The sequence below is a fragment of the Bartonella sp. CB10SXKL genome, assembly GCF_042195515.1.
Lineage (GTDB): Bacteria > Pseudomonadota > Alphaproteobacteria > Rhizobiales > Rhizobiaceae > Bartonella.
The window spans coordinates 1-43,955 of sequence record NZ_JBHION010000013.1 but is presented as its reverse complement, the minus strand read 5'-3'; the positions used below and the strand labels follow the sequence as shown (position 1 = coordinate 43,955).

At 38.4% G+C, this 43,955-nt stretch carries 34 protein-coding genes and 1 pseudogene; 25 read left to right on the top strand and 10 right to left on the bottom strand.

All coding sequences use genetic code 11. The features are described from left to right. Positions 1–486: tyrosine-type recombinase/integrase (locus ACFIK3_RS07645; RefSeq protein WP_375660323.1), on the top strand; the 486-nt coding region annotated here is incomplete at its 5' end. Positions 487–818: 332 nt separating this feature from the next. Here ACFIK3_RS07645 and ACFIK3_RS07640 read toward each other — a convergent pair. Next, positions 819–1,049: an EexN family lipoprotein gene (locus ACFIK3_RS07640; RefSeq protein WP_375669797.1), complete on the bottom strand. Its 231-nt coding sequence runs from the start codon at positions 1,047–1,049 to the stop codon at positions 819–821. A 1,050-nt stretch (positions 1,050–2,099) separates the two neighbouring features. After that, positions 2,100–2,825 (bottom strand): hypothetical protein, encoded by a 726-nt coding sequence (locus ACFIK3_RS07635; RefSeq protein WP_375643565.1) that lies wholly within the window; start codon positions 2,823–2,825, stop codon positions 2,100–2,102. 398 nt (positions 2,826–3,223) lie between these two features. Between ACFIK3_RS07635 and ACFIK3_RS07630 the strand changes: the two genes are divergently transcribed. The 19 genes from ACFIK3_RS07630 to ACFIK3_RS07540 all read left to right on the top strand — a co-directional run bounded on the left by ACFIK3_RS07630 (position 3,224) and on the right by ACFIK3_RS07540 (position 28,835). Next, positions 3,224–3,544 carry a TrbC/VirB2 family protein gene (locus tag ACFIK3_RS07630; RefSeq protein WP_273790962.1) on the top strand — a complete coding sequence of 107 codons (321 nt, stop codon included), beginning with the start codon at positions 3,224–3,226 and terminating at the stop codon, positions 3,542–3,544. Next, complete coding sequence (locus ACFIK3_RS07625; RefSeq protein ID WP_273723684.1) at positions 3,545–3,853, top strand: type IV secretion system protein VirB3; 309 nt, start codon at positions 3,545–3,547, stop codon at positions 3,851–3,853. It begins immediately after the preceding gene. A 22-nt stretch (positions 3,854–3,875) separates the two neighbouring features. After that, positions 3,876–6,230: a VirB4 family type IV secretion/conjugal transfer ATPase gene (locus tag ACFIK3_RS07620; RefSeq protein WP_375637760.1), complete on the top strand. Its 2,355-nt coding sequence runs from the start codon at positions 3,876–3,878 to the stop codon at positions 6,228–6,230. Then, on the top strand, positions 6,227–6,712 hold the full coding sequence (locus ACFIK3_RS07615) for a type IV secretion system protein VirB5 (RefSeq protein WP_375657849.1): 486 nt from the start codon (positions 6,227–6,229) through the stop codon (positions 6,710–6,712). The genes ACFIK3_RS07620 and ACFIK3_RS07615 overlap by 4 nt, the downstream gene beginning before the upstream one ends. Then, the gene (locus tag ACFIK3_RS07610) at positions 6,699–7,676 is read left to right on the top strand and encodes a type IV secretion system protein (protein ID WP_273790982.1); all 978 of its coding nucleotides are present in this window, start codon (positions 6,699–6,701) and stop codon (positions 7,674–7,676) included. Before ACFIK3_RS07615 ends, ACFIK3_RS07610 begins: the two co-directional genes overlap by 14 nt. Positions 7,677–7,886: 210 nt before the next feature. Continuing rightward, complete coding sequence (locus ACFIK3_RS07605; protein ID WP_273790959.1) at positions 7,887–8,201, top strand: type IV secretion system protein VirB7; 315 nt, start codon at positions 7,887–7,889, stop codon at positions 8,199–8,201. Beyond that, entirely contained in the window at positions 8,155–8,859 is a 705-nt protein-coding gene (locus ACFIK3_RS07600) for a virB8 family protein (protein ID WP_273790958.1), read from the top strand. Before ACFIK3_RS07605 ends, ACFIK3_RS07600 begins: the two co-directional genes overlap by 47 nt. Then, a complete protein-coding gene (virB9, locus tag ACFIK3_RS07595; protein WP_273790957.1) occupies positions 8,856–9,722 on the top strand; it encodes a P-type conjugative transfer protein VirB9 in 867 nt (288 codons plus the stop codon). Before ACFIK3_RS07600 ends, virB9 begins: the two co-directional genes overlap by 4 nt. Then, entirely contained in the window at positions 9,715–10,875 is a 1,161-nt protein-coding gene (gene virB10, locus ACFIK3_RS07590; RefSeq protein ID WP_375631334.1) for a type IV secretion system protein VirB10, read from the top strand. The genes virB9 and virB10 overlap by 8 nt, the downstream gene beginning before the upstream one ends. After that, positions 10,872–11,942, top strand: a complete 1,071-nt coding sequence (gene virB11, locus ACFIK3_RS07585; RefSeq protein WP_375676495.1) for a P-type DNA transfer ATPase VirB11 — start codon at positions 10,872–10,874, stop codon at positions 11,940–11,942. Before virB10 ends, virB11 begins: the two co-directional genes overlap by 4 nt. Before the next feature lie 107 nt (positions 11,943–12,049). Continuing rightward, positions 12,050–12,223, top strand: a complete 174-nt coding sequence (locus ACFIK3_RS07580) for an antitoxin VbhA family protein (RefSeq protein WP_275065231.1) — start codon at positions 12,050–12,052, stop codon at positions 12,221–12,223. A 10-nt stretch (positions 12,224–12,233) separates the two neighbouring features. After that, entirely contained in the window at positions 12,234–13,865 is a 1,632-nt protein-coding gene (locus ACFIK3_RS07575; protein WP_375671326.1) for a BID domain-containing T4SS effector, read from the top strand. Positions 13,866–14,020: 155 nt separating this feature from the next. Then, entirely contained in the window at positions 14,021–15,937 is a 1,917-nt protein-coding gene (traG, locus tag ACFIK3_RS07570; RefSeq protein ID WP_273790952.1) for a Ti-type conjugative transfer system protein TraG, read from the top strand. A gap of 1,280 nt (positions 15,938–17,217) precedes the next feature. Next, a complete protein-coding gene (locus ACFIK3_RS07565) occupies positions 17,218–18,816 on the top strand; it encodes a BID domain-containing T4SS effector (protein ID WP_375676494.1) in 1,599 nt (532 codons plus the stop codon). Positions 18,817–19,124: 308 nt separating this feature from the next. After that, positions 19,125–20,396 (top strand): BID domain-containing T4SS effector, encoded by a 1,272-nt coding sequence (locus tag ACFIK3_RS07560; protein ID WP_375676493.1) that lies wholly within the window; start codon positions 19,125–19,127, stop codon positions 20,394–20,396. Between the two features lie 341 nt (positions 20,397–20,737). Then, the gene (locus ACFIK3_RS07555) at positions 20,738–21,580 is read left to right on the top strand and encodes a BID domain-containing T4SS effector (RefSeq protein ID WP_273790949.1); all 843 of its coding nucleotides are present in this window, start codon (positions 20,738–20,740) and stop codon (positions 21,578–21,580) included. A 355-nt stretch (positions 21,581–21,935) separates the two neighbouring features. After that, positions 21,936–23,216 carry a BID domain-containing T4SS effector gene (locus ACFIK3_RS07550; RefSeq protein ID WP_273790948.1) on the top strand — a complete coding sequence of 427 codons (1,281 nt, stop codon included), beginning with the start codon at positions 21,936–21,938 and terminating at the stop codon, positions 23,214–23,216. 211 nt (positions 23,217–23,427) lie between these two features. Continuing rightward, positions 23,428–25,308 carry a BID domain-containing T4SS effector gene (locus ACFIK3_RS07545; RefSeq protein WP_375676492.1) on the top strand — a complete coding sequence of 627 codons (1,881 nt, stop codon included), beginning with the start codon at positions 23,428–23,430 and terminating at the stop codon, positions 25,306–25,308. A gap of 314 nt (positions 25,309–25,622) precedes the next feature. After that, entirely contained in the window at positions 25,623–28,835 is a 3,213-nt protein-coding gene (locus tag ACFIK3_RS07540; RefSeq protein WP_375676491.1) for a BID domain-containing T4SS effector, read from the top strand. A gap of 287 nt (positions 28,836–29,122) precedes the next feature. Here the strand turns inward: ACFIK3_RS07540 and ACFIK3_RS07535 are convergent, their stop codons facing one another. Continuing rightward, the gene (locus ACFIK3_RS07535; protein ID WP_375631323.1) at positions 29,123–29,281 is read right to left on the bottom strand and encodes a hypothetical protein; all 159 of its coding nucleotides are present in this window, start codon (positions 29,279–29,281) and stop codon (positions 29,123–29,125) included. Positions 29,282–29,682: 401 nt separating this feature from the next. On the opposite strand from ACFIK3_RS07535, the gene murJ reads away from it, so the two are divergent. The 4 genes from murJ (at position 29,683) to ACFIK3_RS07515 (ending at position 33,577) form a co-directional block, all read left to right on the top strand. Further along, positions 29,683–31,254 (top strand): murein biosynthesis integral membrane protein MurJ, encoded by a 1,572-nt coding sequence (gene murJ, locus ACFIK3_RS07530; protein WP_273790944.1) that lies wholly within the window; start codon positions 29,683–29,685, stop codon positions 31,252–31,254. Positions 31,255–31,314: 60 nt separating this feature from the next. Continuing rightward, positions 31,315–32,385 (top strand): tryptophan--tRNA ligase, encoded by a 1,071-nt coding sequence (gene trpS, locus ACFIK3_RS07525; protein WP_375631322.1) that lies wholly within the window; start codon positions 31,315–31,317, stop codon positions 32,383–32,385. A gap of 62 nt (positions 32,386–32,447) precedes the next feature. Then, the gene (locus tag ACFIK3_RS07520; protein ID WP_273790942.1) at positions 32,448–32,939 is read left to right on the top strand and encodes a universal stress protein; all 492 of its coding nucleotides are present in this window, start codon (positions 32,448–32,450) and stop codon (positions 32,937–32,939) included. 59 nt (positions 32,940–32,998) lie between these two features. Further along, positions 32,999–33,577 (top strand): NifU family protein, encoded by a 579-nt coding sequence (locus ACFIK3_RS07515; RefSeq protein ID WP_273790941.1) that lies wholly within the window; start codon positions 32,999–33,001, stop codon positions 33,575–33,577. Between the two features lie 445 nt (positions 33,578–34,022). On the opposite strand, the pseudogene ACFIK3_RS07510 reads toward ACFIK3_RS07515, so the two are convergent. From ACFIK3_RS07510 to ACFIK3_RS07500, 3 genes and pseudogenes are all read right to left on the bottom strand, one after another. Continuing rightward, positions 34,023–34,103 (bottom strand): annotated as a pseudogene (locus ACFIK3_RS07510) (DUF4102 domain-containing protein); the annotation flags it as partial. 875 nt (positions 34,104–34,978) lie between these two features. Then, on the bottom strand, positions 34,979–35,314 hold the full coding sequence (locus ACFIK3_RS07505) for a zinc ribbon domain-containing protein YjdM (protein WP_375618296.1): 336 nt from the start codon (positions 35,312–35,314) through the stop codon (positions 34,979–34,981). Positions 35,315–36,381: 1,067 nt separating this feature from the next. After that, positions 36,382–38,010, bottom strand: coding sequence for an alpha-D-glucose phosphate-specific phosphoglucomutase (locus tag ACFIK3_RS07500; protein WP_375657840.1), 1,629 nt, complete (start codon positions 38,008–38,010; stop codon positions 36,382–36,384). Between the two features lie 217 nt (positions 38,011–38,227). Between ACFIK3_RS07500 and ACFIK3_RS07495 the strand changes: the two genes are divergently transcribed. After that, positions 38,228–38,752: a peroxiredoxin gene (locus tag ACFIK3_RS07495; protein WP_375631347.1), complete on the top strand. Its 525-nt coding sequence runs from the start codon at positions 38,228–38,230 to the stop codon at positions 38,750–38,752. An 882-nt stretch (positions 38,753–39,634) separates the two neighbouring features. On the opposite strand, the gene ACFIK3_RS07490 is transcribed toward ACFIK3_RS07495, so the two are convergent. The 4 genes from ACFIK3_RS07490 to pyrF form a co-directional block, all read right to left on the bottom strand. Continuing rightward, positions 39,635–40,168 (bottom strand): replication protein, encoded by a 534-nt coding sequence (locus ACFIK3_RS07490; RefSeq protein ID WP_375613583.1) that lies wholly within the window; start codon positions 40,166–40,168, stop codon positions 39,635–39,637. A gap of 591 nt (positions 40,169–40,759) precedes the next feature. Beyond that, positions 40,760–42,244 carry a histidine--tRNA ligase gene (hisS, locus tag ACFIK3_RS07485; protein ID WP_375676490.1) on the bottom strand — a complete coding sequence of 495 codons (1,485 nt, stop codon included), beginning with the start codon at positions 42,242–42,244 and terminating at the stop codon, positions 40,760–40,762. Between the two features lie 44 nt (positions 42,245–42,288). Beyond that, the gene (locus ACFIK3_RS07480; RefSeq protein WP_375676489.1) at positions 42,289–42,537 is read right to left on the bottom strand and encodes a hypothetical protein; all 249 of its coding nucleotides are present in this window, start codon (positions 42,535–42,537) and stop codon (positions 42,289–42,291) included. Between the two features lie 58 nt (positions 42,538–42,595). Next, positions 42,596–43,441 carry an orotidine-5'-phosphate decarboxylase gene (gene pyrF / locus ACFIK3_RS07475; RefSeq protein WP_375676488.1) on the bottom strand — a complete coding sequence of 282 codons (846 nt, stop codon included), beginning with the start codon at positions 43,439–43,441 and terminating at the stop codon, positions 42,596–42,598. Between the last annotated feature and the right edge of the window lie 514 nt (positions 43,442–43,955).

The window sequence follows — 43,955 nt, the reverse complement described above, 5'->3', positions numbered from 1 at the left end:
TGGCATCATGGTACCCATGAACGTGTCTGGATTGATGTTCTTTTATATACGGGCTTGCGTCGTGGTGATGCGGTACGAATTGGCTGGAAAGATGTCAAAGACAATATTATTCATCTCAAGACAGAGAAAAGTAAATTCCAAACAGATGTCTTTCTACCTATTTTACCGGAATTAGCCAAAACGCTTGAAGCTGGTCCTATTGGAGTAGAAACATTCATCTGTAGTAAAACTAATCAAAAACTCTCCAAAGAAAGCTTTGGCGATACATTTAGAGACGCTTGTAATGCTGCTGGAATTAAAAAATCGGCGCATGGATTAAGAAAATTAGCAGCAACACGCGCAGCTAACTCTGGTGCAACAGTATCACAATTGAAAGCACTCTTTGGCTGGACAAATGATGCTATGGCATCTCTTTACACAAAGAGCGCAGACCGTAAAAGGTTAGCTATAGAGGCGATAAAAAAGCTTCAAAAAGATGAGGGATAGAGGCAAAAAAACTCAATAGAATCAAGATTCACCTATTCCCCCATATTAGACATAACTATTTTATTTTACTTGCTTTTTATATACCCTTTACGAACAGCGTCGCAAAATAGGCTTGGATACCTTGAGAGATATTTCTATAAGACAATGTATCTAGTTCTCTCATGATCATAATCCTCAATCTGATAAAGTTGAAACAAACAATAGGATTGCGAATATGATTTAGGGAGCTCATCTGAAAGATGAAAAATGATAAAAAATTCCGCTATAACAATTGAAGAAGCGAGCATTCGTTGAGCCGTAACTTCTTTATTTTAGAATTTTTATATCACACTTTACTGTTGAGATGCATGACCACGGTCTGTAACATCAAGCTTTGGCGAGAAAAACATTTCAGTATCTGCTTGTAAGACATTTTGACAGTTTTTAGATTCCTTAACAGCTTGTCCTGAAAGAAAACACCTCGTTCCCCATTCTTCTTTTAATTTTGCATCTTTTTTAAAATCTTCTACGCTATAGTTTTTTTCACACCCCACGACGAATAATAGAGCCGTGCATAATAAAATAATTTTTTTTCATTTTATCCCTCTTTAAATATCTTATCTGTTAATATCATCCCCCAAAATGAGGGTTGAATTTTCACACTGTATGAGAATACAGCCTCACTATCACTGACTTGCTTTCAAAGTGAACACTCTGAGTAAAATAACGAAAAGAAGAGCTCACAATAGCTATCATATGAGTTTGTCATAAAATACAATGAGAAGGAAAGAGCCCAAACTAAACACAAATGACGAAATCAGAAGGCGCATTAATGCTTTTGTCCAACTAATTTCAAATAGTTACATTGCAATAAGCATCGCCCCTAGCCCTATAGAAAGCCTATGAGCATTATAATATTTAAGTCTCACGATCAATGGATGACAAAGCCATAACAAAAAAGTATGAGCTCTTTTTACCTATTTGTATGTTGATTATTGTTCCCCCATCGAATGCTTAAATAGAAACGTTTTACGGTACATAGAAAACAATCAACAAGGCAAATCATTTTTACGAAGATTTCTTCGTGTAGAGTCTACTTGAAATCCATCCATCTTTTAGAAATCTGAATTTAGAAGCAGATAATTATGAAAGCTTTTCAAGGAATGCAACAGATTGATCACTTTTAAAGAAGTAAAAAACGTGATCCAATCCTGAAGATAAAATTCTGATGAAGAAAACTTTTGCTAGGAATTCTTTTAAGGCATTGTAAAATATTCTATCAGTTATATCAAACGTTATCCCATTTTGGGGGCTGTTCATTTTTCACTTTTTCAACTTCGCTCTAGAAATCCGTTTCTTGAGCGTTTTTTATCGTCTCACTTTCTCCTTCAAACACAAATACTCAAAAATGCTTTGCCACCAACAATGAAGTTTTCCTGCTTGTATAAAACACATAAGTAAAAATAGAAGAGCGATTTTGAGAGCAAACCTCCCTGAAAAAGGAAGTATCATCCATTTACTTCATAAACGAAAATAATCTCACGGTTTATTCAAATTTGCTCTATGGTTTGGTACAATTTTATTGATAAAGCTTTCTCTATAAAGATTTAAGTAAATATGTTCGTTAAAACCAATCACGGACTTGCAAAGGGGTTGTAAGATCCATTATCTCTCCGCCATTTTAAAGGTTCAGTGAAATCACTTGACCAAAGACCAATCTTGTTGCCACGTGCTTTTTCTTCCGCATGATGATACTGGGCTGGAATAGGATTTTTTCCCTCTTTTGAGAGTACCAACATACCTTCTGTAAGACCTGCCTCAGCTAAATCAACCCCTTGAACAAAACATTGCGCATAATAAACACCATTGTGCATCAAAGCCTGTTTACAGGATAAATCCTGCCCAAGTGTTTTGGTGACAAGCCAAGCCATTGTAACCACACCACAGGGCCATTCTTGATCATTTAATCTTGCTTTTTGACGGGGTGCACATGTGTCTACACCATAAAGATGAATATCACGGATGATATGTGATCGCCAAGATTGTGCAGAAGGCGTCAGTAATTTAAATGTAACCCCACTTGTAACAGAGGCCTTACCATGAAAAACAACAGCATTATTTGCAACATCGTTTAATGAAACACTCTTCTGCAAATCGAGATCTGATTCATTTTTTTCTAATTGCTGTTTGGTGATAAATTTACCCAACTTTTTTTCTTCTCGATAGAGATCGACAATATCTTGTATATCTTGCGTCTCAAATGTCTTAAGAATGCTGAAATCCATTTTATCTTTATATTGGCTTAATCCCCACACTATGGAACCCATAATGTAAACAATAACAATCAATTTAAATAGCATTTCTTAACACGCTCGCTCAAAAAATTCATTGTTTTTCTATCCTTTCACATTATTTATCAGCAATCCCCTTGTTTTTAAAGAAAAAATTCAAATATCTGTGTTGCATATTAACTACACTTTGTAAAGAATAATATTCCTTCTTGCATTGTTTTAATATTGTTGTTTTTGCAAACGAGTACAACTTAAAATTGCCATTTTCATGTAGCACAATCTCAATTTGAAAAGACTTCTGTCTCTTTAAGAAGAAGAGCTTGAGAGTGAACAGATCCACGATCAAGGCTTTTAAAACAAACAAATGAGGAGAATTAAACTGTCATCAAATGACAACACTCTCCAGTTTGTTAGAGGCAATGGAATGTCGACATATGAACAAATATTATTTGTTAAAGAGAGGTAAAATGACAGATAATAGATTCCAAAACATCATTTTTATCGTGACCATGCTGCTTTTTACGGCAGTTTTTGTATCTGATCTTTCTTATGCTGCTCCTGCTGCTAGTGGAGGTGGTTTCGGGAATCTTGATGGTGTTTTAGGCAACATTGTCGCAATGATGACGGGTGCAACGGCAAAGCTTATTGCAATTATATGTGTTGCTGCTGTGGGGATTGGTTGGATGTACGGCTTTATTGACTTACGCAAAGCAGCTTACTGTGTTCTGGGGATTGCTATTGTTTTTGGTGCCCCTGCTCTCGTTGGTAAATTAGCGGGCACAACATAAATGAACGAAGATACTCTTTTCCTTGCCTGTACGCGCCCAGCCATGTTTGCTGGTGTTACAATGGAAGCGATGGCGCTTAATGTCATGGCGACATCCATTCTTTTCATTTTGACCAGTGATTTTACCATGTTTGGTCTTGGGATTGGGATACACTTTATTTTGCGAGAAGTGACAAAGTATGATCACAACCAATTTCGCGTATTATTTGCATGGCTCAATACCCGAGGAAAACAAAAAAACCTCAACAGATGGGGAGGAGGTTCGACCTCCCCTTTACGCCTTATCCGCACTTATAAGGAACTAAGCTGAAGGAACGAAGCCGGTGAAACAGATGTCAATAATGAAACGGGAAACTTTGCCTGAAGAATATATTCCCTATATACGCTACATCAACCAACATGTCGTTGCTTTAAATTCACGTTGTTTAATGGTTGTGTTGGCTGTTGAGGGTATAAATTTTGACACTGCGGATATTGATCAATTAAATTCTTTACACAACCAATTAAACACCCTTTTAAAAAATATCGCAGACGAACGGCTTGCTTTATATTCTCACATCATCCGCCGCCGTGAAACGATATACCCAGAAGGTCATTTTCTTTCATCTTTTGCAACAACATTAGATGAAAAATATAAAAAGAAAATGGTTTCACAAGAACTGTATAGAAATGATTTGTTTATTTCACTGCTTTGGAATCCGGCAGCGGATAAAACAGAAAAGCTGGTTTCATTTTTTCAGCGCTTGAGCAAAGCGAAGAAAACACAATCTGAACCCGATGAGGAAGCTATTCGTAAACTCGAAGAGTTAAGTCAAGATCTTATGCAAGGTTTGGAAGAATATGAAGTCCGTCTGCTATCAATCTATGAACATGAAGGACTTTTATTTTCCGAACAAAGTGAATTTCTCCACCAGCTGGTAGGGGGAAGACGTGAGCGTATTCCTCTCACATTTGGAACTATTGCTTCAACAATTTACTCAGATCGTGTTATTTTTGGGAAAGAAATTATCGAAATTCGCCATGAAAGCAATGAACGCTTTGTGGGCATGTTTGGATGGAAAGAGTATCCTTCTAAAACACGCCCAGGTATGACTGATGGTCTGCTTACGGTGCCATTTGAATTCATTTTAACACAATCCTTTGTCTTTAAAAGTAAGGCAGCCGCCAGTGCGATTATGAGCCGCAAACAAAATCAAATGATCAATGCAGCTGATCGTGCTAGCTCACAAATCGATGCACTAGATGAAGCGCTAGATGATTTAGAATCAAACCGTTTTGTTTTGGGAGAACACCACATTTCTTTAGCTGTTTTTGCTGATCATCCCAAAATATTGTCTGAAAACTTATCAAAAGCACGTTCCCATTTAACCAATGGAGGAGCGGTGATTGCCAGAGAAGATTTAGGATTGGAAGCAGCATGGTGGGCACAGCTTCCTGGAAACTTTAGCTATCGGGCGCGTTCAGGCGCCATTACTAGCAGAAACTTTGCCGCTTTATCGCCTTTCCATTCTTTTCCCGTTGGCAAACTGAACGATAATGTTTGGGGAGCTGCTGTCGCATTGCTAAAAACACAGGCTGGTTCACCTTACTATTTTAATTTTCATTATGGCGATCTTGGAAACACGTTTGTTTGTGGTCCATCGGGATCCGGTAAAACAGTGATTGTTAATTTTCTTCTTGCACAATTACAAAAACACAATCCAACAATGGTTTTTTTTGATAAAGATCAAGGAGCAGAGATTTTTGTACGGGCTGGAGGAGGGAAATACAAACCTTTAAAAAATGGGCAGCCCACGGGTATTGCTCCCTTAAAGGGCATGGAATACACCGAAAAAAATAAAATCTTTCTTCGTAATTGGATCTTAAAGCTGGTAAGCGCTGAAGGGCAAATCGTAACAGAAGAAGAGCGACAAGATATCGCCAAAGCTATTGATTCCTTAGAAAACTTACCCCCAACCCAGCGCTCTCTTGGTGCACTTCAACTGTTTTTTGACAACACATCCAAAGAAGGGATTGCCATACGGCTGCAACGCTGGATTAGAGGCAATGATTTAGGATGGGTTTTTGATAATGATCAAGATGATCTCAATTTAAATGCGCAATTCATTGGATATGACATGACCGATTTCTTAGACAATGAAGAAATTCGGCGTCCCTTAATGATGTATCTCTTTCACCGCATTCTTGATTTGATTGATGGGCGGCGCATCATTATTGTCGTTGATGAATTCTGGAAAGCTTTGGAAGATGATTCATTCAAAGCTTTTGCTCAAGATCGGCTAAAAACAATCCGTAAACAAAATGGCATGATGCTCTTTGCAACACAAAGCCCTAAAGATGCTTTGAACTCAACAATCGCGCACACAATTATTGAGCAGTGCCCCACTCAAATATTTTTTCCAAATCAAAAAGCAAATTATAATGATTATGTCGAAGCTTTCAAACTTACTGAGCGTGAATTTGAACTGATACAGTCAGAATTAAGCAGAGAATCCCGTCGTTTTCTCGTCAAACAGGGGCAAAGTTCCGTTGTTGCAGAACTTAACTTACGTGGAATGAATGATGAGATCGCCGTTTTAAGCGGCACAACAAAAAACATTGAACTCATGAATGAAATTATCAACGAATATGGAGCTGACCCTGACAAATGGCTGCCCATATTTTATCAAAGGAGAAAAAATCAATGAAAAAATATGGCTTAGTTACACTGTTATCTTTTTCTTTTATTTCTCATGCAATATCACAAACGACACCCGATGCGGAGGAATATTATAAACAAGCACTCGAGAACACACAAAAATTAAATACTGCAAAATCAGAAACAGCTGAAACCATTTATAAGACTGCAACAGATACTGCAAAAAAAATTAAAGAAATAAGTCAACAGCTTGAAAATATTAAATCAAAACCAGAAAAAAAACCAGAAGAATTGCAAGCCCTTCAACAAGAGATTCAAGTAAAGCTTTCTCTTCTTCAAGCAGATCTTCAAGTAAGTTCTTTAAAACTTCAGTCTCTCGATATGATTCAAGCAAGAGATACGAAAACAAAAGATGAATTACGTGAAGAAAAGGAACAACAAAAGCATAAACATCTTGAGGCACAATTAAAAGAAAAAGAAAAACAATTAAAAGAAAAACTTGAAAGTACGAATACAAATGTCAGACTTTAGTTTTTCTCCCTTTGAAAGCGTTTCTGGGTATATTTTAAAACCCTTAGATAATGTGATGGACACAACGGTGAGTGGGCTATCTTCTGCTATTTCAGCGCCCTTAAATCTCGCTGCAATCATTTTTATCTTTCTTTATGGCTATAATGTTATGACAGGTCGCGTTGCGCTTTCCATGCATAGTCTTCTCAATAATGTTGTTAAAATCGTTGTTGTTACAACAATGGCAACGAATGCGGATACATTTAATACTTACGTCAAGGATATTTTCTTCAAAGATTTATCCAACGCTATTGGGAATGCGCTTAACAGCAATCCTGCAAGCTCCAATGTTTTTGATTATATTTTGTTAAAGGCAAGTTCGCGCTATCAAGAAGTCTTATACAATGCTTGGTTTTTTGAAAAGATCATTGTGGGTCTTCTTGGTTCTATCATGCTTCTCGCGGTTATTCTTTTTTGTATAGGTGGTTTTATTGTGCAAATGTTTGCACAAGTTGCACTCGTCATGATTATAGGTCTTGGTCCTCTATTCATTAGTTTGTATTTGTTCAATGCAACGCGAAAATACTCCGATGCATGGATTACAACTTTGATCAATTTTACCATTTTACAAGTTCTCGTGATCATGCTTGGAACCATTATATGTCAAGTTATCCTACAGGTTCTCAAAGTTTCATATGAATCAATCTATGTTCTTTTCCCCCCTGTCATCGTCATTTCGATCATAGGGGTTATTATCTTCCGTGCGCTTCCCGGTATTGCAACAGCGCTGGCCTCTGGCGGACCATACTTTAACACTGCTGTCTCTTCAGGAGGACAGGTTTTCACAATGCTTGCCAATAGTGCAAGAGCGAGTGGGAATGCAATAAAAAGTGCCACTTTACAAATCTCAGGAGCTGCCGGTAAAGGTGCGGCAGGTGCGGCGGCAAAAGCAGGAAGATCCGGAGGTGGTCGTGGTCGATTTTAAGATAAAGCACCTCTTTAAAAGAATAAGCATTTTTGTTTTTGCCTTGCGTGCGCCCTTTGGCGCACGCACCATGATCTTTTTCCATGAAAGATCTAGCATCTTGGGTCTTACAACAAAACCAATCAAAATCTTGCATCATATAAATTTGTAAAAATGTTCAGAATAAAGGCTCTCATGCATTGTATTCCAAGATATTTGTGAGTTCAAAAAATGAAACGAAAAATAACTTTTGTTATGGTCCTAACAATCGCTCTTACTGGTTGTGCCTCTTTGAGTGGCCCTAAAAAACCACCACGCTGTAATGGCAAACATACACGTGCTTTAAATAAAGATAAGTGGAATTGGGACAATAAAAACGTTGTCCACTCAGAAAAGAGCGTAAAGCCTGTTACCACTCCCATCATTCTCAATACTTTGGAAAGTGAAAAGGTAACAGCCAATTTGGCACTCAATTCAGCTTTATTAAAGCCGGTTATTCATGAAGCACGATCTGATAAAAAAGTGGAGGTTATGCGTGAAAAGTGATGCCCTTGAAGAATATATAAAAGAAGCGCGCTCATTTGACATTGATCGCATGCATAGCATGCGCGTGCGGATGAAAATTTCCATGGCTTTAACAGTGCTTTTGGGATTGATGACGATTGCGCTGGCTTTAGCTGTCGCAGCTTTGACGCCTTTGAAAACAGTAGAGCCTTTTGTTATCCGCGTTGATAACTCAACAGGCATTATTGATACTGTAAGCGCCCTAAAAGAATCCCCTAACGACTATGATGAAGCGATAACGCGTTATTTTGCCAGCCAATATGTTCGTGCTCGTGAAGGTTTTCAAGCATCCGAAGCAGAAAACAATTTTCGCTTAGTTTCTCTTTTATCTTCTCCAAAAGAACAAAACCGTTTTGCAAAATGGTACGCGGGCAATAATCCAGAAAGTCCGCAAAATATTTATCATAACATGATTGCTACGGTCACAATCAAATCAATCTCTTTTATAAGCAAAGATCTTATCCAAGTTCGTTACTATAAAACGATCAGAGACTTTAATGAAAAAGAAAATATTTCCCATTGGATTTCAATCTTAAATTTTTCCTACGTGAACGCACACATTTCAACGTCTGATCGTCTTATCAACCCTCTTGGTTTTCAAGTATCGGAATATAGATCTGATCCAGAGGTGATAAAATGATCAGACTTTTACAAACAATCTCTTTAATTTTTACGATCACTTTCAGCTTTCACACAGTTCTCTCACTTGCAGAAACAGCGCCTGTCAGTGCACGTAAAGATAACCGCATCAGATTTGTCAATTATGACCCCTACAACGTCGTACAAATCATTGGCTCCATTCGCTCTTCGGTTCAACTAGAATTTGCCGTTGATGAAGAAGTAACCTATGTAGGAATTGGAAATTCGGTTGCTTGGCAAGTTGCTCCGGCTGGACACTTTGTTTTTCTCAAACCACGTGAAGTCCAACCTGTGACCAATTTACAAATTGTCACAAGCCGCCAAGATGGAACACAACGCTCTTATCAATTCGAGCTACAAGTCCGTGAAGGTGATGTTTCAGCCGGCAATGAGACGTATTTCTTGGTAAAGTTTCGTTACCCAGAAGATGAAGCATTACGTAAGAAATTAGCCGAAGCAGAAAAAGAAAAACAACGTGAAGAAAACTTTGTCAATGATATTTTAAATATCCATGAAGATTTTGGACCACGCAATTGGGCTTATGAAGCCCAAGGCTCTTCCCTTATTGAACCCGCTTCTGTCTATGATAATGGGAAAACAACAACCTTTATCTTTTTAGGCAACATTGAAATCCCTGCCATTTACATTGTATCGCCTGATGGGCAAGAAGCGCTTATTCCCAAATCGATTAAAGGCAACAAAGTTATTGTTCATGCAACAGGTGCACAATTCACGTTACGACGTGGGAATGAAGTATTGTGCATCTTTAATAAAAGGTTCGTACCAGAAGGAATTAATCCTGAAACAGGTACGACATCACCATCTGTACAACGTAAAATGAACCTAGGAAGCAGCCATGAATAACACCGTGGATGAAAAAAGCATTAATGATCGCGATACAATAAAAAATGCTCAAGGGAAAAGTCAACAGAACAATGTGGGGAAAGCTATTGCTCTTATTATTCTTTTCAGTGTCTGTCTTTATTTAGCCTATTCAACACTTGTTACAGACAAAAAACAACCAATTGAATCTTCAAAAGAAGGAAACGTTATAAAACAAACAGAGCTTTTTCGCCCTGCAAAGCCTACCCCTCCCCCCTTTGAACAGCCTCAACGAAATAACGCTCTATTACCAAAAGTCGAGCTACCAACACCAAACATCAATCAATTAAATTCTGATAACTCACTGCTGGAAGCAGCACAACGTGCTCCTGTATTAGCTTATGCAAGTACACAACAAGGCAAAATAAATTCACAAACAAATAATGGTGTTTTGCCTCACCAACTTGAAAGCAAACCTGATGAAATAACACAACGTTTTAATCATCTTCTTAAACCCACAGTGCTTGAAGGTATTCGTGCTTCAACCCTTGGCAATCGAAACTACATCATCGCGATGGGAACGTCTATCCCTTGTATTTTAGAAACAGCCATCAACAGTGATCAACAAGGTTTTGCCAGTTGTATTGTTTCCAGAGATATCTTATCAGACAATGGTCGTGTTGTCCTTCTTGATAAAGGCACCCAAATTGTTGGTGAATATCGCGCCGGATTGAAAAAAGGCCAAACACGTCTCTTTGTACTATGGAATAGAGCAAAAACCCCCAATGGTATCATTATATCCTTAGCTTCACCGGCAACGGATGCTTTAGGGCGTTCTGGTATGGATGGAGATATTGATAACCATTGGCTTGAGAGGATTGGGTCTGCGCTTCTTGTATCACTAATAAAAGATGTAACACACTATGCCAATAAACGTTTATCAAAAAAACAGGAAAAAGAAGAAACTGAAACAGTCTCTTCAGGACAAAACATCGCAAACATTCTCGTAGAAAATTACGCCAATATTCCTCCAACATTATCCAAAAACCAAGGGGAAATGGTGAATATCTTTGTTGCCCGCGATTTAGATTTTTCCAGCGTTTATAAATTGAAAGTCATCGAAAACAAAAAACAGATTATCAATCGAGCTGTTTCAAGAAACTTTTACAAAAATTCGGCGGTAACTTTAGAATGAACTCAAACTTACATACCATGAGCGATGAAACCGTTGCGATTGTTCTCACAAAACTTGAACCCATCAGTACTTTTTTGAAAGATGATAGTCTCTTTGAAATTGTTATCAATCGTCCCTATCAAATAATGACTGAAGGGTTTGATGGATGGAAAACAATAGAAGCTCCGGCTCTCTCTTTTAATGAGCTTATGGGGATTGCGAAAGTTGTCGCATCCTATTCCAAGCAAAACATATCGGACAAAAACCCAATATTATCTGCAACGCTACCAGGCAATGAGCGTATTCAAATTGTCATTCCGCCCGCTGTCGAAAAAGACACGATTAGTATGACAATTCGTAAACCGTCATCGCAGAGTTTTTCTCTCGAAGAGCTCGCAAATAAGGGCCTCTTCTCGCTATGTGAACGGGTATCTTTCACGCCCTTGCATGACTATCATTCTCGTTTTAACGAACTCAAAATCATCGAGCATAACTTAGCTCATGCCTACTGTAATAAAGACTTTGTCTCCTTTTTAAATCAAGCTGTAGAATGCCAAAAAAATATTTTAATTGCGGGAAAAACCGGTTCGGGTAAAACAACATTATCAAAAGCATTAATCGCAAAAATCCCTCAAGAAGAGCGTATTATCACCATCGAAGACACACAAGAATTGGTGATACCACACCCTAACCATGTCTCAATGTTCTATTCAAAAGATGGACAAGGCTTAGCCTCCGTTGGCCCCAAAGAGTTGCTTGAATCATCTTTACGGATGCGTCCTGATCGTATTCTTTTGCAAGAACTTCGAGATGGTACAGCCTTTTATTATATCCGCAATGTCAATTCAGGTCATCCAGGCTCCATTACAACGGTTCATGCCTCAACAGCCCTTGCAGCCTTTGAGCAGATGACCCTTTTGGTCAAAGAAAGTGAAGGCGGTGGTGATTTAGAGCGTGATGATATTCGAGGACTGTTGATTTCAATGATTGATATCATCATCCAATGCAAACGGATTGAAGGAAAATTTAAAGTCACAGAAATTTATTACGATCCCTTCAAACAACGAAACATCTTTGGAGGGGACTAAAGGAAGATCACACCGGCTGCCAAAGGCTCTTTTAAAGAAACGATTGCAAATAAAAGGAAAAATGCGTGAAAACCAAAGAAACAGAAAACAGAGAAAATCTTTTATCGATGACAGAAGAAGAATTGAAAAAACGCCGTGAAGCCGTTGAAGCAGCCATCAGCACCCATGCAATAGAGGGAATAGCGCTTCATTCCAAAACGTTGAAAATTTTAGAAGAATACGCAAAGGGGAATATTTCACTCGAGGAATTTAATACTCTTATGGACAACACGACATTATAAGGAAGCTACAATGCCAAAAGAAAAATTAAAAAAAACAGATGTGACATCCACAGTGCCTTCCCCTGAACATTATATGTATCCTAAAAGCAAAACATTAAAAAATAAATATGGAATAACAAACCTTGACGCTTTTACGGCAAGATGTGCGCATGATTCAGCAAAAGCGATGGTTAATCTGCGTGAAGCCCCCTTACCAGAAAAGTTTGATAGCTCCTATCTATGCCTTATTCATCAATGTCTATTTGAAAATACCTTTGAATGGGCTGGACAAACCCGCAATGTTCCCTTTACATTTGAAGATGGTACTACTGCCGTCGCTCCAGTAATGAAAAAAATAACAAATTTTGCAGTCGGTAGCGAATTACAAGAAGGTTTACAAAAATTAGATCAAACGCTTGCCGAAAAAAATAATTTGCAGGATTTATCATGCAAAGAATTTGCTTATGAAGCAGCCAAAATATTTGCCTCTCTCAACTATACACACCCCTTTAGAGAAGGCAACGGACGTACACAACGGATCTTTTTTGAAAATCTTGCCAAAGCCGCAGGGCATCAGCTTGATTTTTCACTGGTTACAAAAGAACGCATGTTGGTTGCTAGTGTTGCAGCAATACAAAATGACAATCTAGAACCAATGCAACATCTGTTTGACGATATCTCTAATCCCAATAAAATACCTCTTTTAAAGGAATTCATGAGCAACACGAAAGAACTTGGGCGTAGTGTGAATGATCGCCCTGTTATGGTCACAAAGGAAGGTGAAACCTACACGGGCACCTATAGAGGTGCTGGTCTTAACAGCTTTGCCTGCAATGTAAAAGGAGCTTACATTATCGGCAATAAAGAACATCTCACACCAGAACAACTCAAAACATTAAAACCCGGTGATAAATTTACCTTTACCGTTCCCGAAACAAAAGAGCTTGAAAGCATTCTTATTCCAGAAGAGAAATTAGCCCCTTTGACAAAAAATGAAACGGCCCAAATGGTTGCAGAAGATGCCTGTGTCCACGTAAGCCTAAAACAGGTCCAGAAACTGTCAAAAATTGTTTATGGTAATACAAAAACATTAGACAAACAGATGGTAGAAATCATCAAAAATCCAAGCTTAGGCCAACAGCTCGCCAACAAGATTGAAAGGGCACCGAGCTCTGTTTCTCGTCTTGCAGGTTTCAGTTTATGTGGACTACAAAATCAGGCACGTGCAAACGCTAAAAATCATATTGGTATGCTCTGTACTGCCGTTGCAAATTTCGCGTATGCTGTAAAATATGCTGAAAAGGAAATCACGCAAGAACATGCAACAGAACAAAGTCGCCTTGCAAAAACAATAGAAATGCCAAGTCAAAGCTTGCAAGATCTCCTCGCCTTGCCAAAAGAATTACAGCAAGAAGCTTTAGCAAAAAATTCTTTATGTCAAAAAGAGCTCAGCAACTTTGTAAAAAAGATCAACACCCGTCTTTCACCAAATGAACATAAAGCAGTTCAAAATAATGATTATGAAACACTGGCTCAAAGCATTGGCGTATCAGAAAATAAAGCCAAACAAATTACACAAATTATTAAGCAAACCAAAGAAGTACATCAGCAAGCACAAATATGCACAATGCGCCATTCCAAAGCATTCGCTATGGCCTGCTAAGAATGGATAAAACCTTCCTCCTTGATGAGAAAGGCTCATAAACGAAAACTGTTTGGCGTTATCTGCACCTTTGCAAAAAGAGATGAGAGTTAATATCACGTACCTGAAAAAGAGCATTTCGCAACATATTCTGATAGAATTGAGAGTAAAATACAATGAAATATACCAAAACACAAATGGTACTTATTTTAACACCAATCGCTTTAGGTGCTTTAACGATATTCCTTGTCCCTCATTTTTTACTGTTAATAACAAATGGACTAAAGAGCGATCAAATTTATTGGACTCTTCGTTCTGAGCCTTTATTAGTCTTAGCACTAACGGCTGCTGTTTCATTGTTGTATAGTCTGTCGCAAAAACTGCACTTACGTAAAATAATCACTTTTGTCTCCGTTGTTTTTTTTGGAACAACCGCTCTTTACTATATTGGTGGTGAAATAAAACGTTTAAGTCCCTATGTTGGCCAACAAGGAATAACGTGGAGCTATGCGCTTCAATTCATGGACCCCATGGTTGTCTTTGGCATCATCATTGGTGGTTTTCTTTCCATCATTCAATTCATAACAACCTCTCCACCTAAAAATAAGGTCAAGCGTGCAAAAAAAGGTGTTTTTGGTGAGGCCTCTTGGATGAATTTAAGAGAGGCAGCAAAAATCTTTCCTGCCAATGGGCAAATTGTTGTGGGTGAAAGATACCGTGTTGATCAAGATAATGTGTGCAAAATTCCCTTTGCGCCTGGCAATAAAACAACATGGGGAAAGGGTGGAACAGCCCCTTTGCTAACCTTTAATCTTGATTTTGGTTCAACTCATATGATCTTTTTTGCTGGTTCTGGTGGCTATAAAACCACAAGTACAGTAGTTCCTACGTGTTTAACCTATCCAGGGTCTATTGTTTGTCTTGATCCTTCAACAGAAGTTGCCCCAATGGTCAAATTTGCGCGTCAAAAGATGGGGAATAGAAATGTCATTGTTCTCGATCCCAATTCATTTTTAACAAAAAATTTTAATGTCATCGATTGGCTTTTAGACGACAGCGTACCACGCACACAACGCGAAGCGAATATTGTAAGCTTTTCCAAGTTGCTCCTTACAGATAAAAAATCAGACAATTCTTCAGCAGAATATTTCTCGACACAAGCCCATAATTTATTAACAGCTCTTCTTGCTCACGTTGTATTTTCTGATGAATATGAAGACAGCGAGCGCAATTTAAAAACATTGCGTGGCATTCTCTCTCAATCAGAAACAGCTGTTGTTAATCAATTACGCATGATTCAAGAAACAACACCTTCTCCTTTTATTCGTGAAATGGTTGGTATTTTTACAGAAATGGCAGAACAAACCTTTTCAGGAGTCTATACAACCGCCTCAAAAGATACCCAATGGCTTTCTTTGTCCAATTACGCAGATCTTGTCTGCGGAGATGATTTTTTTTCCTCAGATATTGCAAATGGCAATACAGATGTTTTTCTCAATCTCCCCGCAAGCATTTTAAACAGTTATCCAGCTATTGGACGTGTAATTATTGGCGCCTTTCTCAATGCCATGGTTACAGCAGACGGTAACTATAAAAAGCGTGTTTTATTTGTCTTAGATGAAGTTGATCTTCTAGGCTATATGAATATTTTAGAAGAAGCACGCGATCGTGGACGTAAATACGGTACATCCTTAATGCTTTTTTATCAATCCTCTGGTCAGTTGGTCAATCACTTTGGAGAAGCCGGAGCACGCTCATGGTTTGAAAGCTGCTCTTTTGTCAGCTATGCTGCCATTAAAGACCTCCAAACAGCCAAAGACATTTCAGAACGCTGTGGACAAATGACCGTTGAAGTCACCGGAACAAGCAAATCAAGAGGCTTATCCTTAGGAAAGAGTTCATACAACGTCAATTACCAACAAAGAGCCCTGATTTTACCCCATGAAGTTATTCAAGAAATGCGTCAAGATGAACAAATTATTCTTATGCAAGGACACCCCCCTTTGCGATGTGGTCGCGCCATTTATTTCAGAAGAAAAGAAATGTTAGCCGCAGCTGCAAAAAACCGCTTTGCCCCACAAAAGAAAAACTAACCTCCTATTATGAGATCTTGACTATGAAAAGAACAACCACAAAAACAACATAGATTTCTATTTTTTAAAAACCCGTTAACAAAAAGTTTTTGAACGCTTCCTCACACATATAAGGAAAACATGATAAAAAAATCCGTGTTTTTTCCTTTTTGTATTTTGTGTATCGTTTTACCAGCGCCCATCATCTTTATAAAAATACCACCCCCTCAAATCACCTATAACTAAACCAACATCTCCACTTGGGAAAGTCTGCAAATACATTCCTACAAAGCTTTTTGTGTATAATTTATCTCCTACAAACAACCAAAAACATTTCACAACGCTAATCCCCAATATCAAGACTTAAGAAAAACAAAAGATTGATCTTTGAGACAAGAACTCTCAAAACACCCACACTCAAGAACATCGATTTTTCCCAAAAAACATTTAAGATATACATCAAAATGAATAAATCATTCTTATACAAGCTTTTCCCCCTTTACGATATCATAAAGTGTTCTATTTTAATGATAAAGCGCTGAAAAAGGCTTTTCTCCCAACCAAAGAAAGAGTTTTCTCTCTTATGGATCTTAGAACAGCGCAATACAATAAGAGCAACAATACAAAATAAAAAACATTTTGTTGCAAAAATACACAAACAAGATGTTCGTATGGCAAGATATTCATATGGAGCAGTAAGAAAAACATAATGGAGAAAAATTCTTGATAACTGCTTTTACCCATAGATTCACCAATCTGAGTACTGTGTATAAAAAGTACCAGCACCATCCGCTAACCAAGAGCGATCGCACCCGCCATATCCACGCCCCTCATCAAAGCGCTCTTGCAAACAACTTTGTTAAAGGAAAAAAACAACAATTTTAAGCAACATTTTTCTTTTTGACCTCTTCCTTACACCTCAAAGAACGAAGATTTTACCCAAAGTCAATTTGTAGAAAATTCATTTTCTAACTACTCATGGGATTCATATCAAGGCCCTCAATACCAGTATTTTACAGCACAAGGTAATAAACAAAGGAACCATCAGAAAAACTTTTCAAAAATAAATGAAAAAAGAAAATAGGCATGAAAACAATCATAACAGAACATTTTGCACCTCTTACACCAAAAACCTTTCAAAAGCATCACAAAACGATTGCTACAACTATCCATACACTGGAGGGAAAAGTGCTTTCTCTCATAACTACCAAAATCTCAAAAGAATACGCGAAGGGGAATTTTTCACATGCAGCGTTTAAGACGCTCATCAACCACCACCCTACCTACTTAGGAGAGATTATATGTTAGAGCAAAATTATCTATATAAAGGTACCCCAACACTCAAAAATAAATATGGCATAAAAGACCCCAAAAAACTGTATGAACGCTGTGCTCATGATACCGCCAGAGAAGCCGTCAATTTTCGCCACGAACCACTTCCACAAAAATTTGATGTTTCCTATCTAAAACTAATCCACTGGAGCCTCTTCCACAGAACTTTTGAATGGGCTGGAAAAACCCGCGATACATCCTTTACATTTGAAGACGGCACCACTGCCCATATGCCGGCGATGCGTCCCAAAGGTTATGAAGTTCCTTTTGCTATCGGACCGCAGATTCAAAAAGAACTAAAACAACTCGAAAAAACACTTAATGAGAAGAACAATTTAAAAGGTTTATCGCGCCAAGAATTTGCTGAAAATGCCGCAGAAGTTTTTATGGCGCTCGAGCACGCACATCCTTTCAGAAAAGGGAATGGGCGCGTCAATCGAATGTTTATGGAAAAACTTGGACAAGCCGCAGGACATACCATTGACTTTTCTTTCATCACAAAAGGACGCATGACAGCAGCTTGTATTGAAGCCGTGCAATATGGCAATCCCCAACCGATGAAAGATCTTTTTGAAGATATCACACATCCGCAAAAATCCCTTGTTTTAAAAGAATTCATCTCCCAAATGAGAAACGCGGGACTGGATGAAATTAACAATCGTGTTGTTGTTGCAACAAAAGAAGATGTAACCTACGAAGGCGTCTTTAGAGGTTTTTCAGCAGAAGGTTTTGTCATGGAAGTAGAGGGTGCTTTCGTAGTCGGCCACAAAGATGATCTCCCCCCAGAACTCGTCAAAACATTACAAAACGGTACTCGCCTCTGCTTTCAAAAAACCAACGTTCAAAATGTAAAAGAAATATTGATCCCAAAAGAAACATTAGAATCTCTCACCCATGAAGAGTTATTCACAAAGATTTCAAATGACGCTTATGTTGAAGCATGCCGAAAAGAAATCAAAAATTTATCAAAACTCGTTTATGGTAAAATCCACGCCTTAAATACAAAAATAGATATCTTAACGGCTGATCCAAGCTTAGGAAATCAATTTGCTGATGAAATTTTACAAAACCCTCAATCAATTTCTAAACTTGCAGGGAGAAAAATACTTGACATGAAAAGCCCAAATCGCAGACTGGCGGAACAAACTGCTCCACAACTCAGCCAAGCCCTTAAAAATTATGCCACAATAACACAACAAACAAAAGAAGAAATTTTAGAGCAACATCAAAGAGAACAAAATCGACTGAGTCACACTGTCGAAACACCTGGAAAAAATTTACAAAACCTTTTTACCTTACCAAGAGAACAACAAAAGGAAGCTTTATTGCATTCTCCAACACTACGACAAGAACTCCATCACTTTTCGCGCCAACTACACAATCGTCTATCCTCAGAAGAGCGTAAAGCCATACAAGAAAAAGATCATACCAGACTAGCGTGCCTCCTTGGGACATCGGAAAGCAAAGCAAAAGAAATTGCGAATACTGTAAAGAACACCCAAGAAGCACAATGTCAAGCCCGCAGCTTGAAAGTTAGTCGCTCTTCATCGCTTGCTCTTACCGGCTAAAAAGCGTGAACTTTTACCTTCCAACTAACTCTTAACGCAAATCATTTTATCTCCATTACGCTCACCAATTGTTTTAAAATGGTACAAAAAATAGTCCTAAAAATGAATCCTGTAATTTGATGTAACTTATTGATAATATTTCATAAAAAAACTGTATAAAAGACATAAATGTCCACTATATATCAATATGAATAGCGCGAAATCTTTGGAGGTCATTTAATTTGATATCTTACCTTATCCTAAAGTTGTTATCAAAAAATGGGGAATGCGCCAAAGAGGTTTTCTAAAAATATTGAAAGGAAACAGCCATGAAAAAAAGTCACCCACAACCAGCCCCCCAGAACCCACAACCCCAGAGCCAAGACCCCCTCTACGCCAAGGTTAATAAACCACCCAAAGAACAGCGCAACCCACAACACTATACACTTCAACAACCACCAGAAACGGTCTTTGCTCCCAAAAAGCCACTTGACCAACAAAACCTAGGATCTCCTAATGTAGAAGACCTCTACGCAAAGGTTAATAAACCACCCAAAGAACAGCGCAACCAACAACAATACACACTTCAACAACCACCAGAAACGGTCTTTGCTCCCAAAAAGCCACTTGACCAACAAAACCTAGGATCTCCTAATGTAGAAGACCTCTACGCAAAGGTTAATAAACCACCCAAAGAACAGCGCAACCAACAACAATACACACTTCAACAACCAGCAGAAACGATCTATGCTCCCCAACAGCCACTAGGAAATCCCTATGACAGACTTGGTGGAAGACCAAGTGATGGGCGACGCACCAACAGACTCGTAGACCCCTATAAAATAACGGACTTGGAAGCGCAAGGTTGGCAAACACCCTATGACACAATTGGTGGAGGAGCACAGGGTGGAGGACATCGCCAAGAACCGGAACATCTCTATGCAGAGCTTGAGTTTGGTGAACGTGGTGAGCTCTCTCCCCAAAGACCACTCGAATCTGTCTATACAACGGTTGGCATGGGGGCTGAAGGCGGGCAAGAGTCTGAACAACTAGAAAATCCCATCTATCAAGGCGTTGGAGGAGGCAGAATCTCTCCTCCCAGAACCCAAAAAGATGTGGTTACAACAAGGCTTTTAAAAAACGTAGACTTTCAATATGGTGTGAGAGAAACGCAAGAGTGGTGCAGAGTTGTTTATGGTAACGAACATGCTTTGAATGACCACCTTGCTAAAATTCTTGACGATCCTCAAAATGCAGAGCAAATCTTATGGGGCCTTGCAGAAAATCCTGAAAGCGCTGGTAAGCTTGCAGGTCACAAAATACTTGGTGTAAAGTCTCCAAGCCGCAGAGAAGCTGAAGAGAGTTTTTCTCCCCTTTGCTCAGCTCTTGAGAGGCATATACATACGGCACAAAAGCTCCATAAACAGTTTACACGGGAGCATGAAAGAGAAAGAGGTCAAAGACAAGAAAGTCCAGAAAGAGAAGCAGAACACAGACACCACCATCATCATCGTCATGCAAGAGGACAAGAACAAAATAGTCCAGAGCACAGCCCACAAAGACAAAGACATGGAGAAAAAGGAATGGCTTTTGCCATGTAAGTGGACATAAACGTAAAAACAGATAGTTTTTGTTTTTCATGTAATTTTTTTCAGTGAGTTTCTTGGCGCAAATCATTTTATCGTGATTGCGCCAAGAGTTGTTTTAGAATGTTACAAAAAATAGTTCTAAAAGTAGATCCTGTAATTTATTGTAACTTATTGATAAAATTTCATAAAAAAACTGTATAAAAGACATAAATGTTCATTACATATCAATATTGAATAGCGCAGAATCTTTGGCGGTCATTCGGTTGGATATCTTCCTTTATATAAAAGTTATCAAAACTAAAAGTGGGGAATGCACCAAAGAGGTTTTCTAAAAATATTGAAAGGAAATATGTATGAAAAAACATCATCCACATCCTTCTGCAAATCCAGAAGCCCTCTATGCAACAGTTAATAAACCAAACAGAGGAAACCAGCGCGGACCAAAACCAGAAGAAGACGTTCTATACGCAACTGTTAGCAGTGTTTCTCCTTCAAGAGGGAGACATCCTGATCGGGGAAGAGAAAGTTCTGAAACCGATTACACAAAGGTTGCTCCCCCAAGACGCGAAGAGGAAGTTACATACGCATCAGTGAGCAGCGTTACCCCTTCTTCAAGAGGTAAACATCAAAGGACAGAAGATCCTGAAACCGACTATACAACGGTTGCTCCGCACCAAAGAGGAAAGCCTTCATCTTCCCTCACAGCTGATCAAATAAGTGTCATGCTTTTAAAAAATCCACACGTCCAAGCACATGCAGAAGAAGTCATACACTGGAGTAAAATTGTTTATGGCGATGATACGATTTTCCAGCAGCACTTGCAAGGAATACTTACAGATCCCACTAAAGGAAAAGACCTTTCAAATCAACTTGCTGAAAATCCTGAATCTATACATAAACTTGCTGGCCGCTCCACACTTGGCTTAAAAAATCAAACACGCAAAGCAGCTGAAGATGGTTTTAGATCGCTCGTTGATGCCGTTGATGGTTATACGAAAGCTGTACAAGACGCAGCAACAAGACTATCGCAAACCCCTCTAGCGGAACAAAGACGCCGTCAAGAAAATTCTCAGCAAGTTGAGAGACACCATCATCGTTATCATCATCATCACACAAGAGGACAAGAACAAAATAGTCCAGAGCACAGCCCTCAACGACAAAGACATGGAGAAAAAGGAATGGCTTATGCCATGTAAGGGGGCATAAACATAAAAACAGATAGTTTTTGTTTTTCATTTAATCTTTTTTTTCAGTGAGTTTCTTGGCGCAAATCGTTTCATCGCGATTGCGCCAAGAGTTGTTTTAGAATGTTACAAAAAATAGCCCTAAAAATGGCGCCTGTAATTCACGACGACTATTGATAACTTATTGATAATATTTCACAAAAAAACTGTATAAAAGACACAAATGTCCATTAAGCTGATTGCAAATAGCGCAGATCTTTGGAAGCTCATTCAGCTCGATATTTCTTTTGTCTCAAAGCGATCCAAGCATAAAAGGCAAGAATGCACCAAAGAGGTTTTCTAAAACAATTTTTGAAAGGAAACATGCATGAAAAAAAACCACCCTCATCCTTTTCCATCCTCTTCAATACAAGAACTTATAAAGCTCTATGAACAAGCAGCGGCAGAGGTCTCAGGCGCAGCCCCCCTTCCTAAAGAAACGCCTTCAAAAAGCAAAAGACTGTCATCCATACCGGAAGAAGATGAGGAAAGACAATCTCTTTTAAGCGAAGAAACTGTACATGCATCAACAAATCCAACAGCTTCGTTAACAAGAGGCAGCTCTACCAAAAGGCAGCAAAAAACTGAAACGACACACTCAACAGTTCCTTCACAAGTTACCCAAAGGACAACAAGAGTTCTCTCAGAGGAAGAAATCATTCTATTGCTTCCACACCATTCATTGGTTCGAACCTATCAAGAAGAAATCCAACGTTTATCCGCAAGTGCCTATGGTAACCCAAACATTTTGCAAGAAAAAATACAGGAAATTCAAATAAATCCCGCTGCAGGAGAAGAGCTCTCATGGCGCATGGCAGCCTATCCTGAAAGTATTGCTAAACTTTCCGGCACCAGCGCGTTGGGCTTTAAAAATCGAGTGCGTAGACAAGCGGAAGAGAGTTATTCCACTCTCAGTATCACCATTGATTGTTATACAGAAGCTGTAAAACAGGCAAGAGAGAACCTCTTACAATCTCCAGAGCAAGAACTCAAAAACTATGAACGCTTTATGGGGAAAGAAGCCGTCGCTAAACTTCTACAAAAACCAGATCAACGTGAAAAAGCAACGCTTTCAGAAGTAGAAATTTCTACCCAAATTCACCAACATTCAAAAGTCAAAAGACACCATGCCCAAATCCAATATTGGTGCGGTGTTGTTTTTGGCAACAAAAACATTTTGCAATCACAAGTGGAAACACTTTTCCAAAACCCTGAAACAATAGAAGCACTCGCACAGCAACTTGTCGGAAATCCTCAATCTTTTCACAAGTACGCTGGTCGTAACTTTTGTGGCTTTAAAAATCAAGCACGCAGGCATGCTGAAGCTGGTCTTTCTCACCTCATTGACGCCACTGACAATTATGCAACGGCTGTAACACAAGTAAGAGAGAGCATTTCACAAACCGAGCAGACAAAACAAGAACACAATGAAGCATCTTCTGAGAGATCGCAAAACTTGCATCAACAACAAAGCGTCTCACAGTCTGCTCAACGCCCCGAGCCTTCAATAGTAACGCATGAAGAAGCAACAACCTCTACGCAACAAAGAGAAACAGATATTCGTCCTCGCAAAACTATCGCCCCAAAAGCGATGGCTTTTGCCAGCTAAACAGGACATAAGTTTTCACATTAAATCTAACATCTTGGCGCAACACAGAACAGGGGTGTTTGCGCCAAGAAAGCCCCATCTTGTGAAACCATTCAGTTTCATATCTGCTCTCGTAAAGACCGAGTAAAAAAGCATAAAACAGAATAAAAACCAACGTACGTTTTTAAATAGTATTTAAAAACAATATTGGAAGAGTTTGAAAGGAACATGCATGAAAAAAAGAAATCCCTCCCCTTTTATCACCGAAATGATGGAAAAATTTCAACAACCGGCTGAACAATCCCCCACCAGAACCCCTCCTTCCCAAGTTTCTCAAAATTTGCCAAAACCAACTGTAGAAAAACGCCCAGAAAATTTATCACACCACCCAAAGGTTGCGCCACCGCCCCCCCCCCGCATGAGAGCAAACACTCAAACCAGCACAATGCCCTCCAGCGCTAAAATCCCCAGCACCAAAACCCAAGAGATACCTCCTCTCCAAACAAAAGTAGCTCCGCCCAAACCCCCACGCACAAAAGAAAATCTACAACCCAGCTCACAAATCCAAGAACGCTCCTCTCCGCACACAAAAACGCCTCCACAAAGACCACCACGTGCAAAAGATAGAGAACAAAACAAAACAACAGCTCAAGAGAGAGAACACCTCTATGCAACGCCTACTTCGCAAACACCCCCACGCATGAGGGAAAAAGCACAAACCGGCACAAAAATCCCCAGCTCACAAATCCAAGAAAACTCCTCTCCGCACACAAAAGCAGCTCCACAAAGACCACCACGTGCAAAAGATAGAGAACAAAACAAAACAACGGTTCAAGAGAGAGAACACCTCTATGCAACGCCTACTTCGCAAACATCGCCACGCATGAGAGACAGAGTGCAAAACGGTACAAAAATCCAAAATCCTGAAACATACGACCCAAGTGTTAGACCCAAAACACCATCACATATGAAAGTCAGACAGCAAAGCAGTTCATCATCACAAGACAGTGGAACATATGCCGTCCCTCCTTCAAGAAAACCGCTCCGTATGGGAAACAGAAAACAAAGCGATACTATCGTCCCAAAACCTGCCTCTCCACACACAGCAATTGAACAACCAAAACCGTCTCACGGACAAAAATCATCTATTAATACAATGGAAAGAGAGCTGTTACTCGTAGCATATCAAGAAGAAATACGATTTTTGTGCGAAAAGGTTTATGGCAACAGGCTTATTTTAGAAGAAAGAATAGAAGCAATCAAAGAAAACCCCAATATGGGAGAACAGCTCTTATGGGATATTACAGAACAGCCTAAGTCTATTTCTAAGCTTGCTGGTAGAAAAGTTCTCGGCATAAAAAATAACGCGCGCAAACAAGCTGAAGAAACTCTTCCTACCCTATGTGCTGCTATTAACGGTTATATGTATACTTCAAAATATACAAAAAGTGAAAATATTTCACAAGGTTCTCACACGGAACAACAACATCAGCGACAAGCACAAGAGAAAGAGCCAATAAATCAACATTTACAAAATTCGCTCAATTCAGAAAAGAAAATAAAGCCTCTCTCAAATCAGGAAATTGCCCGCAGAGTTCAACAAGATCCATCGGTTCAATATGGTCAAAGAGAGATCCAATATTGGTGCCAAATTGTTTATGATGATCCATTTATTTTACAATATAGAATGGAAGATATGCACAAAATTCCAGAGATGGGAGAAGAGCTTGTATTTCAAATTAAAAAGGATTCTACATCTTTTGCTCCACTTGCTGGTAGAAAAACCCTTGGCATAAAAAACGGAGCACGCAAAGCCGCTGAAGAAAATATCCCTACCCTTTGTACCGCCATTAAGGACTATGCTGATACAATAAAACAGTTAAGAGAAACCATTGTGCAAAACCATCAGGAAGAACAACAAAAACGTTATCAACCACCTACCGATTTCGATAAAAAATTACAAAAGCAGCAAAGCTTATCGCAGCCCCTGAAGCTGCCTGAACGCTCAACAGCAAAGCGGCATAAAGAGGTTACAGAAACTTCTAGACAAGAAGACCAGCCGCAAGTTCGACCGCGCAGAGCCGAAACATCAAAAGCAATGGCTTTGTCGTGATAAATCTCACAATTGTTGGCTTTTTATCCAAAACTTTGGTGCAATTATCTTGCCAAGATTGCATCAAAGACGGTGTGTGAAATACAGAAAACTTTGAATAAGACACCCCTTTATTTTACAGAATTCATTGATAAAATTTCACGATAATACTTCAAAATTATAAACTTTAACTTTGTTCCATGCGAATAAGGTCAATTTTTTCAATCATTCAAATGGGCATTCTTCTTTGAAGAAAACGCAATGAAAATAATTAAAGGCAAAAAATGTAAAAAAAGCTTTCAAAAAATAATGTTAACATTTGAAAGGAAATATACATGAAAGAAAACACTAAACATTATGCCTCTTCCTCACAGGAAAAATTGCAAGAACAACACTCTGTAATTAATGCAGCCATTTCTAAGCAAATCAATAAAGCATCGCAAAATTTCTTTTATCCCAATAGCAAAGTGCTTAAAAATAAATACCGCATCAAAGATAAAGAAATATTAAAAGAATGCTGTTCTAATGATGTAAAAAAAGAAATGATAAAACTGCATCAAGAACCTCTACCAGAGCAGTTTAATGCCTCTTATCTAAAATACCTTCATCAACGCCTCTTTTCCCGTGCATTTGAATGGGCCGGACAAACACGCGAAGAGCCTTTTACATTTGAAGATGGTACTGTTGCTTCTATGCCCATTTTGAAAAGAAAAGAATTTACAAAACCTTTTGCGATTGGCAGAAAAATACAGAAGGGACTAGAAAAGTTAGATAAAACGCTTTCTGAAAAGAATAATTTACAAGGCTTAACGCGCGAAGAATTCGTTGAACAAGCCGCTGGAATAATGATAGATTTGCACCACTTGCATCCTTTCAGAGAGGGCAATAGGCGCACAAAGAGACTGTTTGTTGAAAAACTCGCTCAAGCAGCAGGACATGAGCTAGACTTTTCTCTTGTGAGCAAAAAACGTAAAGACTTTGTCCGCGCCGCTGCCATGGAACATGGCGATCCAGAGCCTATGAAGCATCTGCTTGAGGATATCTCAAATCCAGAAAAATTGCTCATTTTACAAGAATTTACCAACTCTATGAGAAAGCTTGGATTGGATGAAAAAAATTATTATCTCACTGTCGTCGCAAAAGAAGGAGAAACCTATCATGGTACCTACAGAGGCAGTGGACCCAATGGCTTCATGCTTGATGCCAACGGGACTTTCATCTTAGGAAATAAAAAAGATCTCACCCCAGAGCAAATACAGACATTAAAAATCGGTGACGCCCTCTCCTTTACAGCGCCCAAAACTCAAACCCCAGAAAAAAACATTGCTTCCAGAAAAAAAAGAGCCGTTCTCACAAACGATGAAATAACTGAAAAGAGCAAAGACAACGCATCCATTCAAACAAAGAAAAAAGAAAAAGCCCATTTTTCACCATGGAGTGCCCCTCATGCTTTACATGACAGCATTGAAGTTATGCCCGAAAATTTGCAAGAACAAATGACCAAACCAATTGCTCAATCTGCTTCCTCTATGAGGCAAATGCAAAAAGATTTCCAAAAAAACATTTTACAGACCAGCAATACAGCGACAAATAATCCAATATCTGTCCAAATGACAAAGGAAAAACGCTCTGATCATCAAGAAAGAATGAAACAGCCCCCAAAAAAAGCAATGGCATACTGGGACACTGGTACAAAAAAAACGGACACCGTCCCTCTCACCTTACAGGAGAAATTATCCTCATCGCCTCAAACTGAAGAAAATAAGACAATGTACCGTAATTTCTTTTGCCCTAATAGTATCACCTTAAAAAATAAATATGGAATAAACGACTATAAAAAATTAAAAGTGCAATGTGCCCATGATACAACAAAAGCAATCATTCATCTACGCCAAGAAGCGCCACCGCAAAAACTAACTTCCACATATCTCCAATATATTCATCACACCCTATTTAAAAATACTTTTGAATGGGCCGGACAAACACGCGAAAAACCATTTACATTTGAAGATGGTACCGTTGCTTATATGCCAATGATGAAAAAAGCTGGGATTTCTTTTGCCTCAGCAAAACAGATACAAGAGGGACTAGAAAATTTAGATAAAATACTTGCTGAAACGAATAGTTTAAAAGGCTTAACCCGCGAAACATTTATTGAACATGTCACTGAAATGTTGATACAGCTCAACTATACGCATCCCTTCAGAGAAGGTAATGGACGCACGCAACGGACGTTTTTTGAAAAACTTGGGCAAGTTGCTGGCCACACACTCGACTTTTCTCTTGTAACAGAAAAACGCATGAATCTTGCCAGCATTGCATCGCTAAAACATAACGATAAGGAAGAGATGAAACATCTGCTTGAGGATATCTCAAATCCAGAAAAAATACTTATTTTAAAAGAATTCATGGATAATATGAAACATATTGAGTTTGAAAATATTCATCATCATCTTGTTACAACAGCAAAAGAAGGTCATACCTATAAAGGCTTTTACAGAGGCAGTGGACCCAATGGCTTCATGCTTGATGCCAACGGGATTTTCATCTTGGGAAATAAAAAAGATCTCACCCCAGAGCAAATACAGACATTAAAAATCGGTGACGCCCTCTCCTTTACAGCACCAAAAATTCAAAACCAGCAAGAAGTGCTTATCCCCGCACAAACAATAGCCCCCCTTACCAGCAATGAAATTGCCACAAGGATAAAAAACAACGCATCCATTCAAGCAAGAAGAAAAGAAATCGAAACTTTGTGTCAAATCATTTATGGCAATCGTCATATTTTGCAGGAAAGAATTGAGATGATCCATGAAAATCATACTGAAGGAGAACAGCTCACCTATCAAATTACCACCTCTCCCCAATCTATTTCTAAGCTTTCTGGTAGCAATGTATTTGGCATAAAAAACAACGCGCGTGCCCATGCTGAAGCAAATATTTTGCCCCTCTGTAGAGCCATTGATCGTTATATCAATATTTTTAAACAAACAGAAAGAGACATTCTCCATACCCATCATGTAAAACAAAGGCGGTGTGAACAGTCGGTAAAAATTCCTGAGGCTTGGATGAAAAATCTCTTTTCCTTGTCAAAAGCACAACAGCAAGAAACTTTATCAAACTCTCCTGAATTAAGGGGGGAGATAAGGACTTATATCAAAAAAATCAATGAGCGCTTATCCTCAAGCGAGCATGAAGCTATAAAGGAAAATAATCCTGAAAAACTTGCGAAGAGTCTTGGTACATCAACCGTTAAAGCAAAAGAGATTATGGAAATAATCAAGCAGATAAAAGAGATAGAACAGCATATACAACCCATGTATTTTTATAACCATAAATTCGATGAGCGCTTAGCACCAAACCAGTATCAATCTATCCAGCATCAATCTATAAAGAAAAATAATGAAAAAAAATGTTCCAACACTCTCGATAAAGAATCAATTAAAGTGCAAAAAATGACAGAAAACGTCAATCAGAGTCCTAAAAGACAAGAAAATATTCAACCTCACAAAACAGAGCACGCAAAAGCGATGGCAATGAATATCTAAAAGGTTCATAAACTTTAACTTTTTTACCCTCTCTGGTGAAAATGATAGCCTTTACCCCCCCTGCCTTCATCGGCAAATCAATCGACCTCAACGAGAATGGAAACCATGAGAGAGCAATTTTATCTTATTTTCTCAGATGTTATCCTCATCAACTGTGAAAAGAAACCTGAACAGGAAAAATAAAAGGATCAATCATTTTTGAAAATGATAATGAATCACTTTCATTACCTGTCGTGCTAAAAACAGACAAAATGCTGTTGAAAGATCACGTCTTCCTATCCTTTTGTTTATGTAATCTCTAAAACGAAAAGGCAGCCAAATTTGGAGAGAACATAAAGCCGTAAAAGTGAAAACCAATCACCAGCTTTACCATCACCTTTTAGCTCAACCTTACGACTTTTTAAAACATCTAAAGCGCTGTTTTTTAAATAATGGAAATTGCACATTGTTTCATGCTTTTATTTTATTTGCGTTCTTTAAATAGGGTCATGCCCCTCACGTAAAACAGTAAGGTATTGGGTTGCATTATTCACGACATAAAAACATAAAGAGAAATTATCATTATATATCCTTATATGTCTCTTAAAACTGTTATGATATTTCTCCCATATTTCAGTTTGAAAAAGAAATTTTAATTATTTTATGGCAACAATAAAAATTTTAATGCAACAGTAAACAAGGAGCATAAAAAAGTCTTCAAGCACCATTGTTGACAGAGAGATAAACACCGTCGTAAAACGCTTTCCAAAAGTATCCTTGATTAGGATAGAGATCAGATTTTTACGATTTAAAACGGTTTATTTCTCCTGTCATCGCTTCTCTTTTACAACAAAGTTGATATATCTTTATGACATTGATTAAAAAAATTGCAACAGTTGCTTCCGGAACCCTTATGAGCCGTATTTTTGGCTTCGTACGCGAAATGCTTATGGCAGCAGCCCTAGGGACAGGTCCTGTTTCTGATGCCTTTAACGCTGCTTTTCGTTTTCCCAACACATTTCGTCGTTTTTTTGCTGAAGGTGCCTTTAACGCTGCTTTCATTCCTCTTTTTGCAAAAAAAATCACTGAAGAAGGTCACGAAACGGCATGCAAATTTGCAGAAGAAGTCTTTGGCGTTCTCTTTTCGCTGCTCTTACTGTTAACGATTGCGATGGAACTGAGTATGCCTTTTTTGGTACGAACCATTATTGCCCCAGGTTTTACCGAAGATGCAACAAAATTTAACGCTACCATTCACTTTACTGCAATCATGTTTCCCTATTTAACCTGCATGTCGCTTGCTGCCATGATGGGGGGCATGCTTAATGCTCTGCGACGCTATTTTATTGCCGCCATTGCCCCACTCTTTTTAAACATTATTCTGATTGGTGTGCTTGCCTATGCTTGGATCTATAAACTTGACGCTTGGCATATCGGCTTAAATCTCTCTTGGGGTGTATTAGCAGCAGGGCTTCTTCAACTCACCTTAATTGCCCTTGCTTTGCGTCAAAGTGGAATGAAAATTTCCTTCCGCCAGCCCCATTTAAGTCCTAATGTTCGCAAGCTATTAACTTTAGCATTCCCAGCAGCCATTACGGGTGGCATCACACAAATCAATTTGCTCATTAATACCAACATTGCTTCTAGTCAATCGGGTGCTGTCTCTTCTTTGATGTACGCTGATCGTCTTTACCAATTGCCTCTAGGCGTAATCGCCATTGCCGTTGCAACCGTTCTTTTACCAGAATTAACACGCGCTTTGCGGAGCAAAAAGCATAAAGAAACCCACCATTTACAAAATCGCTCTATTGAATTAACATTGTTGTTAACACTTCCAGCATCCATTGCTTTTTTGCTGCTCTCCACTCCCATTGTCAGTTTGCTCTTTGAGCGAGGACAATTTACCAGTCAATCAACACACCATGTTGCACAATTACTAGAACTTTATGGATTAGGACTTCCAGCTTTTGTTCTTATTAAGGTCTTTATTCCTAATTTTTTTGCCCATGAAGATACCAAAACACCGATGATTTTTACAGGTATTTGCGTTTTCATCAATATCAGTCTCGCCTTAACATTATTTCCTATTCTCTCTGCACGAGGCATTGTTATTGCTGAAATTACCTCTGGATGGGCCAACACACTGTTGCTGTGGAGTGTCCTTATCAAACGCGGTTATTGGAAATACGACTTCCAACTGATAAAACGAATATTATGTCTCATGATGGCAACTCTTTTGAGTGCACTAGCCCTCTATTACGGATTGAATGTGTTTGGTTTTTTGTCTTTTCCTTTATCCTCACAAGCATCATTTTTCTTGCGCGCGATCACCTTAGCTGGGATCATGATTGGCATATTTTTGATCTATTTTAGTGCCTATTTTTTATTCAACACCCGTTCCTTTTTTCACACGCTTAAAAATTTGAAAAAACGCTCATAATATCTATACTTTGTCAAAAACAATAAAATGAATAACCTTAATTGAAGAAAGAGCACTCCTATGGATACCTTCACACCACTTGTCTTTTCCGGCGTACAACCGAGTGGTCATTTACATCTTGGCAATTATCTTGGAGCCATTCAGCGTTGGGTTGAACTGCAAAACTCTCATCACTGCCTCTATTGTGTTGTGGATATGCATGCGCTCACAGTCAACCCAGATCCCCTTACTTTACGCGAATCCACCAAAACAGTGACAGCAGCCTTTTTAGCCTCCGGTATTGATCCTCAAAAACACATTATTTTTAACCAATCACGTGTTTTTCAACATGCTGAACTCGCCTGGATTTTTAATTGTGTTGCCCGTATTGGCTGGCTTCAACGCATGACACAATTTAAAGATAAAGCAGGAAAAGATCGCGAAAAAGCATCCCTAGGGCTTTTTGCCTATCCCACTTTGATGGCCGCTGATATTTTAGTCTATCGTGCAACGCATGTTCCAGTAGGCGAAGATCAAAAACAGCATGTTGAACTCACACGCGATATTGCACAAAAATTTAACAACGACTATGCACAGCGTATTGCCGAATTAAATTTTGGTATCTCTATGCAAACAGATGAAGAAAAAAGACAAGGCTTTTTTCCCCTCCCAGAGGCGCTTATTGGAACAACAGCCACACGCGTTATGTCTTTGCGCGATGGGACGAAAAAAATGTCAAAATCAGATCCTTCAGATTTTTCACGCATTAATTTGACCGATGATGCTGATCTTATCGCAAAAAAAATACGCAAAGCCAAAACGGATTCGGCTCCTCTTCCCGATACCCTCACCGCTTTAAAAGAACGACCAGAAGTGGACAACCTGCTTGGTATTTATGCTGCCTTTGCCAAAGTTAGCAAAGAAAAGATTCTTTTAGAATTTTCTGGTCAACAATTTTCGCATTTTAAAACAGCTCTAGCCGACCTTGTTGTCCATAAGCTTGCCCCTATAACAGAAGAATTACGTCGACTTCATCAAGAAAGTGATTATATCGACTCTGTTTTGCATGATGGCGCTAAACGTGCTAGTATGCTCGCAGAAGAAAATATGAAAAAAATTCGTGAAATTATTGGATTTTTGCACGATACATAAAAATAATAAAACTAAAAACTGTAGAGAGCAAAAAAATCGTTTGTACAAAATAGAGAAAGTGCATGATTTCCAAACCCAAAAATCCGAAAAAAGAACCAAAGAAAAAAAACTTAGTCATTATCGATGAAACACCAGAGTGTCGGCGTGCCGTTGCGTTTGCCGCACAACATGCCCAAAACACCAGTAGAACATTGGTATTACTTTGTGTCGTTGATAGTGTAGAATTTCAACATTTTCTGGGTGTAAACAACGTTATGCGCACAGAATCAAAGCAAAGTGCTCATAAAATATTAGGAGACATTGCCAGTGAAGTCCGCACCACCCATGCGCTTGAAACAGAAATAGTGGTGCGTGAAGGAAAAAAAATTGATGAGATTTCCAAACTGATCGACGAAGATAAAAGGATTGCACTAATTGTTTTAGCAGCCAGTGGACATACAGAAGGACCAGGACCCCTTGTTCAATTAATCGGGAATAAAGGAACAGCTTTTTCAATCCCTGTCATTGTTATTCCTAGCAATCTTGCCGATGAAGATATTAGATCTATTGCCTAAAAAATATAATATTCTACAATGTAAGATCTTCCCAATCCTTCATTATAAAAGGAGAATCTATGTTTATTCAAACTGAAACCACCCCAAACCCTGCAACTCTTAAATTCTTGCCAGGACGCGTGGTTCTTTCTGAGGGCGTATTAGAATTTCGTGACCCTGAAGAAGCAGCTAAAAACTCACCTTTGGCGGCTAAACTGTTTAATATTCCCAATATCAATGGTGTTTTTTTAGGCTATGATTTTATCACCGTAAGCAAAAAAGAAGGGGAATGGCAACATCTCAAGCCCGTCATTTTAGGCACAATCATGGAACATTTTCTATCCAATGAGCCAGTGATCACCACCAACGCTACAACACAAGCACAAACCCATGCCCTTAACGAAGAATTTTATGACGAAAAAGATGCTGATATTGTCTTAACCATTAAAGATCTGCTTGAAACACGTATCCGCCCAGCGGTTGCCAATGATGGTGGAGACATTACTTTTCGCGGATTTGAAAATGGTATTGTTTATCTCAATATGCGGGGCTCCTGCGCTGGATGTCCCTCTTCAACGGCAACTCTCAAACATGGTATTGAAAACCTTTTACGTCATTTTATCCCTGAAGTTTTAGGCGTTGAAGCCATGCCACAATAAATATTGACTTCAATAGATAAAATAACCACACCGATTGCCCCTCTTCAACAGTGCTCAAACATGGAATGTAAAGATCTTACGTCATTTTATTCCTGAAATTTTAGAAGTAAGCTATGCAGCCATAAAGATAGAGTACTGTTAAAAAAATCTGTCCAATAATGATACCTTCACTCACCTTTCACCTCCACATATGCCTTAAAAAGCTTTCTGCCCTTTTAAGAAGCATAAGTTATTTCAACAAACCAATCGTACACAGAAGTACAATGCATGGGTGTGCACTTTAAATTTATTTTGTTTTATAATCTTGTCATGCAATTTTAACGAGGAAAACACGACCTCGTTACAAAAAAAGAAAACCCAAAAAAGAAAACATTGTAAGATAGAGTGCTCATTTGCTCTATCTTTCTCAGTGCTTCCAACGACAAATCACGCAAAATACTCCTTGTAGCAAGCCGGCACCATCATCATATCTGCCAGCCCCTAATGATGCGACAGCTCTTTCATTAAGACGATTCATAAGAGTCATTTTAATCCTTTCTTTCCTCATTTTTACCCACACACCAGCCCCGCTTGTGGTGTGCAAGCAAGTGATTTTAATTGATTCAACATGGAACAGATTTGAAATGAGAGAATCCCACGTTATTTGGGGTTCTAATTCAATATGAATAACGCTAATTTATTATTATAAATCAATATGTTGTTTCAGCCACTCGACAAAGATCACATTTTGCAACTTGCAATGAGAATTCTGACATTCTTCTTATTTCAATTCTGTTCCATGTTGAATCAATCAAAATCGTCCGCTTACACAGCACAAACTGGATAATAACAAAAACTATTTTTAATAGCTCTTATGTACACTTTTATAAGAGACTGTTGCAGTACTAAGAGCTGGAAAATGCATGGCAATAAGACCTTATCAAGATCATAGCGTCCTTTTTCCATTCTTAAAATCAAGAATTTCCCCCTATCATTTTCAATCTCATTTCCATAAACATGACGCAAAAATATAACTACCTGTAAAAAATAAATACATTGAAGCCAGATCTATTATGGTTGTTTGAAAAATTATCTGATACAAAAAATGAGAATATTTTTTCAATTCAGCAGGAATAAGTTTGTCTACTTTACGGTATTGTTCTTCTCATAAAGCGCATACTTTTATTGTTGCTTGTGAGTCAACATCCAGTCCCCCATACCGCATATTAAAAGAAAAAGACAGAGTCGCTATTTCTCTGCGATACATGGCTTTGCAATAAAGGAAAACATATTGCTTCTATCTGATTGGTGTAATCTATGAAACAAGAAAAGAAGCCACTGGAGGAAAATATGCCCAATTAGAGAAGAATGTAAAAATAGAAAACCAACGAAATCCAAAAACAATTGCAAGAGGACAAATGCTTAAACTTTTTTCACAAACTCCGACTTTAAACTCATCTGACCAATCCCTGGAATTTTGCAATCAATATTATGATCTCCATCCACCAAGCGAATATTCTTTACCTTAGTACCACCTTTTAAAACAGATGAAGCGCCTTTTACTTTCAGATCTTTTATCACCATAACGGTATCTCCGTTTGTTAAAATCTGACCATTGGCATCATAAACAGTATTGACAAGAACCGTATCATCGTTTTTTTGCGGCCATTCATGTGCGCATTCAGGACACACAAAATTTTCACCATCTTCATAAGTATAAAGACAATCACAACGAGGACATTTGGGATATTGGGTCATAAATTCCCCTTATTAAAAGAAAAATCATTCATTATGACTGGTCATAACGCAAGAAGTGCTTATTGTCCATTATTTTAGAAAAACATTTCCCTTTGTTTCAATCCTCATCTGCCAACTGTGTTCATGAATGCTATCATCACACACCATACATGAGTTTATAAAAATGATTGATCATTATATAACTTAAATGAGCCCCCGCATATCATAAAATTTACTCACTTCATTCTCTCTAATAAATTAATCAAAATCATTTTCTTACACATCAGCAATACAATTAACGAATGAATAAAAAACAATTAGAAAAGGAACATCTCTGAATAAAAACGCTTCCAAAGAGCTAAAAACTGAGAAACAAGAAAATGATAGCCTCAACTTGACCTTTTATTTAAGTAAAGCATTCATAATGTTAGAGAACAAACTAATTTATGATCATAGTTAATGGTTTTGTATATTGAATGAGAGCCGATAAATAAGCTGAGATTCTCTCAACCCCTTTTACATTGAAACAACCAAAGCCTTTTGTTTGCATGTTACAAGTAGGAAAATCCGTGTAAAACGATTATCCAAAATACTAAACACTCTCAAATATAAGAGCCAACATTGAAAGCGGGCAAAGTGAATGATGGTGCCGTCTTACTCTCTCATAAGCGTAAAAATGATGCTGCTCAATGGATGGCCGGTTATCCCTTTCAAAGCAACACGCATAAGATGCGTTTTTAGCGTCTTGAGAGAGAAGCTTCTTTAAAACAAACATATGAAATGTGCAACAATGATCGTATTTTGTTTTGTATGAGAAACATTCCCCTATTAAACAAAAATTTCTATCAAGCCATTGAGCAAACCCATTGGACATAAATGCTCCGATTATGCTCGATTATAATTTCCTACAGCATTTAGTTTTAAGAATCCGGCAGTTTTAGGAATCCGATTGATATGTAAGAGAGGAAAAAACAATTCTCGCCTAAAAATAGAGTTAAGCTCTGGCTTATGGCACATAAAATCACGCCCCTAAAATCACATCCATGTGATCAATCATCATACCTTTACAAAAAAACATTCCAATGATCTTAGGTGATAATATCAGGACGATCTCGCCCCAATGCTTGTTGTATGTTTAACAGTTTTAGTGCCACCTGTTGCAAAGGTTGGAGAACTTCTTGCGGATTAAAATTGTGTTTGCGCGGATCACTTTCATACTGTTCAAAATAAAGTCGTAAAGTAGCACCTAGCGTCCCTGTTCCCGACAAACGAACCACCAACCGTGCTCCATTCTCGAAAAAAATACGTATACCTTGCCGCGTGCTAACGCTCTGATCAACAGGATCATGATATGTAAAATCATCTGCTTTTTTGACGAAAAATCCAGCAATTTCAGTTCCTGCATGTGGTAAGTGCGCACGCAAATACTCTAGTAATGCCAAAGCTTTATCTGCTTCGACTTCTTCATAATCATGCCGTAACGTGTAAAAACGCCCATAGGTGGACCAATGCTGTTGAACAATCTGTGCGACAGTTTTTTCTGTTACCGCTAAAAGATTTAACCAAAATAGGACAGCCCATAAACCATCTTTTTCGCGGATGTGATGAGAGCCCGTTCCAAAGCTTTCTTCACCACAAAAGGTTACTTTCCCCGCATCCAAAAGGGTTCCAAAAAACTTCCATCCCGTTGGCGTTTCAAAAAAGTTTAATCCGTGTTTTTCCGCAACTAAATCAGCAGCACGCCCCGTTGGCATAGAACGCGCTATCCCTACAACACCTTTTCGATATCCTTTAATAAGGTGTGCATGTTCAGCCATAATAGCCAAAGAATCCGAAGGCGAGACAAATTGCCCACGACCAATAATGAGGTTACGATCTCCATCACCATCAGAGGCTGCGCCAAGATCTGGTCCTTGCTCTGACATCAATAAATCATAAAGAGCCTTGGCATAAACCAAATTGGGATCTGGATGACCGCCTCCAAAATCTGGCAAAGGAATACCATTAACCACTGTCCCTTCAGAAAATCCTAAGCATTTTTCAAAAATTTCATGAGCATAAGGCCCTGTTACCGCATGCATGGCATCAAACCGTAAAGTAAGACCTCGAGCAACGGCCTTAGCAATACAGTCAAAATCAAAAAGCTCTTGCATCAAAGCAACATAATCAGCGACAGGATCGATAATATCAATCCGCATGGCTCCCATAAAGACCGTACCTTGCCTATCTAAATCAATATCTGGTGCTTCAAGAATTTTATAAAAGGAAAGACGTTGCGATGTTGCAAAAATAGCATCACATAAAGAATTAGGAGCCGGTCCACCATTGGAGACATTGTATTTGATACCACAATCTCCCTCTGGACCACCAGGATTATGGCTTGCAGAAAGAATAAGTCCACCATGGGCATGAGTTTTACGAATAAGATGCGAAACAGCAGGTGTAGAAAGAATACCGCCCCTTCCCATTTTAACACAAAAAACACCATGCGCCGCCGCCATCTTCAACACAATCTGAAGAAGAGTACGATTAAAAGTGCGCCCATCCCCCCCAAGAATCAACATTTTTCCTTCAAGAGGCCCAATGTTATCAAAAAGAGACTGTATAAAGTTTTCTACATAATGGGGTTGTTGAAAAACAGACACTTTTTTGCGCAAACCAGACGTTCCCGGTTTTTGCCCCTCAAAAGCCGTGGTTAAAACTGTCTTTATGGTCATATCAATACCTTTATATGATTTCCTATAATTTTAAGGTGAAGAGTATCCAAAGTCGACCATTAATTCTACTTGACGGAAGTGTGAAATATTTGCACACTCGTTAGAAGTAAGAATTTTTAAAGAAGCCCTTTTGTTTAAAACGCTTTTTGCCATATGTTTTTAAATACGAAGGCTGTTTTAAAACAAAATTTTCGTAAAAGAATACAGGAGCATCATGATGATGAAAAAAACAGTTCCCAATGTAACATTCCACACACGCGTACGCGATGAATCAATGGCTGGAGACAATCCTTATCGGTGGCAAGAAGTTAACAGCGATGCTTACTTTAAAGGAAAGCGTGTTATTCTTTTTTCTCTTCCTGGAGCTTTTACCCCTACTTGCTCAACCTTTCAGCTGCCTGATTTTGAAAAACTCTATGATGAATTTAAACAAGCGGGTATTGATGAAATTTATTGCCTTTCCGTCAATGATGCTTTTGTCATGAATGCTTGGGGAAAAGCACAAAATATCAAAAACGTGAAATTAATTCCCGATGGCTCTGGTGAATTCACACGCAAAATGGGTATGCTGGTTGCAAAAGACAATGTTGGTTTCGGCATGCGATCATGGCGCTATGCAGCTGTTATTAATGATGGTGTGGTTGAACAATGGTTCGAAGAAGCAGGTTTTTCAGATAATTGTGCAACAGATCCTTATGAAGTTTCTTCACCACAACATGTTTTAGAAGCCTTGAAAAGCTAATTCCCCCAATCGTCTATTTAAACAAAATTTTACGACACAAATTTCCTGAGGAGGAAGATTTGTGTCGTTTACTTTTTACAACATCTATTCGTGAAAACAGACACGATAAGTTGATTGTGCGCCTTCTGTGAGAAAATATTACAGCAATAATTTTTTCAATAAATATTTCACGCTTTAACGGCTTTGAAAAAACTTGAAAAATTGCTGATGAAAAATCTGGACCCGTTGTGGAGCTAAAAAATCAAAGAGTTAAAAGCTGTTGCACGCTATCAAAAAATGGGGTTGCAATTGCCAAATGCGCAAATTCATGCAAAACTCTCTCAGAAACATCAAGGACTAACGTATTGATGAAATATGCAAGATCAATGCTAAATTTCTCATACTGAGAAAAACTTTGTATCGAACAATACTTTGATTTATAAAGATAATTTATAATTTTGCATATTGAATGAGAGGAGCCGAATATCATAAGATTATTTTATTTTATCCCTTCTTATATTGAATCCCTTAAAACTATTTTCTTGCTCATTAGCAAGTGGGATTGGCATATGAATAAACGATTAAAAAGAGTAAAAATACCTCTCGTAAACGCGCCAAAATACAAGAGCTATGAACATCATTACTGCAAAGTTTACAAAAGTATCAAGAAAGAAAATACAGATCAAACATTTGTTTGAAGAGGTGCACAGTTCAAATTAACTTATGTCTCATAAAAAGAAGAAAATATGGCATAAAAACTGCTCTGCATAAAGAACCATTCATGGAGAATATTAAATCAAAACAGATCCCGCAAACATTCCAATTCACATACCATAAACAAACTCATTGCTGTTCTCATAGCCATTTATTCTAAGCTTTTCTTTTTCTCTAAGAGAAAAACGGTTAAAGGAGTTGTTTATTCGGGTATTCTACCGTAAAGTGTGCTTCTATCTCTTCCTCTTCATCGAACTCAAAATCTTCATCACATTCAGGAAGACCAAAAATATCTGGATTGATGAAATAACAATCTTTTTTTGTCCCCTTCGCTACAATTTTATTCTTTTCTAATTCTTTGATACCTTCTTTAAAACTTTCAAAATTAAGATATTCTGGTTCTTGAATTGAAAGATCACAAGTCAAAAATTCCTCAAGAATATCATGATCCAATGTTATCTGATCAAACCATAAATCCACATCATCCCCCTCATCTAACATTTTCCCTACCTGCCACAACATCACAAAAAATGCTTTCATACCACTAAATGATAGCCCAAAAATCATACGCCGACATGACGAGGCGCCTGAAAAGGTAATTTGCGGAAGATCTTCAAATCCGAAATTTGAAGGAGGAAGTTTAAATGACTTTCCAATATTCTCAGGTCTTTCAAGAATAAAGGGATTTCGTTCATAGAGCAGAGTAAAATCATATTGGACCATTTTCATTTCTCCATTAAAGAGTTGATTTTATGAAATAATACATATTATCAGTTAGTTACCATTATGGCAGCTGACAATTCATCCAAACATGCTCCTGTAAAAAATTGTTCGATTTAAGTCATTCCATTGTTTTTTGAAGCTTAAAAAGTCTTTTAGGATAAAACGCTCTAGTTCTCCCTCCTTTTGCAATAAGACTAGATTTTGTAATGTCCAAGAAGAGAACATCAAAGGATTTGATACTCATAGATGAGAATTCAAAGATGAAGCCAATATGAACTTGTCAATATTTTTATAAACTTTTGCAGAAGCGTTACGTGAAACCCTTTAATTTTCTCAGAGTTTTTTCTTCGTTAAAATTTTTTTGCTCATTTTAACGCATTATCATCGCATCCTCAGAAGGGCACATTTTATAGCAAATAGCGCTTATTTACCTCTTTAAAAATCTCTCTTTTATTCCGCACGCACTCCAAAAACTCGATTTTGAACGCGTGCGTCAGCACGTGTAAACGAGCAAAGTACAAATTTAAAAAATTGAGTTTCAAATTTCCAAAATATTTCGAACAATCACTTGTATAAAGACTTTTACCATTATCATTTTTGAGCTGCTAAAATATCCTGTACCGTTTTGACCAATTGATCTTCATCAACCGTCACTTGTGCTGGTCGACTTTCACGCCATGTTTGATTATCCTTAATTTCATGAGATAACCGCGCCCCTTCAATCAAATCTTTGATCTGTATTTTTCCACTCTCACGTTCTTGTGAGCCTTGGATAACCACACAAGGCGCTTGGCGTCGATCTGCATATTTCATCTGCGCTTTTATCCCCGATGCCCCCAAATAGAGCTCAGCACGAATTCCGGCACCACGCAACTGCATCACCATTTTTTGATAACCAGCAACCGCCTCTGGCTCTTTATCCATCATTAGCACAACAACCGGCCCTGTTGACTCTTTCATAGGCAACTTTCCAAGATTTTGCAAAGCAGCGATCAAGCGTGAGACCCCGATTGAAAAACCTGTTGCTGGAATGTTTTCACCACGAAAGCGTGCCACCAATCCATCATAACGCCCACCACCACCAACGGAGCCAAAAACAACTTTCTGCCCATCATCATTAAAAACATCAAAAAGCAATGTAGCCTCAAAGACAGGACCTGTATAATAATCCAGTCCACGCACCACCGATGGATCAATCTTGATACGATTCTGAATGCCATTTGCGGCAAAAATTGCTTGCATTTCCTCAAGCTCACGAATTCCCTCACGCCCTTGAACATGATCACCAACCACTTCTTTAAGAGCCTCAAGCGTTTCTTCTGCTGTTTCAGCTCCAGCAGCAGTTAAGGTAAGAATACACTCAATCTCTTTATCCTTAAGCTCCGCCCCTTTTGTAAAGTCACCACTTTCATCCAAACGCCCTTTTCCCAAAAGCAAACGCACCCCTTCAGAACCAAATTTATCCAGTTTATCAATTGCTCTTAAGACAGTTAAGCGCTTTTCAGCCTGCTCATTTCCCCCCAAACCAATTTTCTCTAAAACGCAATCGAGAATTTTTCTGTTGTTCAGACGAATGGCATATTCATGATGCTGAAACCCTAGTTTTTCCAAACTATCGGCTGCCATCATACAAATTTCGGCATCAGCTGCTACCGTTGGTGTTCCAACAATATCCGCATCAAACTGCATAAATTGCCGAAACCGCCCTGGACCTGGTTTTTCATTGCGAAAAACAAAGCCAAGACGATAACTGCGATAAGGCTTTGGCAAAACTTCAAAATTCTCGGCAAAATAACGAGCAAGAGGCGCGGTAAGATCATAGCGCAAAGACATCCATTGCTCATCATCATCTTGTAGCGAAAAAACGCCCGCATTTGGACGATCTGAATCCGGTAAAAACTTACCCAGCACATCTGTATATTCAAAAATTGGAGTTTCTAGTGCTTCAAAACCGTAAAGTTCATAAACTTCACGAATTTGCGCAATCATTGTTTCAGTTGCATACAACTGTGCACTTGTACGATCCACAAAACCACGGGGTAAACGGGCTTTGGTTTTTTCTTGTTTTGATGACATGTTTTTCTCTAACAACAATATATATATTCACCGATAACGTGTGTCTATCTTATAGAAACAAACGCTGCAATAACTTTATCAACTGGAAACTGGTAACAATATGCATAAGCTTTTGCTTTTGAAGGATGTAAACCCTTACCCTTAAGGCAATCTACTGAAAATATTTGTACTTTCAATAGGAACATAGCCTCCCGCTCAACATGAAATGCCCGCTTAACATTCAATGAAAAGACATCTGTGCTAGTTGAACGAAACCACAAAGCAACTGTTGATTCTGGATAAATCGGAAACATCCCCCTCAAAAGCCCTCCCTCTCAAAATTCTTCAGATTTATTACAGATGCAAAAATCCTCAAGACATCAGTGTGCTTTGCGCTTGTTCTACAAAATGATTGATAACATTTTTTAAATCAACAATATTTCGTCCAGCATCTGTAATAGAGCGTGATACAGAGGGAATAACATTCTGCCAAAGTCTTTGTGGAAATTGATTTGCTAATTGTGTCATTGTTCCACCTTGGGCGCCAATACCCGGAACGAGAAACAGACTATTGTTTAACTGCTCGATTGTGTCTTTTGATTCAGATCCTAATGTCGCTCCTATAACCGCACCTATGGGACCAATATTATGATGGAGAACCGGAGACTGAGAATTATAATCATAAATACACTGTGCTAGATGAAGAGAGAGTGTCTGATCTCCAATAAGCGCATTTCGTATTTGTTTCCCCTCTGGATTAGAAGACTGAACAACCACAAAAACTCCTGCTCCTGTTTCTTCTGCAACCTTTATCAGAGGAAGAAGAGCATCAAAACCCAAAAAAGGATTAACTGTGATGGCATCAGCTTTAAACGCACTGCTTGGACCCAGCCAAGCTTTACCATAGGCTTCAGCAGTAGAGCCAATATCTCCCCTCTTTACATCCGCCAGAACCAATATGCCTTGTTCGTGTGCATTTTCAATCAGTTCTTTGAGAGCTTGAAGACCTTCCACACCATATAATTCAAAAAATGCGACTTGCGGCTTTATAATCCCCACTTTACCCACAACCGCTGTTAAGAGGATATCACAAAAATCTTTTAGACCTTTATAATCAAAGCTTAGTTTCCACGATTGCAAAACTTTATGGCTCGGATCAAAGCCAATACAAAGAGGTCCATAGATTTCACGATTTTTAAAAAAAGTTGAACGAAACATTTTATATCCTAACAAGGTCTCTCTTTAAACTTTTTGATACAATCAAAAAGAAAACCATTTGTCAAAAGAATACAATAGCGAAAACACAAAGAAAGAGCTTTCTATACAAAATGTGCTTTTATTTATGAAACATAAATATATTCCCATTCGTAACGCTTATCATATGTTTATCGACCAAGACGTTGTCATGAGATAAAAATTCAAATTTATGAAAGAATATAAACAAAAAAGCATCCATATTATTATGACCGCATAAAGCCCTATAGGCGTACCTTGTCATTTTCACACCCTTTTTTATGATCAACAAAAACTCTCTATGAACGCGTTTTAAACAAAAGTTTCAAAAGAAAATGCCCCACCATGATGATCTCGATCTTAACTTTAGATCTTTCCTATTCCTTTTTAGCGGCTCTTTATCCCTTTTGGAACATAATTTACAAAAAGGCATTGTATCTCCAGCATATTCAAGGAGATAAAACATGGAAACTCGCATTCCTGAAAACACACCATTTGA

Coding starts and splice junctions, on each gene's coding strand:
- ACFIK3_RS07635 (WP_375643565.1), bottom strand. CDS start 2,825: ATGCTATTTAAATTGATTGTTATTGTTTACATTATGGGTTCCATAGTG.
- ACFIK3_RS07630 (WP_273790962.1), top strand. CDS start 3,224: ATGACAGATAATAGATTCCAAAACATCATTTTTATCGTGACCATGCTG.
- ACFIK3_RS07625 (WP_273723684.1), top strand. CDS start 3,545: ATGAACGAAGATACTCTTTTCCTTGCCTGTACGCGCCCAGCCATGTTT.
- ACFIK3_RS07620 (WP_375637760.1), top strand. CDS start 3,876: ATGTCAATAATGAAACGGGAAACTTTGCCTGAAGAATATATTCCCTAT.
- ACFIK3_RS07615 (WP_375657849.1), top strand. CDS start 6,227: ATGAAAAAATATGGCTTAGTTACACTGTTATCTTTTTCTTTTATTTCT.
- ACFIK3_RS07610 (WP_273790982.1), top strand. CDS start 6,699: ATGTCAGACTTTAGTTTTTCTCCCTTTGAAAGCGTTTCTGGGTATATT.
- ACFIK3_RS07605 (WP_273790959.1), top strand. CDS start 7,887: ATGAAACGAAAAATAACTTTTGTTATGGTCCTAACAATCGCTCTTACT.
- ACFIK3_RS07600 (WP_273790958.1), top strand. CDS start 8,155: ATGAAGCACGATCTGATAAAAAAGTGGAGGTTATGCGTGAAAAGTGAT.
- virB9 (WP_273790957.1), top strand. CDS start 8,856: ATGATCAGACTTTTACAAACAATCTCTTTAATTTTTACGATCACTTTC.
- virB10 (WP_375631334.1), top strand. CDS start 9,715: ATGAATAACACCGTGGATGAAAAAAGCATTAATGATCGCGATACAATA.
- virB11 (WP_375676495.1), top strand. CDS start 10,872: ATGAACTCAAACTTACATACCATGAGCGATGAAACCGTTGCGATTGTT.
- ACFIK3_RS07580 (WP_275065231.1), top strand. CDS start 12,050: ATGACAGAAGAAGAATTGAAAAAACGCCGTGAAGCCGTTGAAGCAGCC.
- ACFIK3_RS07575 (WP_375671326.1), top strand. CDS start 12,234: ATGCCAAAAGAAAAATTAAAAAAAACAGATGTGACATCCACAGTGCCT.
- traG (WP_273790952.1), top strand. CDS start 14,021: ATGAAATATACCAAAACACAAATGGTACTTATTTTAACACCAATCGCT.
- ACFIK3_RS07565 (WP_375676494.1), top strand. CDS start 17,218: ATGTTAGAGCAAAATTATCTATATAAAGGTACCCCAACACTCAAAAAT.
- ACFIK3_RS07560 (WP_375676493.1), top strand. CDS start 19,125: ATGAAAAAAAGTCACCCACAACCAGCCCCCCAGAACCCACAACCCCAG.
- ACFIK3_RS07555 (WP_273790949.1), top strand. CDS start 20,738: ATGAAAAAACATCATCCACATCCTTCTGCAAATCCAGAAGCCCTCTAT.
- ACFIK3_RS07550 (WP_273790948.1), top strand. CDS start 21,936: ATGAAAAAAAACCACCCTCATCCTTTTCCATCCTCTTCAATACAAGAA.
- ACFIK3_RS07545 (WP_375676492.1), top strand. CDS start 23,428: ATGAAAAAAAGAAATCCCTCCCCTTTTATCACCGAAATGATGGAAAAA.
- ACFIK3_RS07540 (WP_375676491.1), top strand. CDS start 25,623: ATGAAAGAAAACACTAAACATTATGCCTCTTCCTCACAGGAAAAATTG.
- ACFIK3_RS07535 (WP_375631323.1), bottom strand. CDS start 29,281: ATGTGCAATTTCCATTATTTAAAAAACAGCGCTTTAGATGTTTTAAAA.
- murJ (WP_273790944.1), top strand. CDS start 29,683: ATGACATTGATTAAAAAAATTGCAACAGTTGCTTCCGGAACCCTTATG.
- trpS (WP_375631322.1), top strand. CDS start 31,315: ATGGATACCTTCACACCACTTGTCTTTTCCGGCGTACAACCGAGTGGT.
- ACFIK3_RS07520 (WP_273790942.1), top strand. CDS start 32,448: ATGATTTCCAAACCCAAAAATCCGAAAAAAGAACCAAAGAAAAAAAAC.
- ACFIK3_RS07515 (WP_273790941.1), top strand. CDS start 32,999: ATGTTTATTCAAACTGAAACCACCCCAAACCCTGCAACTCTTAAATTC.
- ACFIK3_RS07505 (WP_375618296.1), bottom strand. CDS start 35,314: ATGACCCAATATCCCAAATGTCCTCGTTGTGATTGTCTTTATACTTAT.
- ACFIK3_RS07500 (WP_375657840.1), bottom strand. CDS start 38,010: ATGACCATAAAGACAGTTTTAACCACGGCTTTTGAGGGGCAAAAACCG.
- ACFIK3_RS07495 (WP_375631347.1), top strand. CDS start 38,228: ATGATGAAAAAAACAGTTCCCAATGTAACATTCCACACACGCGTACGC.
- ACFIK3_RS07490 (WP_375613583.1), bottom strand. CDS start 40,168: ATGGTCCAATATGATTTTACTCTGCTCTATGAACGAAATCCCTTTATT.
- hisS (WP_375676490.1), bottom strand. CDS start 42,244: ATGTCATCAAAACAAGAAAAAACCAAAGCCCGTTTACCCCGTGGTTTT.
- ACFIK3_RS07480 (WP_375676489.1), bottom strand. CDS start 42,537: ATGTTTCCGATTTATCCAGAATCAACAGTTGCTTTGTGGTTTCGTTCA.
- pyrF (WP_375676488.1), bottom strand. CDS start 43,441: ATGTTTCGTTCAACTTTTTTTAAAAATCGTGAAATCTATGGACCTCTT.